Here is a 57,671-nt window from a genome sequence, read left to right as displayed (position 1 = left end):
GCCAATAAATAGCATCCCTTCGGACCGATGTATCGTGTACAAGCTTTTGATCATTTCCCGTTCCGGCCGCGACCAACAACTTTTCCCGAACCAATTGAAGCATATTGTCCTGTAAATGCACCGCTAAAGCATCGGAAATAAAATGATCTGCTATGCCTATTTTATCTTGGAGGTAAGAGGCGATTAAGGTTTCAAAAGCAATTTCCATAATTCAGGAATTGCCTGATTGGACCGACAACTTAGCAAGGTAGCCCAAATAAAAAAACTATTCCCGAATTACCGAAAATAGTTTTTTATGCTGGTTGCTGTGATTTAGTGAAGTTCTAAAACTTAAATGCCGCGCCCACTTGAATGACCTGATTTTTACCATCAACATCTTTGACGATATCGGAAAGTCCCATGGCGTAACGCGCGTTTATCGAAAGTCCGATAGGAAAATTAAGCCCAATGCCTCCGGCAATTGCCGTGTCAATGGTTTCGATTTTGGTATCATCGCCCGCACTATCTGGAAAATTATCGTTGATTTTAAAACCTACTTGCGGGCCAGCTTCTAAACTCAGGGTTTTCAAAATATAGACTTTAGCCAGAACCGGCACATTGATATAACCAATAGAGTAATTGGTATCATTGGTTTTGAAGCCCTGCATCGAATACTGCACTTCAGGCTCCAGAAAGAACAATTCCGGCACGATCGTAATTTCTTTGAAAACTCCGGCATAAACTCCAGTCAGAGGTTTCACATCACTTCCAAAACCATCTCCGCTAACATTAGCGATGGTCAACCCGGCGCGAACACCAAATTTCTGTGCTTGAGCTGAAGGTATTGCAGCGGCCACACACATTCCCAATAAAACGATTTTAAGTACTTTCATAATGTAGATTTTAAGTTATTGTTAGTGGTTTATTTTTCATTGAATATCAATTCGGCGAGGCGTTTGTCTCTTTTGTATACATCATCATAAAAATGAATTTGCCCATCATCATCCACCCAAGCCGTGAAATAACCGATATACACCGGAATCTTTTCCTTAAGCGTATACCAGGTTTCCTTGCCGCCGTGCATCGTAGAATCGATCTTTTCCGGTGTCCATTCTTTGTCGTCCTCCATAATCATATTGGCGAGTTCCTGCGGTTTCTGCACCCGGATGCAACCATGGCTGAAAGCACGATGCGTTCGATCGAACAAACTTTTGGCCGGAGAATCGTGCAAATATATGTTGTTTGAATTTGGGAACAGGAATTTGACCAATCCCAACGAATTTTGCGGACCGGGTTTTTGGCGGATTTGCCCTTTGACCTTTTCCATGTTGTGCTGCTCGAGATAGTTTTTATTTTTCTCGAGTGCCGGTTTGATTTCTTTTTCGACAATACTTTTAGGAACGTTCCAATACGGGCTGAACACAATGAATTTCATCAAACCGCTAAAAACAACGGTTTGGTTCATGACTTTGCCCACGACAACGTTCGAACGCAATACCGGCTCGCCTTTCTTGAAATAAGTCAGTTGGTACGACGGAATATTGATCACGATATATTCTTTCGCTTTGGTGATGTCGCTCGGAATCCAACGGCAACGCTCCATGTTTACCATGATGGTTTTAATCTTTTCGGAAATCGGAACACTGAGCGCCGCAATCATTTTGGCCGAAATTTTTCTCGAAGGCACCAAACCGATACTGGTCTTATATTTCAATACCAAACGCGCCAAACTTTTATCATAGACTTTGCTTTTCGAATCGGTTGTCATGTTTTCCAAAGCCAACAATCGCTGTCTGATTTTCGGGATGATCTCTGAAGAATCGCCTACAACAAGCGGATCCATTTTAGGGTCGAACGGAATGCTGTCCCAAGCCGATTTTTTTTCCATTTCGCGATAGCGCTGCAAACTGGCTTTCAAACGATAGTATTGGCCGAGAACTTCTGTTTCGTCTTTATCGATGCGTTTCGGATTGGCCATTAGGGAATCGAGATAATCAACATAAGATACTTTTTTTCTGGGCAAATACCAGCCCAATTCCTGTCTTGTCTTCACGTCAAAACCATGAAAAACCTTGTCGGCATAAAAGAAATACATCGCCGAAACAAGATATTCATTATTGGTGTTGGGTTTGGAATCGACATTGTCGTGAAAAACTTTTTCGAGCTCTTCATGATACGGAATGCTGGTTTTGATGCCTTCGTCTTCAATCGTATTGATTTTGCTGTATAACAAATCCGCCAATTCGTTGATGCCTTTTTTATCATACCAAACGTAATTCCATTGGTGCTTGCGGTATAAGGCCTGCATCTGCGGTTCATACTCCTTAAGTTTGGGATGTTTGGTAAAAAAAGCAGCCAACGAAATACTGTCAAACGATGATGTAACTTGTTTAGCCGATGCTTCTTTGGCATTGAGGACGTCGCTGTTCTTTTTACAAGAAATAAAAAAACTCGAAATCCCAAAAAGCATTATTATAATCCGCTTGCTGTTTGCCATAAGTGCCGTTTGTTAAACGATATAAAAATACACAAACAATTGACATGCTATCATTAGAACTTCAATAAAACTTTCCATAATTTACTTACATTTACAATAGACTAAAGCGGATATTCCAATCTTAATTTCACTCCTATGAAAAAAATAATGCTCCTATGGGTAAGCGTTTTACTGTGTACTTCATTCGCCACCAAGGTAAACGCGCAGAAAACCGATAAAGAACAAATTGATGCGGTGCTCAACAACTGGCACAAAGCCGCCACAGATGCCGACGCTAAAAAATACTTCGGTGCTATGACTGAAGATGCTATTTTTATTGGTACCGATGCCACTGAAAACTGGAATAAAAAAGCTTTTGAAGCCTTTGCCAAACCATACTTCGATAAAGGAAAAGCCTGGGATTTCAAACCGCTTGAACGCCACATTTATCTGAGCAAAGACCAAAAGACCGCATGGTTCGACGAATTGTTGGACACCTGGATGAAAGTCTGCCGCGGTTCTGGCGTCATGGTCAAAGTGGGCAAGGAATGGAAAATTCAACACTATGTGCTCTCGATGACTATTCCTAATGACAATACTGACGCCGTGATTAAGGTGAAAGCACCCATCGAAGATGCCTTGATCCAAAAAATTAAAAAAGACAAGTAAAACATACTGTCTTACTTCCTTTCAAACTCCATTTCAGTATACGAAATGGAGTTTTTTTATTTTATTTTTTTCCAAAACAAACCAAGGTTGATTTTCTGTCGTACATGCCATAACACAATAATGTTTCACCATAAATACAGACAAAATGAAAATCAACAGAAAATTAAGAATAGCAGCCGTAAGCATTTTAGGCTCAGTATTGCTACTTTTTGTTATCCTGGTTGCCCATATTGCTACCGCAAAACCACTAGAAAACGCTACGGTTCAGGTGAGTCGCATCGATTTTGACCAACCGTTCGATGCTATCGGTGCTGCCGATGTTAAAACAAAAATCTTATCGATTCCGGGCGTCAAAAGCGATGTGCTGGTCAAAAAAAATGTTGTCGTCTACTTTCATGACAACCGAATCGCTGATTCCAAAAAAGTATTCGACCAACTCATGGCCAAAGGAAACTACCATGCCAAACGATTTTTGGTTCCTGAAAACCTTGCTTCAAAATCGGTTTGCCTGGTGATGAACCACGATGGTTTCTATTACAAGTTTTCCAAAACCGTCCAAAAAGTTTTTAATTAATCCTTAAATATTACCACTATGACAAATTTTTCAAAACTTGCCTTTTGCGCCCTATTGTTGGGAGCAGGCGTATTCAGTTCTTGCAGCAAGGACGACAACGATGACACGGTCGTCGCAAAACCTTCCATTTATGCCCGGTTGGGAGGTACAACCTTGGTCGATGATCCAGACAGTACCGATCCGGCAGTAACCATTGAAGCAGGTCGTTTGGCTTACCGAAAAGTGGTGAATTCCACGATTCAAAACATAGTTGCCGATGTTCCAAGCGCTGCAAATCCAAGCGGTAATGCTGGCAATTTGAGTGCTCATTTTGCTCCATTACTAGCAGAAGTAGGTGCAGGTAATACCACTAACTTGGCTGAATTGGTAGACAATCTTACGGATTTCTTCTCCTTCAATACCGGCGGAACCAACGCAGTGAATACTTACAGAGGGCTTGATATGGTGGCAGCCCACAATCCGGCTGTGAACAACAGAATGGGCGTGAAAGCTACCAATGCTGACTATACTAAATTTGAAGGTTATGTAGGAGCAGCGGCTCAAGCCAATGGCGTAGCAGCCAACACTGAATTGTATACTGATGTTGTTGCCGTATTGGAATCGCTTAGATCGCCAATTGTTCAGGCACCTTAAAGAAAAAACTTCTCTGAAAGTTCAAATTATTTCAGAACCGTCTTGTCTTATGAAAAAGGACGAGGCGGTTTTTTATTGTTCTTGGAGATGCAACAGCATGTCCTTGGTCATTGAAGTTAAATCGAATTTGTGTTTCCAGCCCCAATCTTCCCGGGCACGACGGTCATCAATGCTTGCAGGCCAACTGTCAGCAATCTGTTGGCGGAAGTCAGGTTTGTAAGTGATCTCGAAATCCGGAATGCTCTTTTTGATTTCAGCGGCAATTTCGGTTGGCGTAAAACTCATCGCGGCAAGATTATACGAAGATCGGATTTTGATTTGATTGGCATCGGCTTGCATAATATCAATCGTCGCCTGGATTGCGTCATCCATATACATCATCGGCATTTTGGTTTCAGACGAAAGGAAACATTCGTATTTGCCGTGGCTCAATGCTTTGTGATAAATGTCAACCGCGTAATCAGTCGTACCGCCGCCCGGAGGCGAACTCCAGCTGATGAGTCCCGGATAACGAATACTGCGCACATCGACGCCGAAAATATGGTTGTAATATTCACACCAGCGTTCACCAGATTGTTTGCTGATGCCATAAACCGTCGAAGGTTCCATGATGGTGTATTGTGGTGTATTTTCTTTGGGAGTCGTCGGTCCGAAAACCGCAATGCTTGAAGGCCAGAAAATCTTTTTGATCTTTTTGGCTTTCGCTAAATTAAGCACATGAAACAACGAATTCATATTCAAATCCCAGGCAAACGCAGGATTCTTTTCAGCCGTGGCCGACAAAAGCGCCGCCATAAGATAGACATCGGTGATCTGATGGATTTCGACCAAATGCTCAATCTGGTTGAAATCTAAAGCGTTCACCACTTCAAACGGCCCCGAATTGACGACATCCGTATTCATTTTTCTAATGTCCGAGGCGATGACGTTTTCGGTTCCGTAAATAGCCCTTAACTTATGGGTGAGTTCGGTTCCGATTTGTCCGCAGGCACCGATGATCAGGATTTTTGTATTCATGGTTGTTGTTTGTGGGGTTAAAGATACCATTTCGGAAATTAAAATTTAGCCGATAAAACCTAAATTATTTCATAAAAGTACTACTTCGTTAGGCTTTGTCCTGTCTTGTTTCATTTTACCTTTGTAACTTTACGGCTCAAAATTCCTGTCATGAATTATAAACTTTTTTCTGCTGTTTTGGTTGTGTTCGTGTTGTTTTCATGTCAAAAAAATGACGAGAAGCAATTGGCCGAACAACGAAAAGATGCCCAGGCCAAAGAACTGATCTTTACCAAAATCAGCAACGGTTGGCATTTTAGAAACCCGGCGTTAAATCCGGTGACGCAGGGATTGGTACAAAACTGGAAGGAACTGCGCGAGTTCGATACCGAATTGCACCAAACGCCCAAAAGTTCTATCGGGGCATTCCAAAAAAAATCAAAAGACCTTTCCAAAAAAGCGCTTGCTTTGAACAACAACATTCCGCCGGCCTTCAACAAACCACAAGTCAAAAGCAGGATTTCGGCTTTGGTGACCAAAATCAATTCGATCAATTTATTCATTAACCTTGATGCCATTCCTGAACAAAAAGTAATAGCGCTCGTGGGCGAAGTCGATATTGAAATGATCTCGCTTTACCAGCAAATGGATGAAATTGTGCGAAAAAGCCAGATTCCGACTGAAGAAGGCGAATCTGATATGATCCGAATGCTCGATACGACACGCGCTATCCCAAATTAATTTCATCATAATTTTACCTAACCTTTGAGTAAAAACAACCTTATTCCGCTGTATGATGCGTCTGCTAGAGTCAAACAAATTGGCGATAGTCTGCAAACGCACGGACAAAAAATCCATCTCAACGGACTCATCGGTTCGTCGCTTTCGTTTATAGTTCAGGCGCTGTTCAAAAAAACGGAACATCCTTTTCTGGTGATTTTAAACGACAAGGAAGAGGCCGCTTATTACCTCAACGATCTCGAGCAAATGATCGGCGAGGAAGATGTGCTGTTTTATCCGGGTTCGTACCGCCGCCCTTATCAGATTGAAGATACCGACAACGCGAATGTTTTGTTGCGCGCCGAAGTGCTGAATCGCATCAACTCGCGGAAGAAACCTGCCGTTATTGTTACTTATCCCGAAGCACTTTTTGAAAAAGTAGTGACCAAAAAAGAACTCGACAAGAACACTTTAAAAGTAGCCGTGGGTGATCAGATTTCGATTGAATTCATTAATGAAGTGTTGTTTGAATATGAATTCAAACGCGTCGATTTTATCACAGAACCCGGAGAATTTTCGGTGCGTGGCGGCATCATCGATGTGTTTTCTTTTTCGAATGACAACCCCTATCGTATTGAGTTTTTTGGCAATGAAGTCGACAGCATCCGAAGCTTTGACGTCGAAACCCAACTCTCGATCGAAAAGCAGAAAAAGATTGCCATTATCCCAAATGTCGAGAACAAGTTCTTTCAGGAAAACCGCGAAAGTTTCCTCGAATACATTTCGCAAAACACGATTGTCTTCCTCCAGAATACCGAACTGCTGATTTCCAAACTCGAAAAACTGTTCGACAAAGCCGAAGATATTTTCAAGAACTTGAACGCAACAATCAAGCACATTCCGCCCGAAAGGATCTTCCTGCACCAAAAAGAATTCCTCAAAAAAACTTTGGATTTTACGGTTGTGGAATTGAGTTCAAAACCAACTTTTAACAGTGCCAAAGCTTACGATTTCCATATCAAGCCGCAGCCTTCGTTCAACAAACAATTCGATTTGTTGCTCAACAACCTTAGCGACAACCATTTCAACGGTTATAAGAATTACTTGTTTTGCTCAAGTACTGCACAGGAAAAACGGTTCCATGACATATTCGAATCACTTGATGAGGCCAACCACGAAAGCATCCGAAAGCAATACCACACGGTTGTTTTTCCGTTGTATCAGGGATTTATCGATGAAGAAAACCAAGTCGCCTGTTATACCGATCATCAGATTTTCGAGCGTTACCATAAATTCAACATCAAGAACGGTTATTCAAAAAAACAAACGATTACACTTAAAGAACTCAACACTTTGGCGGTCGGCGATTATGTGACGCACATCGATCACGGGATTGGGAAGTTCGGCGGATTGCAGAAAATTCAGGTCGAAGGCAAAACCCAGGAAGCGATCAAACTCGTTTATGCCGACAACGATATTGTGTATGTGAGCATCCATTCCTTACATAAAATTTCAAAGTACAACGGCAAAGACGGTGCGCCGCCGAAAATCTACAAATTAGGTTCCGGCGCGTGGAAAGCCTTAAAGCAAAAGACCAAAGCGCGCGTCAAACACATTGCGTTCAATTTGATTCAACTCTATGCGAAACGCCGCCTCGAAAAAGGATTTCGTTATGCGCCAGACAGTTATCTGCAAGCCGAATTGGAAAGTTCGTTCATTTACGAAGACACGCCCGACCAAACCAAATCGACACAGGAAGTCAAAGCCGACATGGAAAGCGACCGCCCGATGGACCGTCTGGTTTGTGGCGACGTTGGTTTCGGTAAGACGGAAGTTGCGATTCGCGCGGCCTTCAAAGCCGTGGACAACAGCAAACAAGTCGCGGTTTTGGTGCCGACAACGATTCTTGCGTACCAGCATTATAGAACTTTTACGGAACGTTTGAAAGATATGCCGGTTTCGATTGGATATCTCAACCGATTTAGAACAGCCAAACAAAAATCAGAAACGCTCAAAGATTTGGCCGACGGCAAACTCGATATTGTGATCGGGACGCACCAACTTGTCAATAAAAATGTAGTTTTTAAAGATTTGGGATTGCTGATTGTGGATGAGGAACAGAAGTTCGGTGTGAATGTCAAGGACAAACTCAAAACGATTGCTGCGAATGTTGATACACTTACTTTAACCGCAACGCCTATTCCGAGAACCTTGCAGTTTTCATTGATGGCGGCGCGTGATTTATCAGTGATTACAACGCCACCGCCGAACCGTTATCCTATTGAAAGTAACGTCGTGGCGTTTAGCGAAGAACTGATCCGCGATGCGATTTCTTATGAAATCCAAAGAAACGGACAAGTGTTTTTCATTAACAACCGCATTGAAAACATCAAGGAAGTTGCAGGAATGATTCAGCGTTTAGTTCCAGATGCACGCGTAGGAATTGGCCACGGTCAGATGGAGGGCAGTAAACTCGAAGAACTCATGCTCGCTTTTATGAACGGCGAATTCGATGTTTTGGTCGCGACAACGATTATCGAAAGCGGACTCGATGTGCCGAACGCGAACACGATTTTCATCAACAATGCGAACAATTTCGGACTGTCGGATTTGCACCAAATGCGCGGGCGTGTCGGGCGCAGCAACAAAAAAGCGTTCTGTTATTTCATTTGCCCGCCGTATTCGATGATGACCGATGATGCGCGAAAACGAATCCAGGCTTTGGAACAATACAGCGAACTCGGCAGCGGTTTCAACATTGCGATGAAGGATTTGGAAATCCGCGGCGCTGGAGATTTATTGGGTGGTGAGCAAAGCGGTTTCATCAATGAGATTGGTTTCGAGACTTACCAGAAAATCATGAACGAAGCCATCGAGGAACTGAAGGAAAACGAGTTCAAAGATTTATACGAATCCGAAGACCAGCCTGACAAAGAATATGTCAAGGATTTGCAGATCGATACGGATTTCGAATTGTTGTTTCCCGATGAATACATCAACAACATTTCGGAGCGTCTGAATTTGTATAATGAGTTGAGTTTGATCAAAACCGAAGAAGAATTGCAGGCCTATGAAGTGAAACTGATTGACCGTTTCGGACCGTTGCCAAAGCAGGCGATTTCATTGTTAAATAGCATTAAAATCAAATGGATTGCGTCGAAAGTCGGCATTGAAAAACTCGTGATGAAGCAAGGCAAAATGATCGGTTATTTTGTGTCGGATCAGCAGAGTGATTATTATGCTTCGCCGCAATTTCATAAGGTATTGCAGTTCGTGCAGAAGCAATCGCAGTTGTGCAAAATGAAAGAAAAACAGACACCGAATGGTTTGCGTTTGCTGCTGACTTTCGATCATGTGAAATCAATTCGAAAAGCTTTGGAGTTGATGGAGTTGATGGACAAATAGTTTTAGTGCTTCCATCGGTTATTTTTCTTTCTTTAAAGCAAATCGTTTTTGGTAGGACAAACACCGCCATAACCATTCGAAAAAACCATAATGGTATTGGCTCAGCCACCACTTGCTAAAGACTATTTGAACGACATACACGGCAATTCCTGTAAGGATGTAGGATTCCCAATTCCAATTAGGCCTGATACAGATGAATAAACCAAACGCAATCATATTTTGCAAGATGTAATTAGTAAGCGTCATTTTGCCTATAATGCGCATGGATTCAAAAATTGCTTTGAAATATCCCGAAAAATAAAGTCCGCAAACCGCCGAGGTTGTAAAAACCATAATGCTTAAAACCTGTGGATAATACAGATTGTAATAGTCGTTAAATTCCCATTCTTTTTTTTCTACCTCCATTTGCAACAAGAAAATCAGTACGGAAACAAGCAAGCTGATGAGCAGTATTTTTCTAAGTAATAATTTTGGCTCGTCGCGCAAACACTCAAAAAAACCGCTTCTTTGAAATACCACGCCAAGAAGAAAGCAGCCTAATTGGATCAAATGCAATATCACAGAATAGCTTAACCGCAGCATCCATTGGTAGCGCATGTATAGGTTGGCTTTGATGCTTTCGAGCATCGTATCGTGTTCATAAAGTTCGTAGAAAGCATCACGGTGTTGCGGCGTAAACAACAAATGGTGATTTCCCAATACCGATTGCAAGACCGGTGTGAGAAGTAAAATGGTTATCGCAAAAACCGTTATTGATTTTGTACTTAAATTATAAAACAGCAGCAAAATCAAACCCATTAAGGCGTAATCGTTTAAGATATCTCCTCCAAAAAAAAACGTGTTCATCAAGGCAAATGCAAAAAGCCAAAGCATGCGTTTTATAAAAAAATGATAAAGATTCTGTCCGTGATGGCTAATGTTCTTAAGCAAAACGGAAAAACCATAACCGAACAGAATGGCCAATAAAGTCCAGCCTTTTGACTCAAAAATGGTTTCAGATATAGTTTGAAAAAAATCGTGCAACGGGCTTTCTTCAAGGTTTTTTGAATGATTGTTCCAACCGTGAATTGTGGCATAATTCATCATGGCGACACTGAACAGTGCCCAACCTCTGAGGATGTCAACAATGGGTTCGCGTTGGCTTGGTGAGATGGGCTTGATCGCTGTCAAAACGTGATGATATTATTTCACGCCTGTGCTTCCGAAGCCGCCTGCGCCGCGAGAGGTTTCCGATAAGGTTTCCACTTCGATCCATTCGGCGCGTTCGTGTTGGGCGATGATGAGTTGGGCGATGCGTTCGCCGTTTTCTACCACAAAAGGTTCATTTGACAGGTTTGCTAAAATCACTCCGATTTCGCCGCGGTAATCAGCGTCTACGGTTCCGGGTGAATTGAGTACGGTGATGCCTTTTTTGGCAGCGAGTCCGCTTCTTGGGCGTACTTGTGCTTCGTAGCCTATGGGTAATTCTATGAACAATCCGGTTTTGACGATCGCTCGTTCGAGTGGATTGAGCGTGATGGATTCCGTAAGGTTGGCGCGCAAATCCATGCCGGCCGATGCGATGGTTTCGTAGTTCGGTAACGCGTGTTGCGATTGGTTGATGATTTTGATTTTCATGGATGGTTATTTTGGAACGCGGATGCCACTGATTTAGCGGATGGACGCGGGTTTTGTTTTTTGAGGTTGTTTTTGATTTGTACGGATTGTCTTAGCCCCGATTATTTGATATTAAGAGGAGGAAGTCCGGTGGTCTTCAGGTATATGCCTTTTTTTATTTGAAAACTAAACATCAAATATAACTAATTAGTCCTAGCCCCGATAGAAGGGAAAATCCTTTTACGCCGTTGTTCGGCGTGAAAGATTGGAATGATAGCGGGACCCGAGCTCCTGAAAGGGCGAACAGGCGTAAGCAAACAGCTCCTAAGTCGGTTTACGGTTCATAATACGTGCTAAAGTTTCTTTTTCGTTGTGGTAGATGAAATAAAGGAATAAGATCAGCAGGGTGGCCCCTACGAAGTAATTCTCGCGGAAGCAATAAAACGAAACAATTGAAAAGACAATCGAAAGGCCGAGATAACCGCCGATTTTTTTCTTGTCGTAAGGAATTGGGTAATGTTTTTGGCCCATGAAATAAGAAATGAGCATCATGCTTCCGTAGGCTGAAATCGTCGCAATCGCCGAACCCATATAACTGTATTGGGGAATCAACAGGAAGTTGAGCACTAGCGTCACTACCGCGCCGACAATAGAAATCCAGGCGCCGATGTAAGTTTTGTCGATGAGTTTGTACCAGACCGATAAGTTCGTGTAGATGCCAAGGAAAAAGTTCGCAAGAATGATCAGGGGGACGACTTTCATGGCTTCCCAATACGAGCTGTCGCGGATCATGACACTTTTGAATAAGTCGGCAAACACAATCACGCCGAGCATGATGAACGAGCCGAAAATCACAAAATATTTGGTGACCGTGGCGTAAGTTTGTGTGGCGTTGTCTTTGTCGGCGTGGCTGAAGAAAAACGGTTCGATGCCTAAAGTATAAGCGGTTCTGAACAAAACCATGAACAAACCTAATTTGTAGCATGCGGAATAGACTCCGACTTCTGAATCGGCGATGTTTTTGGGCAGCAATTTTCCGAGCAGGATTTTATCGAATTGTTCGTTGATGGCGAATGCGATTCCGGCCACGAGTATTGGAAGTCCGTAGCGCATCATGCGTTTCCAGAGATCAAAATCGAAATGCCAGCTGACTTTCAGATAATCGGAAGAAAGCGCGATGAATGTAGCGAGACTCGAAACGACAAGCGAAACGAAAATGTAACCGATCTGGAAATTCTCAAAATAAATGGTGCTGAAAAAACTATCAGGATTTACGGCGAGTTTGGGCAGAAACACCAAAAAGAAAATATTCAGAATCAGGTTAATCGTGACATTTCCCATTTTGATGATGGCGTAAAACATTGGTCTTTGGTTCGCACGCAATTTGGAAAATGGAATGACTACGAGCGCATCGAGCGCCAAAATCCAGATACTGTACGTGACATACTGCACATCAATTTCTGAATAATAAGCGAGTGTTTTGCGAAAAATCAGTGCGGGAATCAGGAACAGGATTGTAGACCAAAATACCGAAATCATGGCGGTTTCCACGACGTTCTTCTTATCGGTTTCCTTGTTGTAGAAACGGAAAAAAGCGGTTTCCATGCCATAAGCCAGCATCACATTGAAGAAAATCATGTAGGCGAAAATGACGGTGACTTTTCCGTATTCCTCTTTCGGCAGCAGTTCGGTATAGAGCGGCACTAGGAAAAAACTCATCATGCGCGGAAACACCGTGGCGAGTCCGTAGATGGCGGTTTGCTTGAAAAGGTTTTTGTAAAGTCCCAAAGGTAACTGTTATGGTTGCAAACAAAAATAAGGATTTGTTTGGTTTGTCGGTGCGCTATGGATTAAATAAAAAAGCCGACAATAAATGCCGGCTTTCTTGTATAGTGTTTTGTTTGTATTATCCTTTCAAAGCTTCGGCTCCACCAACAATCTCGAGGATTTCGTTGGTAATGGCAGCCTGACGTGCTTTGTTGTAAGTCAATTTTAGTTGGTCTCTTAACTCTGTGGCGTTGTCAGTTGCTTTGTGCATCGCCGTCATACGCGCTCCGTGTTCTGAGGCGAATGAATCTCTGATGGCTTTGTAAAGTTGTGTTTTCAACGATTTTGGAATCAAGGTCAACACGATTTCTTCTTTCGACGGTTCGAAGATATAATCGCCAGAAGAAGCTGGTTTATCTGAAACAACAGGAGCCAATGGTAAGAATTGTTCTGCCTGAACGATTTGCGTCGCGGCATTTTTGAACTGGTTGTACACCAAAACAATCTTGTCGAATTTTCCGGTCACGAATAAATGGATCAGTTCTTCAGCGATTTCGGCTACATTATCAAAAGTCAGGTTATCGAAAATCGCATTGTGGTTTGAAACTACGGTGTTGCTTTTGCGGATCGCGTCGTTTCCTTTTTTACCAATCGTGATAAAATCGACTTGTTTTCCGGCATAGACATTTTCACTGAGGTTTCTGGCTTCTTTGATGATATTCGAATTGAAAGCACCGGCCAATCCTCGGTTGGAGGTGATCGCTACAATCAAAACCCTTTTCACTTCACGTTGTGTTGTGAAGGCTCCACCAATATCGCCATCAAGCGTTGAGGAGAGATTCTGCAACAATTCCGTCAGTTTTTCGGCATAAGGTCGCATCGCTGTAATCGCATCCTGTGCTTTTTTGAGCTTCGCGGCAGAAACCATTTTCATCGCCGATGTGATTTGCATCGTGGATGAAACGGAAGTAATTCTATTACGGATTTCCTTTAAGTTTGCCATTTTTTATTATTTTGAATGATGAATTTTGAATTGTAAATTTTGAATGCAATTTACAATTCAAAATTCAAAATAATATTTAGTTGTATTTTGCTGAAATTTCTTTAGCGGCATTCTCGATGACGTCAGTGATGTTGTCATCTAATTTTCCTGCTTTCAAAGCGTTCAGCGTATCTTTATGTTTGCTGTTCATGTAGTCTAGGAAATCTCTTTCGAATTCTTTGACTTTGTTCACAGGAACATTTCTAAGCAAGTTTTTAGAACCCGCGTAGATGATCGCTACTTGATTTTCTACAGGATACGGGTCGTTAAGACTTTGTTTTAGAATCTCAACGTTTCTTCTTCCTTTTTCGATAACGTTCAAAGTAACGGCGTCAAGGTCAGAACCGAATTTGGCAAACGCTTCCAATTCGCGGAATTGTGCCTGGTCAAGTTTTAACGTACCGGAAACTTTTTTCATCGATTTGATCTGAGCGTTACCTCCGACACGGGATACCGAAATACCTACGTTGATTGCAGGACGAACTCCTGAGTTGAACAAATCTCCATCCAAGAAAATCTGTCCGTCCGTAATCGAGATTACGTTGGTTGGAATATACGCAGAAACGTCACCCGCTTGTGTTTCGATGATTGGCAATGCTGTTAACGAACCACCACCTTTCACGATAGATTTTAAAGTGTCTGGCAAATCGTTCATATTTTTAGCAATCTCATCGTTGTTGATGACTTTACAAGCTCTTTCCAATAAACGAGAGTGCAAGTAGAAAACGTCTCCAGGATAAGCCTCACGACCCGGTGGCCTTCTTAGCAAAAGAGACACCTCACGGTATGCTACCGCCTGTTTAGACAAATCATCATATACAATCAAAGCCGGACGGCCTGAATCTCTGAAATATTCACCGATCGCAGCACCCGCCATTGGAGCGTATACCTGCATCGGAGCTGGGTCAGAAGCATTAGCGGCAACGATTATCGTGTAAGCCATAGCGCCTCTTTCTTCCAACATTTTGGCAATTCCTGCAACTGTCGAAGCTTTTTGTCCGATCGCTACGTAGATACAAAATACTGGCTGACCAGCATCGTAAAATTCTTTTTGGTTAAGGATCGTATCAAGACAAACTGTTGATTTACCAGTCTGACGGTCACCAATCACAAGCTCTCTTTGTCCGCGTCCTACCGGGATCATCGCATCAACGGCTTTTACTCCGGTTTGCAATGGCTCAGTTACTGGCTGACGGAAGATAACTCCCGGTGCTTTTCTTTCCAAAGGCATTTCGTATAAGTCGCCACCTATTGGTCCTTTCCCGTCGATTGGGAAACCAAGCGTGTTGACTACACGTCCTACCATTTGTTCCCCTACTTTAAGGGACGCGATACGTTGTGTTCTTTTGGCTGTTGAACCTTCTTTGATTCCAGTAGAAGCTCCTAAAAGTACTACACCCACATTGTCTTCCTCTAAGTTCAAAACGATGCCTTCAAGACCGTTTTCGAATTGAACCAACTCACCATACTGTGCGTTCGTAAGCCCGTAAATACGAGCAATACCATCACCCACTTGAAGTACGGTTCCTACTTCTTCTAAGGTAGCACCGGATTCGAATCCTTCTACTTGTTTCTTTAATATTGCTGAAATTTCAGCAGGTTTAATTTCCGCCATAATTAGTGATATAATAACTAGTTACTTAATTCTCTTTGTAATACTTGCAATCTGTTGGCCACCGAAGCGTTGTATTGCTGGTCGCCTATTCTTAGGATAAATCCGCCAATAATGGCAGGATCTACGATATTTTCGATAATGACTTTCTTGTTGGAAAAGGTCAGGATTTTGGCCAGTACTTTAGCTTCAAGTGCCGCATCCATTGGAATGGCTGTGGTTACTGTGGCTTTTTCCATGCCGTTCATTTCGTCGAACTGTCGGTTGTATTCCGAAGCGATGGCGCTCAGGATTTCGAACCTTTTGTTCTCGTGCAACAATCGGAAAAGGCTTTTGGTCACGGCGTTCGAAGCTGAAAAAACTTCTGAAATCGCGCTGTTCTTTACCTCAACTCCGGTCGTCGGATTCATGATGAAAGTGCTCAATTCGGCATTGCCATCAATGGTTGAAGCAATCAAAGCCATGTCATTGTTGACTTCCGTCGCAACTCCTTTGGAATGTGCGATGTCAAGAATGGCCTTGGCGTAACGGATTGCTGCTCTTGTACCTGCCATATTAGTTTAATTTAGTATCACCCAACATTTTCTCGACCAATTTCACTTGGGCTTCTTTGTTAGACAATTCGTCTTTCAATAATTTCTCAGCAATTTCTAAAGATAGCGATGAAACCTGTGCTTTCAATTCCGCCATGGCTGCATTTTTTTCGCTCACGATAGCCGCTTTGGCCTGCTCAATCATTTTCTGACCTTGTGCTTGTGCTTCGTGTTTTGAATCTGCAATCATTTTTTCTTTAAGTTCACGGGCTTCTTTTAGCATAGCGTCGCGCTCCATTCTTGCTTCCTGCAAAATACGTTGGTTGTCGGCCTGAAGGTTCTGCATTTCATTTCTTGCATTTTCAGCAGACAGTAATGCGTTTCTGATGCCTTCTTCTCTTTCGTTAACGGCGTCTAAGATGGGTTTCCATGCGAATTTTTTCAACAAGAAAATCAATCCGACAAAAATCAACAACTGCCAGAAGAACAAACCGAACGAAAAATCATTTACTAACTTTTCCATATGATATAGGTAAAATATTTATTGTCTTTAATTTAATGTTTAAATAAAAGCCGCAACCAACCGTTACGGCTTTTAAGTTTTTTCAATTACGATGCGAAAATCGCAGCGAAACCAATACCTTCAATAAGGGCAGCAGCGATAAGCATAGCGGTCTGGATTTTTCCAGTAGCTTCTGGCTGACGAGCAATCGCATCCATGGCAGAACCACCGATTCTTCCGATACCGATACCTGCTCCGATTACTACTAAACCTGCTCCAATAATTCTAGGGATTTCCATAATAATATATATTAAAAATTAAACATTCAATTGATTAGTGCGCTTCCTCGTGATGGTGCTCTTCGTTAGCCGAACCGAAATACAATGCCGATAACATCGTAAAGATATAAGCCTGTAAAAGCGCCACAAGAATCTCAATTGTCGACAGCGCGAACGACAATAAGAATGACAAGCTTCCGCCTATCCAGCTCTTGAATAAAAAGATCAACGCGATCAAACTCATCAATACGACGTGTCCTGCGAAAATGTTCGCGTAGAGACGAATCATTAATGAGAATGGTTTTATGATCACACCCAAAAGTTCGATTGGGGCCAAAATGATTTTCATCGGAGTCGGTACGCCCGGCATCCAGAAAATGTGTCCCCAATAGTTTTTATTCGCCGTGAAATTCGTAATCAACGCAGTGATGATCGCCAAACCAGCAGTAATGGCAATGTTTCCTGTAACGTTGATGCCCAGCGGCGTGAGTCCGAACATATTCAAAAACCAAATGAAGAAAAAGATGGTCAACAAATAGCTCATGTATTTTTTATAGTGTTTTTCGCCAATGTTTGGGATGGCGATTTCATCTCTGATGTACAACACGATGGGTTCGAAAAGTCTTCCGACTCCGGCTGAAATTCCACCGTTTTTCGCGAATGATTTGGCAAGGCTCGTGAACAACCAGAACATCAATAACGCTACGACCATCAAGGTCAATACGCTTTTGGTAATGGAAAAGTCAAGCGGTCTTACATTCGTTGGATGATGTTCGTCTCCTGTTAAAGTTCCGGAAGCGTCGGTTTTGTATATTTTTTCGTCGTGGCCTAAAACGTAGTAGTTTCCATTTGATTCGGCTGGTTTTCCGTGTTCGAATTTTGAAGAAGAGAAAACGTGCACGCCGTTATCCCATAAAATGATTGGCAACGGGAAGCCATATTCTTTTTGGGCTTCTTCGTCTTCAAAAAGGATGAAACTGTGCGAATCTAAAACGTGGTGGTTTTTGAAAGCGTCGATTTTCGATTTCAAATCAGTCGGTTCCGCATGCGCTTCGTGCTGTTCTGCCACTGCAGTTTCAGCCGATACTTTTAAGGTATCCTGAGTAGTATTTGCAAAACTAAATAAAGGAAGAAACGCAACCAAAACGGCTGCTATAAATTGAAGTGATTTTTTTGAAAACACCATATCTGCTAATTAACTTAATTTTTACTTTCAGAAATTTGGTGCAAAGGTACATTTTTAATTAATATTTTCAAGAACTAAAAAATATTTTTTTGAGGAAATTATGGTTTTAAAAACGATTTATTGCTTATTGTTTAAAATCCTTATCGTAACTGTAGTTTCTATTGTCAAAAACAACGCAAAAACGATAAAAAAATTAATTTTCTCCGAAGCGCCGTTGGCATTAGCCAAATGCAATACCGGCCAAAGGAAAATATAAGACAAAACCATTTTAGCGACTGTAACCAATAAAAAAGTATAACCGACATAATCGATGCTTTTGGATTTAACGGTTAACAATATAAAAAGAATGCTCAACGAACAACAAGTGAAAAACGCATACAACGTTTCAAGCGAATAATAAAATCCTGAAAATTTCGGATGGTCGGCATTGAAAAGAAATACCAATTTATGGATTCCGTAAGCGATAAACGCGGCAAACAAAACTTCAAAAACCGGACGGTACTTTTTGGTATCCATAATTATTCGTCAGAAGATTTGTTGATTTCTTTAAGTTGTCGGTTGATGTTGTAAAATGCTAACGCTACGCCAACCATGGTGAAGATTTTGACATAAACCGAATGCGGATTGGGATACTTACCGTCGAGCCATTTGCCCAAATAAGCGAACGCAAAAACAATCGCGCCCATCTGTATCGGAATATTGATCAGCGCCAACCATTTATTGTTGTTCCGCTTCTTCTGGTTTGGGTTGGTCGTCATGAGCGGCAGGTTTGGGATTGGTTTTCATAATGCAGGTGGCACTGAATGCGGCGCCTGGTTCTACAGACAGTTTGGCGCAAACCACTTCACCGTGAATGATCGCTTTGGCCTTGACGTTTAAAACTTCCGCTACCTGAATCTTGCCGTCAAACTTTCCTTCGATGTCGGCATTTTTGCAAATGATGTCGCCTTTGATGCTTCCGGCAGGGCCAATGACAAGTTTGCCATTCGATTGGAAATTCCCAACCAAATCCCCGTCGAGCCTGAAATCTGTCTGGGAAAGAATATTTCCTTTGATGATCGTGCCCTCAACAAGCCTGTTCGTTTTTCCGAGTAAATCCGTGTATGATTTTGGCTTTTTATCAAACATGCTTATCGTTTTTCGCCTTTGTCTTGTCTTTGTTCTTTCCCTTTCGGATTTTCCGGATCAGGACTTGATGGCATTCCCGGTGGCAGTTGATTGAACTGATTTTGGGTTTCTGCCGCCTTTTCTTCCCTAACAGCTCTTTCTCTTTCCTGCACATTTTTAGGCGCCATACTTCTGGCTTTAGGAACATACGGTTTTGGCGGCAACGGATCGGAATAAGGCGTGGTCAGGTATTCCTCGAAGTTTTTCTTCATCTGAACAATCTTATAATTCTCGTTCGAAATGATGTAGGCCGTTTCGGCAATTTTATATTCTTTGAATTCCTTCAATATCGATGCAATTCCTTTGGCATATTCGAGATCTTTCAAACCATGGATGACGATAAAATTCTTATCCATCGTATAAATATCGTAGGAAGTACTCAACTTGTCCAAACTTCTGCCTTCGATGAATTTCTTGATTTTGTCCTGAATAGCCTTGGTTGTTTTGTCTTCAGGGTTGTCAGATTTGTATAGGATTTTCCAGCTTAATGGTTTCACTTGGTAAAACTGTAGGCCTTCCATTGCAGGAACGGTCGTCTTCAATAATTCTTCGGCGAATTTACCTTCCTGACTGTTGGGATAATTCAGCGCTACGAAGTTCAAGGTTTTTTTGTATTCACCCAAACCGGCCAATCGGCCTAAAACGTTAGCTTTGAGCAATTCGAATTTGGGCACAATCTCTTCTCCGTTGAATTGGTCAATGGCCAGGTTAAGGTTGGTCAGCGCCGCTTTGATGTCTCCGGATTCATATAGTTTGAATATCCTGTCGTAATTGGCTTCAGGGGTATCAGTCAAAGCATTTCCGGCTCCATTAGTATTACCTAGAATCTGTGCATATCGCGATTGCGGGAATTCGTTGATGATTCGGTTTTTCATCGCCAAAGCCTTGTCCTTATCGATGATATCGTAGATTTTATAAAGGTTATACATCGAAGGCAGAATCAGTCTTTCTTCTGGTTTGTTTTCAAGAAGGGTTTCTAACTTCGTGGCGGCTAATTTATATTCCTTGAATTTCTCTTTATAAATCACACCCAACTGATAATACGCAAAATTACGCTCTTTGGCAATACTGTCAATCGCGGTCTGCTTTCTTGGCAATTGTTTGAGGTAAAAGTCAGCCGTGTATTTCGCTTCGGTCTTATCTTTTCCTTTGGTTTCTTCAGCGATTTTTTGATCTTCTTTATCTGTATTTTCCTGCTCTTCAGCTATCGCATTGGTTTTATCCTGCGTGATTCTCCAGTTGTTCCTATAAGCCCTGTCGCCCCATTTTTTCTTAAACTCAGATTTTCCGAAAGCAACCGTGCTAGGATTGTAGAAGTAAAATTTGCTGTTGCCCGAAGAAGCCGTTGGCGCATTAGATTCTGAAGGTCTTGGCGGTCTCTTCTCACCGAGTACGCCAGACTTATCAATATCCCTTCCGTCCTTGTCTACTTTTCTTTCAACACCATCATCCCCTTTTTCTTTCGCTTCTTTATCTTTGGCCTCTTTTTCTTTGAGTCTCTTTTCGTCGGCTTTCTTCAATTTAGAAATATAGTCTTCATAATAAGCTATTCTATCCGATTCAGGCATAGCCGAAAGCCTAAGAATACTGTCATTGCGGGTGGCGATGCCTTCATATTTGATGACGTCCACCAAATTGTCTCTTTTTTTGGTGATGAATCTATGCTCGCGCGTTCTTGGCTCGAGTTGCACCAAAGTACTGTCGTAATATTTTCCGGCGGTGACGTATTTTGCTTTTTTGAAATAAAGGTCGCCCAGATTCCTATAATTGGAAGCCACCAGATATTTGTCGATGACTCTTGTGTTTAAAGAAACGTTGTAATACTTGATAGCCAGCGAGTCATTGTTATTCTTCTCATAAAACAATCCCATCTGGTAATTAAGGAAATTGAGATAAGGGCGGTTTTCACGGTCTTTAAGCAATTTTCTGTATTTTGTAAGGAACGCCAAAGTATCGCCATTTTCAAAATTACCAAGATTGGCCTGTCGCAAATGCGCATGAATGACATATTGTTTCGCCGCTTTTCTTTTCATGTCAATCACTGATTGATATGACGCAAACGCACTGTCTTTTTGACCCATTTGTTCGTAAAGCTGCCCTAAAATAAAATGGTAACGCGCTCTTTCCTCTTTCGATTTGGTAAACTGTTTGGCAAGTTTGAGTTTGGCTACTGCGCTGTCTTTTTCTCCTAAATTGAGGAAAGCCTGTGTCAAGGCCGCATTGGCATCAGCAAAAATCTGATCTTTATATTTGATTTCCTTAAACAGATTTCTGAGATTCTCAACTGCAATCGCATCGTTGTCGAGTCGCATATTGGTTTTTTCACGCCAAATTTTCGCCTCATTGATTCGGTTGCTGTTCGAATGTTTGTATAGAATATAATTGAAAGCCTCTAAAGCAGGGATAAACCTTTGGTCGTAATATCTTGATTTACCGAGCAACAAGTGCGCTTCATCCATCTGGTAGTTTTTCTCAGAGCCGCCGATATTCATCGAATGCTTCTGGATGGCTTTGGTCGCTTTAGTTTCCGCTCTGGTGAAATTTGGGTTTTCAGTGGCTTCACCCGGCATCGCCTGTTCTTTCTTAACCTGCATTCTTTCAATCGGCAAAATTTCCCAGAAATTGTCTTTGTATTGCAATTTGAGTTCGTCGATGCCTTTGTCTAAGGCCAATCCGCCATTATAAAGAATGTTGTCTTTGGTGCTTAAGGCGTGGGAATTTCGGGAGATGAACGTGTTCTTTTTAACCGAACAAGCTATCAGAACAAGCAATAAGGAAACTATAGAAAGATACTTGAGTATGTTAGTTTTCAATGTAAAACGGTTTTTCTTAAAACTTCTAAAAGTCGATTTTAGTATATTGACTGGTAAAAATACGTTTCTTTTTGATATGGCGAAAATTATCCGCTAAAAGTTTAGTTTTGCCGCTTTAAAAATATTCATTCACACATAAGCAGGTTTTCTTAGAGGTTTCCTACTTTTGTAAAAAATTTAATTCATGTCATCATTCTATAAATTAAACATCAAAGAAGTGCGTCGTGAAACCAAAGATGCGGTTTCTGTCTTGTTTAATATCCCATTGGAATTTCAGGATTTTTACCGTTTTACAGCCGGTCAATACCTTAACATCAAATTGACTTTAGACGGCAATGAAATCCGGCGCGCCTATTCTATTTGTTCGGCGCCGCAAAGTTCAGAACTCAGAATTGCCGTGAAAGCAGTTACTAATGGCGCTTTTTCCGCTTTTGCCAACGCGCAACTCAAAGCCGGCGATACTTTAGAAGTCGGAACGCCCGAAGGAAAATTCACCATAGAACCCGATGCGGATCGTTTGAAAAATTATCTGGCTTTTGCTGCCGGAAGCGGTATCACGCCTGTGATGTCGATTATTCAAAGCATCCTGATCGGCGAACCAAAAAGCACTTTCGTGTTGGTTTATGGAAATAAAACCCCGGAAGACACGATTTTCCACAAAGAATTACATGAGCTGCAACTGAAATATGTAGGCCGCTTTTTTGTGCATTATGTATACAGCCAAGCCAAAGTGGAAGGCGAATTGTTCGGAAGGATTGAAAAATCAACAGTCAATTTTGTGCTCAACAACAAACACAAAGAAATCGATTTTGATAAATTTTTCCTTTGCGGACCGGAAGCTATGATCAATACGGTTGCGAACGTTTTAAAAGAACGCAACATCAAGGAATCTGCGATTAAATTCGAACTATTCTCGACCTCAACACCTGATGCTAAAGTCAGCACGCCAGACGGTCACACGAAAATCACGATTCTGGTCGATGACGAAGAAACCACTTTCGAGATGTCGAAAAAACAAACGGTTCTCGAAGCGGCTTTGAAACAAGGCATCGACGCTCCTTATTCGTGTCAGGGCGGAATCTGCAGCAGTTGCCTCGGAAGAATCACTTCTGGTACCGCGATGATGTCCAAAAATTCTATTCTGACCGATGGTGAAATTGCCGAAGGCTTGATTCTGACTTGCCAGGCGCATCCGACTTCCGATACGATTTATGTAGATTACGATGATGTTTAAAATCATCTCAACATCAAAAAACTTCTCAGCAATGGGAAGTTTTTTATTTTATAGTTGTTTTGATTTTGGCCACGACTTCTTCGGGTGAAATCGTTCGCATGGCTTCTTCGTAACCTGCCTCTTTTTTATTGCCATAAACCGAAGTCGGTAATTTTGGAAATTGTTTTCTGTCGGGAATCAATGCGTTTTCTATAGGTTGGTTGAACGGCAAAAATCCTGCATACGGATGCGTCGCTCCGAAAAGCGTAATCACTTCCACGCCATACATTGCGGCGATATGCCCGTTTCCGGAATCCATTGAGAGCATTACATCTAGGTGGCTGATGAGTTGCAATTCCTGTTCAAACAATAATGTTCCGGTAACCACTTTGACGTTTTCCGAATCTTTTGAAAGCGATTCGAGTTGTTGCATTTCCGAATGGCCGCCAAAAAGAAAAATCTGTATCCTCCGATCTTGCGCCAACTGCTGAATGACTTGCCGCATCAAATCTAACGGATAGACTTTTGAATCGTACTGCGCAAACGGTGCGATGCCGATCCAGTGGTTTGTTTTTGCTCCGGCGAAATCAAAAACGGCTTTGTCTAATTTTGGTTTGGATGGAAATGTCGGTTGTGACAAATCAATAGGAAAACCAAGTGTTTCAAATGTTTTGGCGTGGCGCTCGAACATCGTAGGCAACGGTTTGAAGATTTTGTTTTCTGCGCGCGTCAAGGCTTTTTTTTCTGCACGGCCTTTATCGGTGAAAGCCACTTTCTTTCCGCTCCAGGCGAAAAATGTGCGGACAACTTTGGAACGCAAAACGTTGTGTAAATCGGCAAACGCATCGATCGACAACGGTTTCAAATCGCGGTACAAGCGGAACAATCCTGAGAAACCTTTGTGTCTTTTTTTATCGAACGCGAAAAAAGTCAAGTTCGGAATATCATTAAAAAAAGGTCTGTAGAATGGTCTTGAAATTACGGTTACTCGAACATTCGGATATTGTTGCACGAGTGCACGCAAAACAGGAACCATCATGGCGACATCTCCCATCGCGGAAAGTCTCATGACGGCTATATGTGGTTGTTTTTCTGGCAAGTTTTTGTGAAGTGAAAAGCCCTAGCCCGGATAATTTGATATTAAGAGGAGAATGTCCAGTGGACATTCGGCTTTACCAGTAGCTATAGGCTTCCTTAATTTTAAATTTTAACCTAATGTTGAATCTTCTAAAAAACCCTAGCCCTGATAGCAGTGGAAATCCTTTTGCTTCGGTGTTCGAAGCGAAAGATTGCAACGGATAGCAGGTTCCCGGCTCCTAAAAAAATTACTTTTTATTCTGGTACAACACCGGATTGAGTTCGTCGTCGTTGTACATTTTCATCTGTTTGTAGACTTTCATGAATTTGTCGCCGCTTTCGATATCGTGAATCAAGTCATCTATGGCTGTGGACAAATCGGTGCGTTGCTCCAAAAGCACATTGAGTTTCGCCTGGCACTTGTCTTTGTGCTCCTGCGAAGCTTCTGGGCGGTTGACTTCTTCCTGCATGTGGTAGATTTTCAAAGCCAAAATTGACAAACGATCGAACGCCCAAGCCGGACTTTCCGAGTTGATTTTAGCCGCAGGTTTTACGTTAACGTGGCTGTATTTCTGAAGGAAATAGCTGTCGATGTATTCTACCATATCGGTGCGCTCTTGGTTCGAGGCGTCGATTCTTCTTTTTAAAGTTAAAGCGGCCACCGGATCGATTTGCGGATCGCGGATGATGTCTTCGAAATGCCATTGCACGGTATCGATCCAGTTTTTGTGGTACAACAAATGCTCGAATTGGTCTTTCGGAAACGGGTTGCTGATCGGTTGGTCAACATTATCGAACTGGTGATAATCCTGAATACTTTTCTCGAAAACGGAATACGCTAATTTGGAAAACATATCTTTACATTTAAACTTTGAGGCAAAGATACTTTTTATACTTTTACGGGAGAAAAAAAGTTGCTTTTCTGAGTGGCTGAGTTTCTGAGTGCCTAAGATACTGAGTTTTTAGGAGCCGGGAACCTGCTATCCGCCATATCTTTTGCGCCGAACTCCGGCACAAAAGGATAAACGCTCCTATCAGGGCTAGGCACTCTTCAAACCAAGTCGCACTCAGAAACTCAGGCACTCAGCTACTCAGTCACTAAAAAACAAAATATGCAAATCCACTATTTATCCGAAGACAACAGCATCCTCAACCACTTTTTAGGTCAAATCCGAAACATCAACGTGCAGCACGACAGCATGCGTTTCCGAAGGAATATCGAGCGCATTGGCGAAGTGATGGCGTATGAATTGAGCAAAGGTTTAAACTACAGAAACATCGAAATCCAGACGCCGCTCGGCATCAAGAAAACGACCGAAATTGCGAATCCTTTGGTGTTGTGTTCGATACTTCGCGCCGGTTTGCCTTTGCATTTGGGCTTTCTGAATTACTTTGACAGTGCTGAAAATGGGTTTGTTTCAGCTTACCGTCACCATCCAAATAATGATGATTTCTTTGATATTTTAGTCGAATACCAAGCGGTTCCGAACCTGCACGATAAAACTTTATTACTCATCGATCCGATGTTAGCCACTGGCCAATCTATGGTTGCGGTCTATAACAAACTCATGGAGAAAGGCGTTTCAAAAGAAGTGCATATCGCCGTAGTAATTGCTGCGCCGCAAGGCATTGCATACCTCAAAAAACACTTGCCGGACAACTGCCATTTGTGGGTGGCGACTTTAGACGAAACTTTGAACGCTAAAAATTATATCGTCCCAGGATTGGGCGATGCGGGTGATTTGGCTTACGGGAATAAATTATAATTGCGCAAAAAACGCAAACAGCCCAGCGAGAATAAGGAACGCCAAAACCACTTCTTTCTTCCATTGCGCTTGTGGCGTTTCGATGTGTGTTGTGATGACCATTGATAAAGGCGCAAAAGTATAAATCAGCAAATCATTCGATTTGTTTGGGGAAATCGCAAAAACCGCGATACCGATAATGATCATCGAAAGTATCTTCTTGTAAGTAGGATGCAAAATCAACGGGCGGTTGGACATCGAAAGCAATAATAAAATTACAAAGAACACTGCAATAGTAGCATACACAGATAAAGCGAGATTCTGGAAATGGCTCGTGAAATAATCGATTCTCAAATCGATGACAGATTGTGCTAACAAACGACTGATCCAATCGGTTTTGAAGTATAAAGCGCTCGCCATAAAAATCACCGCCACCGCGAAAAATGCAATGATCGGCAGAAACCAATTCCTATAATCCCGGGCGACGTGAAAAAGCACCGCGATGAAAATCAAAACGAGGTAAAGAATGCTCCAGAAGTGAAACAAGGCTGCAATGCAAACCCAAATCGACGCATCGAAAATTTTCTCTTTTGAAGATTTGAGCGAATGCAACGAAACGATTCTTCGCATCGCCAATATGATAAAAAAGTTCGAGATCAATAAAGCCGTATTGTTGAAAACCGAAGGAAAAAATAACATAAACAGCAAATAGAACAAAACCGTGTAGGCGCTGTCTTTGCTCATGCCGTTTTTCTTCACCACAAAATTAACGATAAAAAGTGAGGCTAAAATGACCGCCAACAAACTCATCTTGACCGTGATGGCCCAAAGCGAATTCTGTCCTGTGGCATGCTTAATCTGATACACAAAAAAGAAAAAAAGTACCCCTAAAATGACGACCGAATAATTTAATGGTGTAGATTTTCTAAAAAGACTTGTTATCATGAGGATATTTTATACTTTTGTGACTGTAAATATAATACTTGTTTAAAAAAACATACGACATATTATGAGAGCATTTTTTGAAGGAATACAATGGTTGTTTGAAAACATCTTTTTTTGGCCACTCAATCAGTTGAGAACTCTTGAGCTTTCTAGCTGGTTCGGAGCTAATACCATCAACTGGATTTTCATGGCGATTTGCAGTTATGCCACTTGGTACTGGTGCAAACAACTGACCATGCACAAAGCAAGCGGTGAAGAAAACCAAGATACTACGGCACATTCTTTCTTAACCAAGTAAGTCAAAACCGATATCTTTTCTGTAATACATCGTATCGAAATGTAATTGATTTATATTTTGATACGATTTTTTTATGGCTTCCTGAAAATCCTTTCCATACGAAGTCACGGCCAAAACCCTTCCGCCGTTGCTAACGACTTTTCCATTTTCAGTTTTGGTTCCTGCGTGAAAAACGATGGAATCTTCAATATTTTCTATTCCTGAAATTTCTTTTCCTTTTTCATAATCTTCGGGATAACCGCCTGAAACGACCATAACTGTGGTCGCGCTTCTGGAATCAATTTCTAATTCAACTTCATCGAGTTTTTGGTTAGCCACTGCGATAAACAATTCGACCAGATCATTCTTCAGTCTTGGAATCACGACTTCGGTTTCGGGATCGCCCATCCTGACGTTGTATTCAATGACAATCGGTTCGCCTTTCACATTGATGAGTCCAATAAAAATAAAACCTTGATATGGAATCGCGTCTTTCTGCAAACCTTCCACCGTCGGGATTACAATGCGTTTTTCTATTTTCTCCATCAAAACAGCATCTGCAAATGGCACTGGTGAAATGGCGCCCATGCCTCCGGTGTTCAAACCCGTATCGCCTTCCCCGATGCGTTTGTAATCTTTGGCCGTGGGAAGTATTTTATAATTTTTCCCATCCGTCAGCACGAAACAACTGAGTTCGATGCCGTCAAGAAATTCTTCAATGACCACTTTTGAACTCGCCTGTCCGAACTTGGCGCCGACAAGCATATTGCGCAATTCCTGTTGGGCTTCCTTTAGATTTTGTAGAATCAAGACGCCTTTTCCCGCGGCCAAACCATCCGCTTTTAAAACATATGGCGGTTGAAGCGTTTCTAAAAAGCGGCATCCTTTTTCAACGGTTTCTTTGGTGAAACTGTCATAAGCGGCGGTTGGAACGCGGTGTTTTACCATAAATTCCTTGGCGAATTCTTTACTGCCTTCGAGTTGCGCTCCAACTTTAGATGGACCAATAACCGGAATGGATTGAAGTTGATTGTCGTTTTTGAAAAAGTCGAAAATGCCCTGTACTAACGGATCTTCAGGACCGACCACGACCATTTCAATGTTTTCTTCCAAAACCAATTTTTTAATCGCTTGGAAATCGGTCGGACTGATATTGACATTGGTCGCAATAGCGTCAGTTCCTGCATTTCCCGGTGCTACGAAAAGTTGCGTGCAAAGTGGCGACTGGATCATTTTCCAGGCAAAAGCATGTTCGCGGCCGCCCGAGCCTAAAAGTAAAATGGTCATGTGGGTATTTTTAGTTGTGTCTGGCAAAAATACTGGCTTTTGGACGTTTATCGTAATTAATTTTTAAAAAAATCGCGGTTCTGGGAAGATACTAATCCGTAAATATTATTTTTGATGAAAATAAACGATCCGGTGTTCAAACTTTTCAACCTTTCGCTGCAACTCAATGGTTTTCCACTTCGGAAAGCCAAGACTGAATTGGCTAAAATTGTAAAGTTCTCGGAACCGGATTATAATGCTTTTCTCGACTCGAAGAAAAAAGAGATTTTCGAATTCCACTGCAACAACAATCCTTATTATAAAAGTTTACTTGGCGATAAAACTATTGAAAAATGGGAAGACATTCCTGTGATGCGCAAAATCCATTTTCAGAAACCATTGGAGCAGCGCTTATCGAAAGGTTACTCCAAAAAAAATGTCTACATCAATAAAACTTCAGGTTCGAGCGGCGATCCGTTTGTGTTTGCCAAAGACAAATTCTGCCACGCGCTGATTTGGGCGAACATCATGCGGAGGTTTCATTGGTACGGCATTGATTTCAACCATTCCTTACAAGCCAGATTTTACGGAATGCCGTTGGATTTTATCGCCAATAAGACTTTGCGGCTCAAAGATTTTCTGAGCCATCGCTACCGTTTCAATATTTTTGATTTTTCGGATGCGGCTATGGGAAGAATGCTCGCGAAATTCCAGAACACCAAATTCGATTACATCAACGGTTATACGAATTCGATTGTTCTGCTCGCGAAATTTTTACAGAAAAAACAATTGTTCCTGTGCGACATTTGCCCGACTTTGAAGGTTTGTATCGTCACTTCGGAAATGCTTTTTGACGACGATAAGAAATTGCTTCAGGAACGTTTCAATATTCCGATCATCAATGAATATGGCAGCGCCGAGCTCGACATCATCGCTTTGGAAGACCCGAAAGGCATCTGGAAAGTAAACTCCGAAACGCTGTTCGTTGAAATTCTGGATGAAAATGACAAGGTTTTGCCTTACGGGCAAGAAGGCCGCATTGTCGTGACTTCGCTTTATAACAAGGCGCATCCGATGATCCGTTATGAAGTCGGCGACATTGGCGTTTTGGATGAAAAAAGTACTTTACAATATCCGATTCTAAAAAAACTTACCGGAAGAACCAACGATATCGCAATACTACCAAGCGGAAAAAAATCACCGGGAATGACGTTCTATTCGATTACCAAAAAACTGTTCGATGACGACGGCAATGTGAAGGAATTCGTAATCACGCAAACCAAAACCGATACTTTTGAAATTGATTATGTCAGTGAAAATGAGCTGAACGAAAGTGAAATTTCGCACATCAAAAATGTACTTGATCAGTTTTTGGAATCAGGTCTGGTTTACAAATTCAATCGAAAAGACCGCATCGAAAGAGGAAAAAGCGGGAAGTTGAAACAATTTAAATCGTTGGTCTGATTTTCTTTACATAGAAAGGTTTGACAAGCAATTGCATGACCAAAAAACCCATCATGCAACACAAAGAAATTACGGTATTGAATCCGTAGAAGATGCGATACACGTTGTAATTGTGCTGCAGTAATTTTATTTTTGAGGATGAGATAGAATCCTGTCGCACGCGATAATAAGCCAAACTTTCGGGAATCGTTTGCGCTGTTTTCACTTTCCGCAAAATCGTCAGCCAAACCATCCAGTCTTGCCGTTTCCTGAGACTTGAGATTGGAATTTTCCCAAACTCGCGCGTGTCATAGATTCCGGTCAGGTTGCCGACGAAATTGCAAAAGAACAGTTGCCAGTATTTTAATTTTAAAGGCGCTTCCACTCTTTTATTAAGCGGTTGGCCGACTTCATCAATACAATCGTAAAATGAAAAGGTAAAAGACTGGTTTTGGGTTTGCAGAAAATCGATTTGTTTCTGAAGTTTTTCGGGTTTCCACAAGTCATCTGAATCTAAAAAAGCGATATAAGTTCCGGCTGCCATTGAAACGGCTTGGTTTCGCGCAACTCCGGCACCGGCATTTTTGTGGAGTTTGTAAAATTTAATCCGGTTATCCGAGGCTGCAAATTGGAGAACAATGGGTTCGGTTTGGTCGGTAGAACAATCATCGACAATGATCATTTCCCAATTAGAATAGGTCTGGTTTTGGGCAGAAGTGATGGTTTCGGCAATAAATTTCTCTGAATTGTAAGTAGGCGTAATAATGGATACCAACGTTTCCATGGTTAGTAAGCTTTCTCCTCGCCTTTGATGGCGTTGTATAAGGTCATGAATATGATCTTGATATCCAGCAGGATCGACCAGTTTTCCACATAAAAAATATCATATTTTACCCTGTAGATGATGTCTTTGTCGTTCTCCACTTCGCCGCGGTATCCGTTGGTCTGTGCCAATCCGGTGATTCCGGGTTTGATGAAATGGCGCACCATAAATTTGTCGATTCTTCTCGCGTACATTTCAGTGTGGCTTACCATGTGTGGTCTTGGCCCTACTACGGACATGTCGCCGAGCAAAACATTGAAAAACTGTGGCAATTCGTCGATGCTGGTTTTGCGGATGAATTTCCCGACCGTTGTGATTCTTGGGTCATTTTTAGAGACTTGTTCCAAATCAGCAATCTCATTCAAATTCATGGAACGGAACTTAAAACAATTGAATTCTTTATAATTGAGTCCGTTTCTTTTTTGCCTGAAAAAAACAGGACCGCTGGATTCGAGCTTGATGAATATGGCCATCAGCGGTGTCAGCCATGAAAGCAATCCGATGATGATCCCGACAGAAAACAAGATGTCGAACGCTCTTTTGACCATCTGGTTGATGACATCGTCCAAAGGAATGTTTCTGAGCGAAAGTATCGGAATGTAGCCGTAATAATCGAGTTTGAGGTTTCTGGCAAAGAGTTCGTTGTTGTCTGGCAGGAACTTTAGAATTTTCAGATTGTTGTCCGAAAAATCTATGAAGTGGTCAATTTGGGTATTCGACAAACTCGTTAAAGAGCAGTAAATTTCATCGATATAATTCTTGAGAACAAAATCCTGACATTCTTCAATCTTCGCTTTTTTATCGCCTTCAAAGTTAAAGACCTTCACGAGTTTATAACCGTAATCGGGATTGTCATTGAAAAATTCCTCGAGTTGTCCGACACTTTTCCCGTTGCCAACAATGATGACCCTTCTGAAATTACCACCGTAAAAAACACGGTATTTTCTCAAGAAGAAATAGATTGACAATTTACATATTAAGACCGCGGTTATCGAAAGAATCGTATAGCTTAATATGATTTTCGAGTTGGTATCTTTGACATAAAATCCGGAAAAGGCATAACAAGAAATCGTAAACAAGATGAATTGCCGGATGACTTTACTGATGATCGAGACTACTTTGGTAAACCTGTAGACTTCGTAAAACTGCACGTTGAAGGCAATGATGACCCAAGTGAATGAGGTGAAAACCAGAAAATAGGGCGAGAATAGATCTCTAGAAATTATCAGATAAGAAAATAAGTTGATTATAATCAAATCTAATAAATAAGAAAAAGGCCTAATGTAACTCGAGTATCTACCTGTTTTGTTTCTCATTAACTAATATACTTGGAAAAATCTTTATGCTCTTCTTTTAGCAATTCTTCGGAAGATAATGATTTGAAATAATCGTAAGTGATTTTCATGCCTTCGCTTCTCGATACTTTAGCTTCCCAGCCCAAAATGGTTCTGGCCTTTGTTGTATCGGGTTTTCGCTGAAGCGGATCGTTGGTCGGCAAAGGAAAATAGACTACTTTTTGTGTGGTTCCGGTAAGTTTGATGATTTCGTCCGCAAAATCTTTGATCGTAATCTCATCCGGATTGCCGATGTTGACAGGATAAATATAATCTGAATGTAAGAGTCGGAAAATGCCTTCGACTTGATCATCAACATAGCAAAAAGAACGCGTTTGCGAACCGTCACCAAAAATGGTCAAATCTTCACCGCGCAAGGCCTGCCCAATAAATGCAGGGATGACCCGTCCGTCATTGAGGCGCATTCTTGGACCGTAAGTATTGAAGATTCTGACGATGCGTGTCTCAACACCGTGAAAAGTATGATAGGCCATCGTGATGGATTCCTGAAAACGTTTGGCTTCGTCGTAAACGCCGCGCGGCCCGATGGTATTGACATTCCCATAATATTCTTCCGTTTGTGGGTGCACCAATGGATCACCATAAATTTCAGAAGTGGAAGCGATTAATATTCTTGCTTTTTTCACGCGAGCCAATCCCAGAAGATTGTGCGTTCCAAGCGAGCCCACTTTTAAGGTTTGGATCGGTATCTTTAAATAATCAATCGGGCTGGCTGGAGAAGCGAAGTGTAAAATGTAATCTAAATCGCCCGGAACATGGACGAACTTCGTGACATCGTGGTGGTAGAATTCGAAATTTTCAAGTTTGAAAAGATGTTCGATGTTTTTAAGATCACCGGTGATCAGATTGTCCATTCCTATAACAAAATAGCCTTCTGCGATGAAGCGGTCACACAGGTGTGAACCCAGAAATCCAGCGGCACCTGTAATTAAAATTCTTTTCATATGATTTATTTCTTTTCTGTTTCTTGAATCGAAGTGGAATTAAACAAACAATAAAGAACAATAAAAAAAACAATTCCTCTTTGTCTGCAAAAAAACGATTCCGACAAAAATAGCATTATCATTGTGATTGCAAAAGTAATATGAAGAAAATCTTTATACTTAAATGCGTTTTTAAGATTTATGAAAAGCATGAAAACCAAAATCAAAAAACCAATCACGCCCAACTCGGCAAAAGTTTGAACATATTGGTTGTGGAAGTTATAGGTTCCGTATAGCGGATTCAGATTGTGTTGTTTCGCTTTAGCCTGAATGTAATCCTGCGAACCTTCCAACCCAAAGCCTTTCAGGAAAATGGGTTGCTCGGCCAATAGTTCCGAAAAAATCCTAAGTTGATAAATTCTAAGCGCTGTGCCGGGGAAAAAACTATTTTGATGAAAATCCTTTTTGCTCCAGGCTTCATTGATGCTGACATTGTAGATATTCTGATTGTCTTTGGTCAGGTTATCGTTGAGCGTATTGTCAATAAACGCCGTTTCATATTCGATCAGAAAACGCTCTCTAACCTCTTTGACAAACAACACGGAGAGAAATAAAAATACCGAAACAGAAAGAATGGTCAGTGTTTTTGTTCCTGAAGGAATCGTGACAAAAAAAGCATAATAGCAAATCACAATAATAAAATCTATCGTAATAATGCTCTTCGAAGACAACAAAAAGATCAATAGCGCGAGAATAAAAACACAGGCTTTTTCAATATTACTCTTGACCGGAATCTGAATGAAATGAAAAACAGCCAAAGACGCAAAGACGGATATATAGATGGCTCCGGGATCGTAAGGCACCAATTCGTTGTGAAAAAAAACAGCCGTATTATAGGTCTCGAAATATCTCAGAGACGCTTTTGCCAGAAAAAACAATCCGAACAAAACCATCCCAAAGCTATAAAACCGAATGATTCTTTGGAGTGCTTGTTTGGTTAATTTAGGCAAGAAAACAAACGCTAACGGAATAAATAACATGGACAATTGTTTCTGAGCGCCCAAAAGAGATCGGTCAAAGTCATTCGACCATAAAAGCGACACCACCATCAACACAAAATAGGCTATAGGCCAATAATAAACGGGCTGAAAATTGGTGCTCTTCTTATTGAAAAACAAGGCCCAAACTACAAAGAGTATCGTAGCTAGGCTCGTATATATATTTTTTAAGGAAAGGGTGATTAATATTATTGCTAAAAGAGAATGCGTAATATTCGACTCCTGAAGAAACTTAACTTTATAAAATTTATAAATGTTTGTCATTATGATATCCAAAAGATAATTGATTTATAATCAACCTATAGGCTTCGATTACTTTTTTTACAATTTACTTCATTAAATTATTGAACACTTTAATCCCAATGACACCATTCACTTGCTTTCGAATATTTTGTAACCCAATTCTAATTCGTGTGGGTTTCGATATTTTCTGAAACCTTTTATTAGTCGCCAAAATGCCCGATGTAAGGAAGTCTTGATATCTCATTGTTGAGATATATAACTGATAATTGTTAATAATATTGTGCGTTGCGGTTCCGATTTTCAGTTTATTAACCCAACGCTTGTGTAAGGCTCTGACTACTAATTGATTTTAACAAATATCCCCCAGTACTTAAATGCTCTTTACTTACAAATCGGCCTTTTCTTTACAAAATTTCTGATGCATTAATAGCAAGCTGTATATTGTGGCAAACAAAAAAACGCCTTTTTGCCGACTTAAAAAAGATTCCGTGAAAAAAGAAGCCAAAAATAATATAACAAGTAAGATCTTATATTGATTTCCGGATTTTACAGCATTATAAATCGCCACTATAAAAATGCTTAACAACAATACCAGCCCAATAAAGCCAATTTCTCCGAAGGTCTGCAGGAATTGGTTGTGAAAATTAATCTGGAAATACCCTTTATAGAGATTGTAATAACTGAAATACTGATCCAGAAGATAATCTACATTGTGCAGCCCTAACCCCAATATTCCAAGTTGGTGGTTGGCCATCATTTCGCCCAACAACCTCCATTGGAAAATCCTTACTTCCAGGCCGCTGAATTTATAATCATAAAAGTCCTGACCTGAGAGTACATAATCGAAATTCAGATTCAGTTCTCTTAAAAAACGTGCTTTTATGGGATTCTCTGAAAACATGATTAATAAAACAACGCCAATCAATACCGAAGCGATGATGGCTCCTGTTTTTAGCGTGGTTTTATTTTTAAAAAGCGAAACGACCATTAATAAAAAAGTAGTGGCTATTAAGTTCTTAGACGCTAACATTAAAAGGAAAATCCCTAACAGCATCATGATAAGATAATCCTCTTTCTTTTTGGTCGGCTCATTGAAGGAAAATAAAATACACGTGGCTACCGCTAAAGAAATATAGATCGCATTATTGTCAAAAACCGACACCAGATCATGATAAAAAAAGTGGCTAAAATGCCTGTCTTTCAAAAACAGTAAACCGGCATTCAGGGAACAGAGGAATAAATAAGCCAGCAAACAAAGGCTGAAAATTTTGATTGTCTTTTTCAATTCGTCCGCTCGAAAATCCGGATATTGTGAAATCAGAAAGGGGATTATAATTAACGGCGAGGTGATGCTAATGCCTTTAAGGGTGTTTGAAAAATCCGTGGTCCAGCAAAGCGAAAGTGCTCCCCACAAAAAATAAATGACCATCGGGGAAAAAAAATTATTGAAATGGATTCTTTTGTTGTGAATGTACCGCACAAAGAAAAGCCCACATAAAACCGCTAAAAAAATACCCCCAAGGGCATGTTTAAAGATAATGGTCGATAAAAACAGCCCAAAAATTATGGGTTTGTGCTTATCGGTAAAAGCAATTATTTCTTCTCCTTTATACATTTTTCAATAAAATCTAAATAGGCAGTATTAATGACTTCCCAATCGTATTGATTCCGGATTTTGTTTCTGTTGTTTTCAATCTTTAACGCAATCGCTTCTTGTTTCTTATCGAGTGATAAGTATTCGGCCAATTGGTGCTCATCCGAAAAATAAAAAGCATCCTGTCCTAGTATAGATTTGTTGAAGATGTTATCATGAGCCACCATACAGCAATCACAAGCCATAGCTTCTAACAACGAAGGATTTGTGCCGCCAACGGAATGACCATGAAAATACAAATTAGAATAATACCTCAAATTATTCAATGCCTCCATGTCATAGATGGAACCCAGGAAAACAATCGAGTCATGGGCATTATATTGCTGGTATAAATACTGTCCGAACTTGGTTCCGTTGTGGTTTCCGACCAACAATAGTTTTCGCGAACCCTTTTTTAGCAGGTATCCTTTTATGATGGTTTCCACATTGTTCTCCGGTTCCATTCGGGCAATCAATAAATCGTATGAATAAGGCGTCGTGACAATGGATTGAATTTTAGTAACATCGGGGGAATTGAACAAATCAGCTCCGTAGGCTATAAATTTAGAGGCTTTATTATATTTTTTCGAAATGTATTCCTGTATTCCTATCGAATCAGAAATCAAATAATCACTATGGTTTACCGCCCATTTTTCAGCGTGCATCAAAAACCGCTGCACCATGGCGTTATACTTGGTGCGTTTCCACTCCAGACCATCCATGTTGGTTACTATGATGGCGTTTTTGGGGAATAAAAAAGACCAAATGCTGCTGCTGGTATAACCCAATTGCAAAATCACATCGAAATGTCGCTTTCGGGCATCTAGAATACAGTTCAGGTCGTATAAAAATTGACCGGCGGTTCCTATCTTATCTTCATAATCCTTGCAAACAATTCGTTTTACATTTTTATAAGTATTTTCTTTGTACGGATGAATCGAAGAACAATAGACATAAGCATCAATTCCTTTTTGCTGAAGAAAAATGGAAAAAAATTCTGCGAACTGCTCAAAACCTCCATGATAATTTGGAATTCCCCGTGTACCAAGGATTGCTATTTTCATAATGCGAAGACTGTTTGGGGCAAAAATATATAAATTGAATTTAAAAAAGCAGGAATCTTTATTTTGCTTTTAAAAAATGATACCTTTAAATCCGAAATGGCAACTATGCATCCACTACAATTTAAAATACCGGCAGCAATAAAATCGTTTTTGTTATTTTCATTCCTTTTTTTTTGTGCCAATCTGTTGCTTTCGTGTAACGGGAATAAAGCCCAAAAACAGCAAAATCATTTTAAAGCTTCGATAGATTTGATGGTCTATCGGGACAACTCCATTCAACTTTTTTATGTGCTCAATGCTGATGATTCTTATAATGAGGCCTTCAGCCTGAGAAGAAACATAAAAGCGAGCGATAAGATGCAAAGGCTGGTTTTTGAGTTGCCTTTGGGCGTAAAAGCAAAAAACATCCGCATCGATCTGGGCGAACATGGAAACGAAAATGATTCTTTACAAATTCAAAACATCCGTTTCGAATATAAAAACCGCGTCATCAATGGCAATAATGGCTTGTATAAGACTTGGTTTAAATTCAATCCGAATGTCATTCAAGGAAAAAGCAAGCTGCGCTTTCATTTAAAGAAAGTGAATGGTATTTTTGACCCGCAACTGAATGGCAACAGAACATTAAATGCCAAATTAGTAAAGCTGTTTCCGCCTGACATCTATGAGAAATAGAGGCTCGTGAGAACTGAGGAGAATCATTAAATTAATTTGCGCCGGATAAGCTGCGCTACAGCATGAAAAATATCAAAATTTTTGTCGATTGCCATGTTTTTGACGAGCCGTTTCAGGGTTCCACTTCGTATTTGAGAGGCTTATATCTAGAGCTCATCAATCAAAAAAACATCACTTTTTTTCTGACCTCTAATGATCCCGATCATTTGGAAACGATATTTGGCCGACATGAGAATGTAGTGTATCTGAAGTTTCGATATAAAAATAAATTTGCGCGCTTGTTGCTCGATATTCCTTTGCTGATCAGGAAATATAAAATCGACTGGGGCCATTTTCAATATATTGTTCCTCCTATTAAACTGTGCCGATACATTGTTACTACACACGACGTCATGTTTTTGGATTACCCGGAATATTTCCCTGAAGGCTATAAGCTCAAAAACAAATTGCTGTTTCAATGGAGCGCCCAAAGATCAGAGGTTGTTTTAACGGTTTCAGAGTATTCGAAAGCAAGGATTCAAAAGCATTTCGGCATCAATGAAATCTTCGTGACCCACAATGCTGTTGACTCGGTTTTTCTGGAGCCTTTTGAAAAAACTGAAGCACAAGAATACATTCAATCGCATTTCGGGATTGCCAACTTCTTTTTGTTTGTAAGCCGTTTCGAGCCCCGAAAAAATCATATCACGCTGCTGAAGGTTTTCATTGAAAACAAACATTATTTAACCCACGAACTGGTTTTTATCGGCAACGAAGCGCTGGAATGTAAAGAACTTGATGATTATTACAACAACCTTCCAGAATCCTTAAAGGCTAAGGTGAAAATATTAAGAAAGGTCAATTTTAAAGATTTGGTTTCGTTTACAAGAGCGGCACAAATCGCCCTATATCCTTCTATTGCGGAAGGTTTTGGGATTCCGCCGTTAGAGTCTGTGGCTTGCGAAACGCCAACGGTCTGCTCGAATTCGACGGCCATGGCTGACTTTGATTTTATGGCTGATTTTCTTTTTGACCCGCTAGATCAAACCGCGATGCATCAAAAAATAAACGAGGCGTTGGTTTATAAGGATTGGAAAGTGAATAAACAGCAAATGTGCGCACAGTATAATTGGAAGGATGCTGCAGCCGTATTTTTAAAAGCCATAAACAGCCTCGGCAATTCCTAATTACAACTTCATTTCTCCATTCTTGTAATAATAATACAGCATGACCCAAAAGATATTGGTTCCGATCACCATGCTGAAGAGCAACAAAGTTTCCATGAGGCCGTAAGCCATAAAACTCATGATGATGCAAATCGGAATCCACGCTTTTTTGTTGATCATATTGACCGTGGAAAGCACATAAAAAATGCAAAACCCAATAAAAAAGAAGATGCCGCCTTCAAAAAGCAAATGCAGGTAACTGCTGTCAATCACTAAAGTTTTATAGGCATTGGAGCCGAATAAAAAATCGAGGACGTCAATCCTTTCAAGAAATATATTGTAATACGTGAGCCGCTTGCTCAAAATCCTGTCTAAAAATTTGTTGTCCAGTACGGTGAAACTAAAATACAATGTAAGGGCCGTAAGTATAAATACCATCAACATGCATACGTAACCCGCCAATTTATAGAGCGCTTTATAATCATATTTTTGAACCAGATAATAATAAATATAAGAGCTGTACAAAACAAATATGGACAAGATAAAACTTCGGGAGGCTGTTTTTTCATAGATATAAAACCACAACGGTATGATCAGAAACATATAATGCGGTATGTACTTTTTATACTTAGAAAAGTAGAGCAACAACAAGCCATTGATCATAAGACAATAATAATATAATCCGGCAGAATTGGGGTGGCCAAATCCGAAGGTCATTCTGGTTTTACGATCAATGATAAAAGAAAATCCGGACAGGTTAGTGCCTTCTCCAAAAACAATATACATCCATAAAAGTGTAATGGCTGTAATGATGAAAGTGATCTTTAAATACCTGGTAAGGCGGATGCCTGAGACGCACTGGATAATAATCAATGGCATCAGTACATTGAGTTTATAGGATGAAAAATTAATTAAAGTATAAACCCCAATCACAAAGGTTGTCTTAATTAATGATTTGTAAGTCCAATGGGAATAGTTGAAGGTGACAATAAACAGCAGATATACCATCACATCAATCATCACCGACCTATCCTGAACAATAGTAATGGCGGCAAATTTTAAATTCAGAAATAGCAGCAACAAAAACACTCCTAATTCTTTCGGGGTCAATCCGAGTGGGATTATCGGTTTTCTAGTAGTGACTGTATTTGTCTGTTCCACATTGGTATAATTTTGTTTTCTTTATATTGGTAGGAAGCCTTTAGCGCCTCTGCTCCCATCTGCATTCTTTGCTGCTGATCTTGAATGAGCAGTAACAATTTTTCTGAAAATTCCTTGGTATCAAATTGAGGGATCAAAAACCCGCTTTTGCCATTTTCTATGATGTTTTTAGGCCCGTCGCAATCAAACGAAATCACCGGCAATCCGTGATTCATAGCTTCGATAATCACGATGCCAAAACTTTCTGAACGTGAACTTAACACAAAAACACTGCTTTGCAGGTAACTTTCCGAAATATTTTTTACCGACCCGCAAAGTTTGATGTAAGGCTCCAAACCTTTCTGCTTAATTTTTGATTGGAGCGCTTCAAAATCTTCACCGTCACCATAAATATTTAACTCCCAATCTGGGGCTTGACGGTAGATGTTTTCGTACATATCAATTAATAAATCTACTCCTTTTTCGTGGGTTAACCTTCCGGCATTAATGATTTTTTTAGCGTTTAAAGTAGCGCTCTGATCATTTTCAAACGGCAGACTATTGGGAATAACAGCGGTATTTTTGAGGAAACGGAAATGCTCTTGCTCCGTTTTATTCAAGACGATGACCGCATCGAGCTGCGGATAAACAAACTTCCTGATGGTTTGAAACACTTTGGGAGGATAATGATAAACCACGTGTTCGCATCCGACACTCTTGGTGTTGCTGTTGCTAACCATTAGCGGAAGCAATATATTGTGAACATAAGTGGTGCCTAAAAGAACATCAAAAGCGTTTTCTGTATTGATTTGCCGAAGGTCAGCTACTAACTTTTTATACCAAGAAATCTTATTCCACCATCTGAAATCATTGGTTTTCTCTAAGTGTTGAATCTGTATTGCCGGATGTAATTCAAAAAATGGCTGATCGTTTTTTTTTGAAAACAGGCTGATGATGGTGAGGTCGTAATCCTGAGGATGAAATCGCATCAATCCGTTACACAAGCTCGATATGGCTCGCTCAGTGCCTCCAGCTTTGGCAATGTTGTCTATTATAATTCCGATTTTGATCAGCATGGCAATTTACTTTCTTCGAGCGGTTTGTTTTCAATTTTATTCGCATAATATCCCATTAAGCTCGCGATTATGATTTGCGTGACGATACTTGAAATGGCTGTTCCGATATAACTATAATAATAAGAAAGTGTGGCGCAAACGATCAAATTGAGTATCGAACAGATTGAAAATACCTTGAAAAAAATATCGGTTCTTCCTAAAACAATCAGGATAAGCTTTCCATAAACCTGGTCTAAAAAGGAAACCAACGGAAATATAATCATGATCCGAAAAACCAAAATGCTTTGATCAATGCTCGCCAATTCTTTTGATTTATGCTGATAAATAATATCGAACAGCACGTCCGCGAATATAAAAACAAGAATGGTTCCCGCTATAATAACCACGACGCCATAATTTTTAACCTTGTGGATAAAAGCCATACCCTGTCTGTAATTTTCGAAAACCAATTTTGCCACATACGGAAAGAGCGTGTTAATCACCGGAGACAATAAACTTGCCGCTGCTCTAATCACTTTTTCAGCCGCAGAATATATCCCGACACTGACATTTCCGACTAAAAACCCGAGTAATAACACGTTGGAAAAGGTTAATACGGCCATGTAAAATTCCGACATAAAAAGATGGTATCCCGATTTTAATTGCACTTTCACCGCATCAAAATGTGGAAAGGTATAATGAAGGTCTAAGACGAATCTGGCAATAAGCAGCGAAGATATTCCGGCGGAAATGGCTCCGGCGGAAAGGAATAAAGGCACCATCCAAATGTCGTTGACGCCTTTGACGAAAATAAAAATGCAGATCGTAAAAATGCTTTTAAAAAAAACATTGACATACGTGACATACTTCATCTTCTGAAGCCCCTGAAACAGCCACAACGAGAACAGAGTTTGCCCGACTACGATTCCAAAATATAAGAAATAAATCAGAAAATCGTGTCGGAATTTCTCAACGCTAAAAACCGCAATGGAAAATAAAACAAAACAAACCAGCAGCAAAAAAAGCTTCGTGGTTAAGACTTCCGAATAAATACGTTCTACTTCGCTCTTGGAATTGGATTGTATGGAGATTTCTCTCGTGGTGGTAATATTGAAGCCATATTCTACGAAGATTACAAGAAAAAGCACAAACGAATGCACAAAAGTAAGCAGTCCGAATCTTTCAACGCCGACCGTGCTCATCAGATAAGGTATCGTAAGGAAAGGCAGGAAGACGTTAAGTATCTGTAAAATTACCAACGAAAAGAAATTGGTAATCAGTGTTCTGAATCCTGCGACTTGAAAAGTGGTTTTATATTTATCAAACATCATTACTTTGTTATCTCACATGCATTATCTCATCTGGCAGCTGTTTGGTTTTACCAAAACACAAAAATATTTATTTCTTAGTATAATCGCCTCTTAAAAAACTACTTCTCTACGAAACAATACACCAGGATAAAAAAAATAACGGCTTCCCATCTCTTTAATTTTGAGTTTGGAAACGCCATATTTGCGGTTGATCCACGAATTGGGAACAACGGTGTAAGAGTATCCGCGAATAATGGCTTTTAAAGGCTGTTCGATGATTAAGTTAAAATGCGGGGGTAAAATGGACTTCACGCCGTCAATGACTTTGTGTTTGTATAATTTAAAGGCGTTCGTGGTATCGTTATATTTAATGCGCATCACCATTCGTATAATCGCGTTGGCAATGCGATTGATGATTTTTTTCACAACCGGATAATCGACCACCGTGCCCCCTTTTATAAAACGGCTTCCAAAAACACAGTCATAATTCCCTTGAATCATTTTGGTGTAATACCGAATCAAATCATAAGGCGAGTCCCACAAATCTGCCATCATAATAGCCACGCAATCTCCGGAAAACCTTTCTAAACCATATCGAACGGCATAGCCAAAACCATTAGACCCGAGGTTGGTTTCATATCTAACTTTTGCATATTTATCGGCGAACGCCATCAAAACTGCCAAAGTGCCGTCTTTTGAATTGTCATTAACAATCAGGGTCTCATGGTCAATATTGACCTTTGCAAATGCCTCTTCATTTTGATCAATGGTTTCAGTGATTGATTCCTCCTCATTGTATTCAGGCATTACGATGCTAAGCTTCATATTCGTTGTTTATTAATCTATTGTTGTCTTTGAGACGTGTTCTCATAGATTTGTGTCAAAATATCATTGATGTTGTACTTCCAGGTCCAGTCCGGATAATGGACTTTAAATTTAGAAAGATCACTAATCCACCAGATATAATCCCCGATTCGGTTGTCTTCTGAATATTCGTAATTCATCGGTTTTCCGGTTATGGTTTCGCACATTTCAATCGCTTCAGCCATAGAACAGTTGGAATGCCTTCCTCCACCTGCATTATACACTTCGCCTTGACGAGGATTTTGATAAAAATGCCAAAACATATTAACCAAATCCCAGCTGTGAATATTATCGCGAACTTGTTTTCCTTGATAGCCAAAGACTGTATATTTATCTCCAGTGATAGCGCACTTCATAAGGTAGGATAAGAATCCGTGCAGCTTGGTGCCAGAATGATTTGGCCCTGTTAAGCACCCGCCTCTGAACACGCCTGTATTCATGCCAAAATATTTTCCGTATTCCTGAACCAAAACATCGGCAGCCACTTTTGAAGCACCAAATAAGGAGTGTTTGGTTTGATCGATGCTCATGTTTTCATCGATACCATCCTTAAAGTAAGGGTGACTTTCGTCAATCTCCCATCTTTTATCAAGTTCTACTAATGGTAAAAAATTTGGGGTATCTCCATAAACTTTATTAGTAGATGTAAAAATAAATGTGGCTTTGGGACAATGCAATCTTGTAGCCTCAAGCATGTTCAGCGTACCGTTTGCGTTTACAGTAAAATCTGTTATGGGTTCTTTAGCCGCCCAATCATGACTTGGTTGTGCGGCTGTGTGAATGACTAATTTGATGTCCGCGCCATAGGTTGAAAATATTTTTTCTAATTCTTCAATGTTTCGAATATCGACATGATGGTGTTCAAAATTCGGAATGGTTTCGGTTAATTTTTTGGTATTCCATTCTGTCGAGGCGTCTGTTCCAAAAAAAACCTGACGCATATTGTTATCGATTCCGATGATTTTATCAAATTTTGACGCAAAGAAAGCAACCGACTCGCTACCTATTAATCCTGAAGAACCTGTGATGATACAAATATTCATTGTTATGGTTGTATTATTATTTTATCGGTTTCTATAATTTTTCTGATCTTTTTGTTTTCAAGATAAACACTGATCTTATTTTCTCCAGTGACCATATCTTTTGTTTTGATCCTGGTATAAAAACCACCTTTTTCCAAATGACTTTTATGAAAATAACTGTTCAGGTCATATCGATCTACGGTTTGCGTATCATAAAAAATCTTGCCCGATACATTGGTTATTCCTATAAAGACTTTTGGGGTATCGGTTTTTTCATCTTCTATAAAAGCCCAGCCTTCTATATAGTAACCATCGTAAGTTGGGGTCATTTCTTCTATCCATTGACTTGCCCCATTCCCGTCTAATCCATTTGTATCTATGTTTTTCCCGGAAGAATGGAGTATGCTTTTCTCGAGTTCTTTTTGCTTAGTAAATAATACGTTCTGTTTTTACTCGAATTTTCTAATACTGTTTTTACAATAATTTTGTTCGAGACCATACAATAATTTAGGGTTACCGGAATGATAACTGATATTGCCCTGAATCAATGCCTCTACAATATCGCCTCCGATGTAATCAATTCCAGATAAACCAACTTTTTGCATCCATTTAAAATCACCGCAAGGAAGATCTAAAACGGATCTGATATTCTTGTCTTTAAACAGCTTGTTAAGCGCATTGACAAGCAATTGAGTTTGCTTGATTTCAGAGCCTGTTCCGGAATTGCTCTCCGCACTTTGCCAGTGATTGCTTCTAAATATTTATGTGAATACGTCATGTATACTCATATCGCGAAATTTAGATTTACTTTTTATTCTGTTTTTGTGCCATCTCTACAACCAATCAGGAATAAATTTTTTTATTGTTTTTTCATTTGCTATTTTATGCAGATTGCTCTTCTTTATATCTTTGGCGGATGCAATTTTATCACTTTGTAAAAAACTTATCACTCAATACCAAGCCCTCTTTATGTGTTGTACTGTTTTTTATCTGAATCCCTAATTGGTATTTTCCCTGAGGGAGTTTGTCTAATAAAATTCTAGACGAAAATCCGGAATTACTCAGATCGACAGGGCTTTTAAAATAAGTGGTTACATCATCTCTTTTTACGCTTTGACAAAATACCTTAATGTTCTTGGGGCCTATTAATACCAAACTAAGTTCCGCTCCCTGACTGTCCTCGTCACTAATATAAGCCCAGCCGCTGGCTGTAACCGCATTGGAACCTACTTCGAAATTTTCAATGTTATATTTAATATTGTCGCCGTTTTCGTCCTGCAAAGGATTGTATTTCGAAAGATCAATATAAGTTATGGCATTTTCAATAGTAACATAATGTTTGGTCCAGGCGTCATTTAAATCGGTACCGTCTTGAACCACAAAATTCTCATCCAAATATTTTTGAATTGGTGGCTCTGGGTCATAAGGACGCGAATGTGCGTCTACATACCAAAATTGTTTTCTTTTGGAAGGATCCTGAATCATCATATTGACATGGTCGGCCAATGATTCATTCACAATAGTCATCTTAATTTTATCATTGTTTAAAAAATACTGGAAATACCATCCCAAACTACTCACAACAGGTTCGTTGTTTTTGTTTTTGTCGATAATGTACTGGCTAACTTCCCTAAATTGAGATTTGGTTCTGAGGGTATAATAATGCTTCACAATTACCACATCGGTGATAGAAAATATGACAATACTGGCCAATACAGAATATAAAACCAGTTTACTCCTAATGTATGAAAGTCCGATAGCAATCAATATCAGGATGGCAGGTAAGATGTTTATAAAATAGCGGTTGATGAGCATCGGCAAACTCATGTAAGACCTAATCAGAGGCAAAATTAAAGTAACCGAAATCCAAATAATAAGAACAAGAAAACTGAAAACCAATTGGTCTTCTTTAGGATCAGTTTTAAAATCTTGTTTCTCAGTAACTTTAAACAACTGGATGAAAAATAAAAGGATCAATAGGGTGACAAAAAATAGCACGATTTCCGATTGTCCGAAAAAATCTTTAAACACCACGGTATATACATCCAACGTAGGTTTAGGAATCCACATGGAGGTCATTTCGGAAGTTCTTTTAAACAAACTGTAGGTTGGAATATACAGCAACAACGTCATGAATCCTGAAATGGCTGTGTATTTAAAAAACTGTATCCGAGTGCTTTGATAAGGTTTGAAAACAAAATATAAGAGAATCACATATTGGGAAACAAAAGCGAATAAAGCGAAGAAGTGGCAATAAATCATTAGTGTGGAAAAAAGGCCGTACAACAAAGCGCTTTTGATATTGGCTTCTTTGATGAATTTTACTAAAAAATAAAACGATAAGGTCGTCGTCAGAAACAACAACGCATACATTCTGCCTTCCTGAGAATAATAGATATGGAAATAATTAACGGATAACAATACCGCTGCATACAAACCTGCTTTTTTATTAAAAATCTCACGTCCTAGTATGTATATCGAATAAATACCCAGCAGACCGACAATGACTGAAAAAACTCTTAATACAACACTTGTATATCCAAAAAGGATAAAAAAGTAATGAACTAGAAAAAAATACAGTGGCGGGTGTGGCTCGGAAATCAGTAAGCCATTATAAATCTGTGTTAAGGAAAACGTAGGATTTGCTTCGTTAAGGGTGTGAATTTCATCCAACCAGACACTTTGAAAATCAAGATGATAAAACCTTAAAATCGCAGATACTAATAAAATTATGGCTAGAAAATAATTTTGCTTTAACCAGATGAGAATCTTCATAATAATTTAATTTTTTTTCAGATATGTTATAGGTATCTCCCGAAAGACAATGAAATGTTTCTGTTTACTAATTGGCTTTCAAATTGCATTATTTCATATAGTAACGTGTTGCATAGAAGCCGTTTTTATCGATCCTCTTGTTTTCCGTCTTGAATAATTTTATCGATTACAAAAAGAGGACGGTTTCTAACTTGATTGTATATTCTTAAAACATATTCACCGATAAGGCCTAATGAAATTAATTGCACACCGCTAAAAAGAATGATGGCCAAAATAGTCGCTGTGAATCCTTGAGGAACATCGTCATAGCATATTTTCCTGTAAATATTATAACCAAAATATATTAGTGAAAAAACGACTGTAAAGAAACCTAGTCTGGTAATGACTTTAACCGGGAAGTCACTAAAATTAAAAATCCCGTTAAAAGCCAACTCGAATAATTTACCCCATGAATATTTGGTTTCGCCGGCCTGTCTCTCATCCCGATCGTATTCGTATCCTATTTGCTTGAATCCTACCCAAGCTCTCATGCCTCTTAAATAACGACTTTGTTCGGGCATGGAATTGATGTTATCAACCACTCTGCGGCTTAGCATCGAGAAATCTCCGCTGTCTATAGGAATGTTGAAATTGGATATTTTCTTTTGCAACCTGTAGTAAGCAGCATAAGCTATTTTTTTTATGAAACTTTCCTTTCTGTTTTTTCGGATGGCATAAATGACATCAAATCCTTTGCTGAGCAACGCGTAAAATTCGTTGACCAATTCCGGTGGGTCTTGTAAATCACCATCAATAATCATGGCTCCTTTTTTTCCTCTTACGTAAGTAAGCCCAGCTGAAACGGCTAATTGATGTCCGTGATTTCTGGATAATAGAACACCTGTAAACCGATTGTCTTTTAAGCAGGCTTCAACTATTAACCGATCCGTATTGTCACTACTTCCATCATTAATCAAAATCACTTCACACGAAAAAGGGGTTTTATTTATAACATCTGTTAAACGTTGAAATAAAATATGAAATACGGCTTCCTCATTGTAAAGCGGAACCACTATAGAAATATCGATTTGATTCAAGTTCTTACTTTTAATTTCGTTTCTATTATACCTGACTTTCTTCGCCGGAATTACACTGTGAATTTCAAAGAAAGTACTTTGAGGCGGGTAAATATATATTTATTTTCTTTAATTATTGTGCTTTTAGTGATTTTATTCGTTCTATAAAAGCAAATTTTTCACGCGGTTGACGGTGTTCAAAAACAAAAAAAAATTCCTATTTTGACAAATAAGAATTTTTTCTATAATGCTTTATATCAGCTACTTATTTATTCGGCTGGGTCGGGGTTTGTGTAACCAATGGTGTCATTGAAGATCGGAATTCATCAGTTACATTTAGGAAAGGATCGTAATTTCCATCCACTTGTTTGAAAGAGTAGCTCCTGTCCTTGGCATCAAAAACAACAGAAGGATTCGGAATCAAAAATCTTTCTAAGTCTTGGTTCATAAAATCAAAGCTTTTACCTTGGTTCTCCACGTGAATTTTTTCGATTTTACAAACCTGTGTTTGGGTCCTTGTGCTTAAATCGAAACGAACGTCATTCGGCAACACACCTTCGGGTAAGTTGATAACGATGTCTTGATTGCCTTTTTTTACCTCTTTGTAAACACTCATTTCCTCAATAAAATTAGGCACTGACTCATCTTTGTAATATAATGACATAATATCATCCTCTTTTGCCGTCATCGTGATAACAATGGTAAAAGGTGGAGGTGCCGCTTGCTTTTCAGTAGCGTCATTTTTTTCTTCTTTCTTACAAGAAACCGTAACCAAAGCGATAAAAAGAAATGTAAAAAGTGATTTAAATTTCATATAATGTTTTTTTTTGCAAATGTACTTTTTTTTTATAATCTACAAAAAATTTCATAAAACTAAATTATTGTTCACTAATATAAGATAATGTTCTAGTTATGGTTTGCCTTGGCATGTAATTTAATTGGGGGGGTTCTACTCTATGCAATCAAGCTGTTCCAAATCTTTATCCTGCTTTAGGATGATTCTTTTCGGCATGTCCGTCCTAATTTTAGATTAATTTCTGCACTTCAAAGAGATTTTAAGCTTTGTATCGATAAAATATGGCTTTTTATTAACATTATGTATAATTTCACCGCCTTATTAATCAATACTTTAAAAAAGTTATGAAAAAAATTACCCCATTTTTTATCACTTTGCTTTTACTTTTAATGTCTCAAACGATTACGAGTCAGAGCATTGATATTAACGAAGTGCTTACTTCTAACGGCTCAATCAATCAGGATGAGGATGGTTCTTACCAAGATTGGGTGGAAATCAGAAACAACGGCACCACAGCTGTAAACCTACTTGATTTCGGATTAAGCGACGATCCTGCGTTGCCATACAAATGGACATTTCCAGATATCGCTATTGCTGCGGGAGAATACCTGTTAATATGGTGTTCTGATAAAGACCGTGCGGTGGCTGGTCAACCACTACACACCAACTTTAAGCTGAGTTCGGCCAGTGAGAATATTATTTTAACCAATAGTTCCGGGGTTACACTTGATTATGTCACAACACCTACGATGTTGCAAGATATTTCCTACGGACGCATTCCAAACGGAACTGGGCCTTTCAAGTTTTTTAATGTGGTTACGCCCGAAGCGGCCAACGGAGCTGTTGCCTACACAGAAGCTTTGTCTCCACCAACATTTTCACAAGAATCCGGGGTTTTAGCCGCAGGATTCAATTTGACGCTTTCTACTACGGTTCCTGGCGCGACCATCCTTTATACCTTAGACGGTTCTGAACCGGAATTATCGAACTTGGGCGGAACAACTTACAGCTATAAAAACCAATATCAGGACACCAATATTGACCAACCGATAGGTACGCTTTTGAATCAAAGTTTCAGAACGTACCAATATAGTGCTCCGGTGGCCATTGCAGATCGTTCCGCGCAACCTAATAAATTAGCAGCGATTTCGTCAACTTATGACTTTAACCCAACTTATATCCCGACAGATCCTATTTTTAAAGGTACTGTTGTGAGAGCAAAATTGGTTAAAGCCGGTGCGCTTGATAGTAAAACTGCCTCCAAAACGTATGTCATTTCTCCTTTAGGAACCAGCCGTTTTCCATTGCCTATAGTTTCTCTTAGCATCGATGAAAATAAATTATTCGATTACAACAACGGAATATATGTGGCCGGAGTCGATTTTGACAACTGGAGAGCCGCAAACCCATACGAATCGCCTGCTTATGTAGAAAACACTTCCAACTACTGGCGTCAGGGCATTGACAGCGAAAGAACCGCCAATATGACTTATCTGGTCAATGGTGCGGAAGTGATGAATACCGATATCGGCATCCGCATCCACGGTGGAGGAACACGAGCTTATCAAAGCAAATCATTGACGCTTCGTGCCAAACCTGAGTACGGCGCCAATTCGATGGATTATAAATTTTTCAACAACAGAACCAATGATAAATTTGAAAGTTTAGTGCTAAGAAATTCAGGAAATGATTTTAAAAACACCATGTTTAAAGATGCTTTTTGTCATAGACTGATTCAATCTTTAAACTGCAACACAGAAGCCTATCAGCCAACGGTCACCTTTGTAAACGGAGAATATTGGGGCCTCTTAAATATCAGAGAACGTTACGATGCTGGTTTTTTTAAAGAAAAATTCAACATCAGCAAAAGTGAATTGGATTATTTAGCGGATCAGGGAAATGACTATGATGTGTCTTATGGAGACAACCTTGATTACCAAGACATGATCACCTACCTGAACAACAACAGCTTAGCCAATACCGCCAATTACAATTACATCAAAACAAGGTTAGATCCTGAAAGCTTCAGTGATTATTATATCACCAATATCTACCTTCAAAACGGAGATTGGCCCGGAACCAACATTGAATATTGGAGAAAAAGAACCACCGGATATGTTCCCAATGCGCCTTATGGTCAGGACGGAAGATGGCGTTGGGGTTTCCATGACCTTGACGGAACTTTAGGTTTTTACTACGACGACGTTACTTATAATACGCTAGAATTAGCCACTGACGCTAACGGTCCTGATTATCCGAATCCGGCTTGGGCTACCTTGATTTTGCGTAAATTACTCGAAAATTCATCGTATAAAAATGATTTCATCAACCGTTTTGCTGATTTGATGAATACTACTTTCTTGCCTTCAAGAGCGGTTGCCTTGATTGATGAGATGAAAGCCGTCGTTGAGCCTAACTTGCCAGAACATATCGCCAGATGGAAATCTCCCGCCAGCATGGACGACGAGGAATATTCTGTTAATTTCGAAAAAACATTTGTAACCGAAAGACCAGCTGCTCAAAGAGATCATATTCGCGCCAAATTCGGAATTGCTTCTAATATCAATGCTACCTTGGATGTTTCAAACAACAATCACGGTTACATCAAAATCAATACTATCAATATCAAAGAAGGAACCGACGGAATTGCCCCGAATCCTTATCCTTGGACGGGCGTTTATTTCTCGAACATTCCTATAACCTTAAAAGCGATTGCCAATCCTGGTTTTGTTTTCAGCCACTGGACAGGCGCTTCCTCAAGTACCAATGCTGAAATCACCGTGAATTCAGGTTCTAGCTTTAGTGTGACTGCCGTTTTTGTTGCCGAAACCGTGGCTTCTCCGCAACCGATTTATTTCTGGATGATGAATTCTGCCATTGCCAACAACCTTCCTCTTGAAACGTTGACCTCCACTTACAAAGGCGGAAACACTGACGGAGTGATTCAATACCAATCTTGTTTGGTGGGATATCCGTTCGTATCGACCGATGTGGCGCACTGGAGAAAAGCTTCTATGGAAAGAAGAAACAGCCCAATAGAACTCAATTATATTCCTTTAGCGAACAACAACCTTCCTTTTGCTACAAGCGATATGAAAGGTTTGCAGATCAAAGAACCATTGGCTAGCGGAAGTTTAGGCAACGAGATGGTCTTCAATTTTTCAACGGTTAATGAGAAAAACATCAAATTCTCTTTTGCAGCCATCAATGAATTGACCAATGCTACGGGAATCTTAGTAGATTATTCTGTCAATGTTGGCGCGCCGGTTTGGTTGACCACAGGTTTGACATCAAGCACATTGCCTTTGACCAATGCTTATCAGTTGTTCAATGTTGATTTCTCTGCGGTTACTGCAGCCAATGACAATGCCAACTTTAAAGTACGCTTAAGGTTTACCGGAACCAATATGACCGTCGACAATGGCAACCGAATCACTTTCAACAATATTGCGGTTTACGGAACAGAAATCGTATTGGCCGTAGACCAGAACTTCTCGCTTCAATACAATGTATATCCTAACCCGACTGCAGATGTTGTGAATGTTGTGGGCATCAATGCCGCCAGTGCCGTAACGTATAAATTATTTACTATTGACGGCAAACTGATCAAAAACGGAACCGTAGAAAATGCACAGGTCAACCTGTCTGATTTATCGAATGGATTGTACCTGCTTCAACTCGAAGCTGACGGGAAAACAGCCACCAAAAAAATCAGCAAGAAATAGACTTCTTCTAAAAATTTAAACTTTTTTAAAAAGGTAGTTGTAGTAATACAGCTACCTTTTTTTTGTTGATTTTAAAGCCGTTGAAATTAAATTTCCTTTCGTCGATTTTTTCCGTTTTGTAACGATGAAAAAGTTTGGGAGGCTTAACATTGGCTTAACTTTAAAGCACAAACTAAACAAACAAGCATGAAAAAAGTTACGTTCCTATTATTCACCCTTATTTTTTACAATCTAAATTACAATTCTTTACAAGCTCAAAACATTGTCATCAACGAAGTACTGGCCTCCAATACCGTTTCAATTCAGGATGAAGACAGCTCGCATCAGGATTGGATAGAATTGTATAACGCCGGAGCTAGTTCAGTAAATCTGTTAGGATTTGGACTCTCGGATGATCCGTTGCTCCTATACAAATGGACCTTTCCAAATGTATCCTTAGGCGCAGGGCAATACCTTATTGTCTGGGCTTCCGATAAGAACAGATCGGTTCCTGGGAATCCGTTGCATACGAACTTTAAAATCAGTGCCTCGGGCGAAAGCCTCTACCTGACCAATACCTCCGCAGTAACGATCAGTACTGTTCCCTCTGTCAGTTTACAGGCCGATATTTCGTACGGAAAATCCCCTAACGGAACCGGTCCTTATGTTTTTTTCGGGACACCGACCCCGAATGCGGCCAATACAGCTACGGGTTATTCGCAAGCTTTAAATCCGCCTGTGTTTTCCCAAGCATCCGGATTTCAGACCTCGGGTTTCAATTTGACGATATCGTCCCCGGATCCTGGAGTTACGATTTTGTATACTTTAGACGGATCGGAACCTGATGAAAATAATTTAAGCGGCACCACTTACAATTACAAAAACCAATATCCGAAATTACCCGGACAAGCTTTCGGTTCATTTCTATTTAATAGTTTTCAAACGCTACAATACACAGCGCCAATAGCAGTGGCAGACAGAACTTCGCAACCCAATAAAATTTCTGCGATGTCGACTACCTACGATTTTACGCCGCCATACTTTCCAAATGGACCTATTTATAAAGGGAATGTGATTCGCGCTAAAGCTGTAAAACCTGGTGCTTTGTCGAGTAGAGTAATCACTAAAAATTATTTCATCACGCCTTCAGGGCCGGGCAAGTTTTCGCTTCCGGTGCTTTCTTTGAGTGTTGATGAAAACAAATTATATGATTACGAAGACGGCATTGCCGTAGCCGGAATCGATTTTGACAACTGGAGAACCGCAAATCCTACAGAAATCCCCGATCGCGAAACCGGAAATTTCGAACGCTCTGGAATTGCCAATGAGCGCAAAGCCAACATGCAGTATTTTGTCAATGGCACGGAAATGATCAATCAGGATGTCGGCATACGGATCCGCGGTGCCTACTCCAGAGTTTATCCAAGTAAATCATGGAACATTGCCGCGCGGGCGGATTTTGGCGATGACAATATGTCTTACAAATTTTTCGCAGACGAGCCTTACACTAGCTACGAAAGGCTGAGCGCCAAAAGTGGCGGGAGCGATTTTTACAACACCATGTTCCGAGATGCGATGAACCATCAATTGGTGAAGGACTTGCGAATGGAAACCGAATCTTTTCAACCGATGGTCGTCTTCATGAATGGCGAATATTGGGGTTTGCTCAACATGCGCGAGAAATACGACAACAATTATTTTAAACAGGTTTATAATATCGATGCAGTTGATTTGCTTGAAAATCAGGGCGCTATTCAGGAAGGGGACGATGTGGATTATGAAGATATGTATAATTACATCTCCACGCATACTTTTACTTCAGATGCCAACTACGCCTACATCCAAACCCGAATGGACACGGATAATTTTATCGATTATTTTACCACCAACATCTTTTACCAAAATGATGACTGGCCCGGAAACAACATTATTTACTGGAGAAAAAGAACCGCAGGTTTTGTGGCCAATGCACCTTATGGACATGATGGCAGATGGCGTTGGGCGATTCACGACACCGATAGTACCTTAGATGATCCGAATTATAACTCTTTAAGAGACGCAACCTCAACAACGGATGTTGGGCCTAATCCTGCGTGGTCTACTTTAATTCTTAGAAAACTTTTAGCCAACACCACGTTCAAAAATGATTTTATCAATCGTTTTGCTGATTTGATGAACACCAATTTTCTCTCGACCAGAATTAAGGCTAAAATCGATGAGATTGCAGCCATCATTGCACCCGAAATGAACGACCAGTATTTCCGATGGAAAGCACCCGCAGACAATGGCGACTGGCAATATCATTTGGGTCAGGAAAAGCTTTTTGCGGACCAAAGACCCAGCCAGCAAAGAAGCCACATCCGATCGAAATTTGGCATTTCATCAAACATCAATGCGACTTTAAATGTTTCGAATTACAACCACGGTTACATCAAAATCAGCACAATCAATATCGCTGACGGAACGCCGGGAATTTCCGGAAATCCTTACCCATGGACCGGAATTTATTTCAATGGCATTCCGCTAAAACTAAAAGCCATCGCCAAACCGGGCTATCTGTTTAGTCACTGGACGGGGGCTTCTTCAAGTACTGATGCCGATATTACGATTACACCGTCCGGCAATTTTTCCATCACGGCGGTGTTTGTTCCGGATGGCAATGTCGATGTGACCGTACCTATTTATTTCTGGATGATGAATGGTTCGATTACCAATGGCGCGCAATTGACTTCGTTGAATTCCACTTACGAATTGGCCGCGGATGGCGTGATTCAATACCAATCGTGCAACACCGGTTATCCGACCACGAATGGCGGAAAATCTTCCATGGAACGAAGAAATCTCCCGACACCAATCAATTACAGACAAAGTGTAAATGGAAATCTTGCTTACGCCTCAAGTGATATGAAAGGGCTTCAGATCAAGCAACCTTTCCGAAGCGGCAGTTTAGAGAACACCATGGTCTTTAATTTTTCGACAACAGGTTATAAAAAAATACAATTTTCTTTTGCGGCTGTCGATGAAGGCGCTGCCAGTGCCATCTCAATGGATTATGCCGTAAATTCAGGAGCGCCGGTTTGGATTACGACCGGACTCGCTGCAACCTCATTGCCTTTGACCGCATCGTATCAGTTGTTTCAGATTGATTTTTCTTCGATTGCAACTGTAGACAACAATCCGAACTTTAAAATCCGTTTGCGATTTACCGGCCCGAACATGACGGACGATTTAGGGAAAAGAGTCACCTTCAACAACATTGCTGTCGACGGTGTAAAAATACCCTTGTCCTATAGTTCTCCGAATGTTTATAATGTTGGAACAGCCATTACAAACCTGGTTCCTTCCACCACCCAAACCATAACAAGCTACAGCGTATCACCTGCTTTGCCTGCGGGTTTGACATTAAACACCACTACAGGAGTGATTTCGGGAACGCCAACAGTGGCTTCGGCATTGAGTACTTATGTTGTGACCGGAGTTTACGCCACAGGAAGTGCAACTTTCGACCTAAAGATTACGGTCATTGATGGCGCTCCAACATCCTTGAGCTATGTTTCACCAAATGTATTTACCAGAAACACCGGGGTTTCAGATTTAACCCCAACTTCATCTGGAGGAATACCGACAAGTTATAGTATTACTCCTGCCTTACCTGCAGGATTAAATTTCAATACCACTACGGGAGTTATTTCGGGAATTCCAACAACAGTAACTCCTATAGCAACCTATACCGTTACGGCTTCAAACTCGGGCGGTTCGACTAACTTTGGAATCGTAATTACCGTTAAGGATATGGCGCCGAGTAATCTCAACTATCCATCTCCGAATGTGTTTACTAAAAATACTTTGATCACCAATCTGGTTCCAATGAATTCGGGCGGAACGGTGGTTAGTTACAGCATTTCACCTTCTTTACCGGCCGGGTTCAATTTTGATACTACATCAGGAATCATCTCAGGAACACCTTCAGCCATCAGTACGTCGGCTACATATACTGTGACTGCAACCAATACTGGCGGCTCGACTACTTTTGGTGTGATCATCAGAGTGAACGATGTAGCGCCAAACAATTTAAGCTACAATTCTCCGAACGTATTCACCAAAGGAACTGCAATATCGAGTTTGAATCCAACGGTTTCAGGTGGAACAGTTACCAGCTATAGCATTACGCCTACTTTGCCTTCAGGGCTAATTTTCAACACTTCAATCGGTAGAATTTCAGGAACGCCGACATCTGTTCGGGCGCTAAACACATATACTGTGACTGCAACCAATTCCGGCGGTTCAACAACTTTTGATGTTGTGATTACAGTCAATGATGTAGCGCCAAACAATTTAAGCTACAATTCTCCGAACGTATTCACCAAAGGAACTACAATATCGAGTTTGAATCCAGCGGTTTCCGGTGGAATAGTTACTAGCTATAGCATTACACCTGCTTTGCCTTCAGGGCTAATTTTCAACACTTCAACCGGAAGAATTTCAGGAACGCCGGCTTCTGTTCGAGCGCTAACCACTTATACCGTAACGGCAAGCAATTCCGGTGGTTCGACAACTTTTGATGTTGTGATTACAGTCAATGATGTAGCGCCAAACAATTTAAGCTACAATTCTCCAAATGTATTCACCAAAGGAACTACAATATCGAGTTTAAATCCAGCGGTTTCCGGTGGAATAGTTACTAGCTATAGCATTACACCTGCTTTGCCTTCTGGACTTAATTTCAATTCATCAACTGGTAGAATTTCAGGAACGCCGAACGTGGTTTCAGCAACTTCAACTTACACGGTTACTGCTTCCAATTCCGGAGGTTCGACAACTTTTGATGTTGTGATTACCGTTAATGATATTGCACCTGAGAATTTGAGTTACAGTTCTCCTAATGTATTTACTATTGGAAGTTCTGTAAGTTTAATTCCAACGGTTTCTGGTGGAACGGTTACTGGTTATTCCATTGTACCAGCTTTGTCTTCAGGACTCAATTTCGACACAACAACTGGGGAAATCTTCGGAACGCCAACGGCAATTTCAAATGGAATTTATACTGTGACTGCAATGAATTCGGGTGGTTCGACTACTTTTGATGTGGAAATTACCGTCAATGATATCGCGCCAGA

50 protein-coding genes (1 of these 50 running past the window's edge) are annotated in these 57,671 nt (G+C 40.3%); 13 read left to right on the top strand and 37 right to left on the bottom strand.

The features are described 5' to 3' along the window. The 3 genes from Q0058_RS06970 to Q0058_RS06960 all read right to left on the bottom strand — a co-directional run. A protein-coding gene (locus tag Q0058_RS06970) for a 2OG-Fe(II) oxygenase (protein WP_298222260.1) crosses the window boundary here: on the bottom strand, positions 1-208 show its beginning. It extends 386 nt beyond the left edge of the window; only the first 208 of its 594 coding nucleotides appear in the window; the start codon lies at positions 206-208; the stop codon falls past the left edge of the window. A gap of 115 nt (positions 209-323) precedes the next feature. Then, the gene (locus Q0058_RS06965) at positions 324-872 is read right to left on the bottom strand and encodes a porin family protein (protein WP_298222258.1); all 549 of its coding nucleotides are present in this window, start codon (positions 870-872) and stop codon (positions 324-326) included. Positions 873-901: 29 nt separating this feature from the next. Continuing rightward, the gene (locus Q0058_RS06960) at positions 902-2,476 is read right to left on the bottom strand and encodes a L,D-transpeptidase family protein (RefSeq protein WP_298222256.1); all 1,575 of its coding nucleotides are present in this window, start codon (positions 2,474-2,476) and stop codon (positions 902-904) included. Between the two features lie 135 nt (positions 2,477-2,611). Here Q0058_RS06960 and Q0058_RS06955 point away from each other — a divergent pair, with 135 nt between their 5' ends. The 3 genes from Q0058_RS06955 (at position 2,612) to Q0058_RS06945 (ending at position 4,331) form a co-directional block, all read left to right on the top strand. Further along, positions 2,612-3,124: a nuclear transport factor 2 family protein gene (locus Q0058_RS06955; protein ID WP_298222254.1), complete on the top strand. Its 513-nt coding sequence runs from the start codon at positions 2,612-2,614 to the stop codon at positions 3,122-3,124. Between the two features lie 145 nt (positions 3,125-3,269). After that, the gene (locus Q0058_RS06950) at positions 3,270-3,698 is read left to right on the top strand and encodes a hypothetical protein (protein WP_298222252.1); all 429 of its coding nucleotides are present in this window, start codon (positions 3,270-3,272) and stop codon (positions 3,696-3,698) included. A gap of 18 nt (positions 3,699-3,716) precedes the next feature. Then, positions 3,717-4,331: a hypothetical protein gene (locus Q0058_RS06945; RefSeq protein WP_298222249.1), complete on the top strand. Its 615-nt coding sequence runs from the start codon at positions 3,717-3,719 to the stop codon at positions 4,329-4,331. Positions 4,332-4,403: 72 nt separating this feature from the next. Here the strand turns inward: Q0058_RS06945 and Q0058_RS06940 are convergent, their stop codons facing one another. Beyond that, positions 4,404-5,348 carry an L-threonine 3-dehydrogenase gene (locus Q0058_RS06940; protein ID WP_298222247.1) on the bottom strand — a complete coding sequence of 315 codons (945 nt, stop codon included), beginning with the start codon at positions 5,346-5,348 and terminating at the stop codon, positions 4,404-4,406. Between the two features lie 150 nt (positions 5,349-5,498). Between Q0058_RS06940 and Q0058_RS06935 the strand changes: the two genes are divergently transcribed. Both Q0058_RS06935 and mfd read left to right on the top strand, forming a co-directional pair. Then, complete coding sequence (locus tag Q0058_RS06935) at positions 5,499-6,068, top strand: hypothetical protein (RefSeq protein WP_298222245.1); 570 nt, start codon at positions 5,499-5,501, stop codon at positions 6,066-6,068. A 24-nt stretch (positions 6,069-6,092) separates the two neighbouring features. Then, positions 6,093-9,452, top strand: coding sequence for a transcription-repair coupling factor (gene mfd / locus Q0058_RS06930; protein ID WP_298222243.1), 3,360 nt, complete (start codon positions 6,093-6,095; stop codon positions 9,450-9,452). A gap of 18 nt (positions 9,453-9,470) precedes the next feature. Here mfd and Q0058_RS06925 read toward each other — a convergent pair whose 3' ends face one another. The 13 genes from Q0058_RS06925 to Q0058_RS06865 form a co-directional block, all read right to left on the bottom strand. After that, positions 9,471-10,622 (bottom strand): DUF418 domain-containing protein, encoded by a 1,152-nt coding sequence (locus tag Q0058_RS06925; RefSeq protein ID WP_298222241.1) that lies wholly within the window; start codon positions 10,620-10,622, stop codon positions 9,471-9,473. Positions 10,623-10,634: 12 nt separating this feature from the next. Beyond that, positions 10,635-11,069, bottom strand: coding sequence for a dUTP diphosphatase (dut, locus tag Q0058_RS06920; protein ID WP_298222239.1), 435 nt, complete (start codon positions 11,067-11,069; stop codon positions 10,635-10,637). 303 nt (positions 11,070-11,372) lie between these two features. Further along, the gene (locus Q0058_RS06915) at positions 11,373-12,836 is read right to left on the bottom strand and encodes an oligosaccharide flippase family protein (RefSeq protein WP_298222237.1); all 1,464 of its coding nucleotides are present in this window, start codon (positions 12,834-12,836) and stop codon (positions 11,373-11,375) included. Between the two features lie 118 nt (positions 12,837-12,954). After that, positions 12,955-13,818: an ATP synthase F1 subunit gamma gene (gene atpG / locus Q0058_RS06910; RefSeq protein WP_298222235.1), complete on the bottom strand. Its 864-nt coding sequence runs from the start codon at positions 13,816-13,818 to the stop codon at positions 12,955-12,957. Between the two features lie 76 nt (positions 13,819-13,894). Further along, positions 13,895-15,472 (bottom strand): F0F1 ATP synthase subunit alpha, encoded by a 1,578-nt coding sequence (atpA, locus tag Q0058_RS06905; protein ID WP_298222234.1) that lies wholly within the window; start codon positions 15,470-15,472, stop codon positions 13,895-13,897. Between the two features lie 17 nt (positions 15,473-15,489). Beyond that, positions 15,490-16,023, bottom strand: coding sequence for an ATP synthase F1 subunit delta (gene atpH, locus Q0058_RS06900; RefSeq protein WP_298222232.1), 534 nt, complete (start codon positions 16,021-16,023; stop codon positions 15,490-15,492). Between the two features lies 1 nt (position 16,024). Further along, complete coding sequence (locus Q0058_RS06895) at positions 16,025-16,525, bottom strand: F0F1 ATP synthase subunit B (protein ID WP_298222230.1); 501 nt, start codon at positions 16,523-16,525, stop codon at positions 16,025-16,027. Positions 16,526-16,611: 86 nt separating this feature from the next. Beyond that, the gene (gene atpE, locus Q0058_RS06890) at positions 16,612-16,803 is read right to left on the bottom strand and encodes an ATP synthase F0 subunit C (protein WP_108369812.1); all 192 of its coding nucleotides are present in this window, start codon (positions 16,801-16,803) and stop codon (positions 16,612-16,614) included. 34 nt (positions 16,804-16,837) lie between these two features. Then, positions 16,838-17,968, bottom strand: coding sequence for a F0F1 ATP synthase subunit A (atpB, locus tag Q0058_RS06885; RefSeq protein WP_298222227.1), 1,131 nt, complete (start codon positions 17,966-17,968; stop codon positions 16,838-16,840). Positions 17,969-18,085: 117 nt separating this feature from the next. Further along, a complete protein-coding gene (locus tag Q0058_RS06880; RefSeq protein WP_298222225.1) occupies positions 18,086-18,484 on the bottom strand; it encodes a hypothetical protein in 399 nt (132 codons plus the stop codon). A 2-nt stretch (positions 18,485-18,486) separates the two neighbouring features. Beyond that, a complete protein-coding gene (locus tag Q0058_RS06875; RefSeq protein ID WP_298222223.1) occupies positions 18,487-18,726 on the bottom strand; it encodes an AtpZ/AtpI family protein in 240 nt (79 codons plus the stop codon). Further along, positions 18,686-19,096, bottom strand: coding sequence for a polymer-forming cytoskeletal protein (locus Q0058_RS06870; protein WP_298222221.1), 411 nt, complete (start codon positions 19,094-19,096; stop codon positions 18,686-18,688). Before Q0058_RS06870 ends, Q0058_RS06875 begins: the two co-directional genes overlap by 41 nt. Positions 19,097-19,098: 2 nt before the next feature. Continuing rightward, on the bottom strand, positions 19,099-21,948 hold the full coding sequence (locus Q0058_RS06865) for a tetratricopeptide repeat protein (RefSeq protein WP_298222219.1): 2,850 nt from the start codon (positions 21,946-21,948) through the stop codon (positions 19,099-19,101). 184 nt (positions 21,949-22,132) lie between these two features. Between Q0058_RS06865 and Q0058_RS06860 the strand changes: the two genes are divergently transcribed. Continuing rightward, positions 22,133-23,182, top strand: a complete 1,050-nt coding sequence (locus tag Q0058_RS06860; RefSeq protein ID WP_298222217.1) for a ferredoxin--NADP reductase — start codon at positions 22,133-22,135, stop codon at positions 23,180-23,182. A gap of 43 nt (positions 23,183-23,225) precedes the next feature. On the opposite strand, the gene Q0058_RS06855 is transcribed toward Q0058_RS06860, so the two are convergent. Beyond that, positions 23,226-24,230, bottom strand: coding sequence for a glycosyltransferase family 9 protein (locus Q0058_RS06855; RefSeq protein ID WP_298222215.1), 1,005 nt, complete (start codon positions 24,228-24,230; stop codon positions 23,226-23,228). Positions 24,231-24,486: 256 nt separating this feature from the next. Beyond that, positions 24,487-25,092, bottom strand: coding sequence for a DUF4254 domain-containing protein (locus Q0058_RS06850; RefSeq protein ID WP_298222213.1), 606 nt, complete (start codon positions 25,090-25,092; stop codon positions 24,487-24,489). Positions 25,093-25,350: 258 nt separating this feature from the next. On the opposite strand from Q0058_RS06850, the gene upp reads away from it, so the two are divergent. After that, the gene (gene upp / locus Q0058_RS06845) at positions 25,351-26,004 is read left to right on the top strand and encodes a uracil phosphoribosyltransferase (RefSeq protein WP_298222211.1); all 654 of its coding nucleotides are present in this window, start codon (positions 25,351-25,353) and stop codon (positions 26,002-26,004) included. On the opposite strand, the gene Q0058_RS06840 is transcribed toward upp, so the two are convergent. Then, positions 25,999-26,928: a DUF6427 family protein gene (locus Q0058_RS06840; protein ID WP_298222209.1), complete on the bottom strand. Its 930-nt coding sequence runs from the start codon at positions 26,926-26,928 to the stop codon at positions 25,999-26,001. The two genes, upp and Q0058_RS06840, sit on opposite strands and share 6 nt — an antisense overlap. Positions 26,929-26,992: 64 nt before the next feature. Between Q0058_RS06840 and Q0058_RS06835 the strand changes: the two genes are divergently transcribed. Then, positions 26,993-27,226, top strand: a complete 234-nt coding sequence (locus Q0058_RS06835; RefSeq protein ID WP_298222207.1) for a uracil phosphoribosyltransferase — start codon at positions 26,993-26,995, stop codon at positions 27,224-27,226. Here the strand turns inward: Q0058_RS06835 and purD are convergent. Continuing rightward, positions 27,215-28,492, bottom strand: coding sequence for a phosphoribosylamine--glycine ligase (purD, locus tag Q0058_RS06830; protein ID WP_298222205.1), 1,278 nt, complete (start codon positions 28,490-28,492; stop codon positions 27,215-27,217). The two genes, Q0058_RS06835 and purD, sit on opposite strands and share 12 nt — an antisense overlap. A gap of 132 nt (positions 28,493-28,624) precedes the next feature. Here purD and Q0058_RS06825 point away from each other — a divergent pair, with 132 nt between their 5' ends. Then, positions 28,625-29,935, top strand: coding sequence for a phenylacetate--CoA ligase family protein (locus Q0058_RS06825; RefSeq protein WP_298222521.1), 1,311 nt, complete (start codon positions 28,625-28,627; stop codon positions 29,933-29,935). Here Q0058_RS06825 and Q0058_RS06820 read toward each other — a convergent pair. The 6 genes from Q0058_RS06820 to Q0058_RS06795 all read right to left on the bottom strand — a co-directional run bounded on the left by Q0058_RS06820 (position 29,919) and on the right by Q0058_RS06795 (position 37,013). Then, on the bottom strand, positions 29,919-30,698 hold the full coding sequence (locus Q0058_RS06820; protein ID WP_298222203.1) for a glycosyltransferase family 2 protein: 780 nt from the start codon (positions 30,696-30,698) through the stop codon (positions 29,919-29,921). The two genes, Q0058_RS06825 and Q0058_RS06820, sit on opposite strands and share 17 nt — an antisense overlap. A gap of 2 nt (positions 30,699-30,700) precedes the next feature. Then, the gene (locus Q0058_RS06815; protein WP_298222201.1) at positions 30,701-32,053 is read right to left on the bottom strand and encodes an undecaprenyl-phosphate glucose phosphotransferase; all 1,353 of its coding nucleotides are present in this window, start codon (positions 32,051-32,053) and stop codon (positions 30,701-30,703) included. Further along, complete coding sequence (locus Q0058_RS06810; RefSeq protein WP_298222199.1) at positions 32,053-33,036, bottom strand: UDP-glucuronic acid decarboxylase family protein; 984 nt, start codon at positions 33,034-33,036, stop codon at positions 32,053-32,055. The genes Q0058_RS06815 and Q0058_RS06810 overlap by 1 nt, the downstream gene beginning before the upstream one ends. Positions 33,037-33,041: 5 nt before the next feature. Next, on the bottom strand, positions 33,042-34,055 hold the full coding sequence (locus tag Q0058_RS06805) for an O-antigen ligase family protein (protein WP_298222197.1): 1,014 nt from the start codon (positions 34,053-34,055) through the stop codon (positions 33,042-33,044). A 646-nt stretch (positions 34,056-34,701) separates the two neighbouring features. Then, positions 34,702-35,745: an O-antigen ligase family protein gene (locus Q0058_RS06800; RefSeq protein WP_298222195.1), complete on the bottom strand. Its 1,044-nt coding sequence runs from the start codon at positions 35,743-35,745 to the stop codon at positions 34,702-34,704. A gap of 164 nt (positions 35,746-35,909) precedes the next feature. Further along, entirely contained in the window at positions 35,910-37,013 is a 1,104-nt protein-coding gene (locus tag Q0058_RS06795) for a DUF1972 domain-containing protein (protein ID WP_298222193.1), read from the bottom strand. A gap of 105 nt (positions 37,014-37,118) precedes the next feature. Between Q0058_RS06795 and Q0058_RS06790 the strand changes: the two genes are divergently transcribed. Both Q0058_RS06790 and Q0058_RS06785 read left to right on the top strand, forming a co-directional pair. After that, on the top strand, positions 37,119-37,688 hold the full coding sequence (locus tag Q0058_RS06790; RefSeq protein ID WP_298222192.1) for a hypothetical protein: 570 nt from the start codon (positions 37,119-37,121) through the stop codon (positions 37,686-37,688). A gap of 62 nt (positions 37,689-37,750) precedes the next feature. After that, the gene (locus Q0058_RS06785; RefSeq protein WP_298222189.1) at positions 37,751-38,854 is read left to right on the top strand and encodes a glycosyltransferase family 1 protein; all 1,104 of its coding nucleotides are present in this window, start codon (positions 37,751-37,753) and stop codon (positions 38,852-38,854) included. Here Q0058_RS06785 and Q0058_RS06780 read toward each other — a convergent pair whose 3' ends face one another. From Q0058_RS06780 to Q0058_RS06735, 10 genes are all read right to left on the bottom strand, one after another. After that, positions 38,855-39,994, bottom strand: a complete 1,140-nt coding sequence (locus Q0058_RS06780; RefSeq protein WP_298222187.1) for a hypothetical protein — start codon at positions 39,992-39,994, stop codon at positions 38,855-38,857. After that, positions 39,955-41,049 carry a glycosyltransferase family 4 protein gene (locus Q0058_RS06775; protein ID WP_298222185.1) on the bottom strand — a complete coding sequence of 365 codons (1,095 nt, stop codon included), beginning with the start codon at positions 41,047-41,049 and terminating at the stop codon, positions 39,955-39,957. Before Q0058_RS06775 ends, Q0058_RS06780 begins: the two co-directional genes overlap by 40 nt. After that, positions 41,043-42,359, bottom strand: a complete 1,317-nt coding sequence (locus Q0058_RS06770) for an oligosaccharide flippase family protein (protein WP_298222183.1) — start codon at positions 42,357-42,359, stop codon at positions 41,043-41,045. The genes Q0058_RS06775 and Q0058_RS06770 overlap by 7 nt, the downstream gene beginning before the upstream one ends. 90 nt (positions 42,360-42,449) lie before the next feature. After that, positions 42,450-43,163: a glycosyltransferase family 2 protein gene (locus tag Q0058_RS06765; RefSeq protein ID WP_298222181.1), complete on the bottom strand. Its 714-nt coding sequence runs from the start codon at positions 43,161-43,163 to the stop codon at positions 42,450-42,452. A gap of 17 nt (positions 43,164-43,180) precedes the next feature. Continuing rightward, positions 43,181-44,245: an NAD-dependent epimerase/dehydratase family protein gene (locus Q0058_RS06760; RefSeq protein WP_298222180.1), complete on the bottom strand. Its 1,065-nt coding sequence runs from the start codon at positions 44,243-44,245 to the stop codon at positions 43,181-43,183. Positions 44,246-44,247: 2 nt separating this feature from the next. Next, entirely contained in the window at positions 44,248-44,553 is a 306-nt protein-coding gene (locus Q0058_RS06755; RefSeq protein WP_298222178.1) for a hypothetical protein, read from the bottom strand. A 120-nt stretch (positions 44,554-44,673) separates the two neighbouring features. Further along, positions 44,674-44,829: a hypothetical protein gene (locus Q0058_RS06750; RefSeq protein WP_298222177.1), complete on the bottom strand. Its 156-nt coding sequence runs from the start codon at positions 44,827-44,829 to the stop codon at positions 44,674-44,676. Between the two features lie 322 nt (positions 44,830-45,151). Next, entirely contained in the window at positions 45,152-46,999 is a 1,848-nt protein-coding gene (locus Q0058_RS06745) for a glycosyltransferase family 39 protein (RefSeq protein ID WP_298222175.1), read from the bottom strand. Positions 47,000-47,124: 125 nt separating this feature from the next. Next, positions 47,125-48,075: a glycosyltransferase family 2 protein gene (locus Q0058_RS06740; protein ID WP_298222173.1), complete on the bottom strand. Its 951-nt coding sequence runs from the start codon at positions 48,073-48,075 to the stop codon at positions 47,125-47,127. A 244-nt stretch (positions 48,076-48,319) separates the two neighbouring features. Further along, a complete protein-coding gene (locus tag Q0058_RS06735; protein WP_298222171.1) occupies positions 48,320-48,868 on the bottom strand; it encodes a hypothetical protein in 549 nt (182 codons plus the stop codon). Positions 48,869-49,194: 326 nt separating this feature from the next. Between Q0058_RS06735 and Q0058_RS06730 the strand changes: the two genes are divergently transcribed. After that, on the top strand, positions 49,195-52,575 hold the full coding sequence (locus Q0058_RS06730; protein WP_298222169.1) for a CotH kinase family protein: 3,381 nt from the start codon (positions 49,195-49,197) through the stop codon (positions 52,573-52,575). A 186-nt stretch (positions 52,576-52,761) separates the two neighbouring features. Next, a partial coding sequence (locus tag Q0058_RS06725; RefSeq protein WP_298222167.1) for a putative Ig domain-containing protein occupies positions 52,762-57,671 on the top strand: 4,910 nt, incomplete at its 3' end.

The sequence above is a fragment of the Flavobacterium sp. genome, from assembly GCF_027484705.1.
Classification (GTDB): Bacteria; Bacteroidota; Bacteroidia; order Flavobacteriales; family Flavobacteriaceae; genus Flavobacterium.
This window is presented reverse-complemented; position numbering and strand designations above follow the sequence as displayed.

What these genes read in the sequence shown, in the direction of transcription:
- Q0058_RS06855 (WP_298222215.1), bottom strand. Translation starts at nt 24,230, where the DNA reads ATGAGACTTTCCGCGATGGGAGATGTCGCCATGATGGTTCCTGTTTTG.
- Q0058_RS06760 (WP_298222180.1), bottom strand. Translation starts at nt 44,245, where the DNA reads ATGAATATTTGTATCATCACAGGTTCTTCAGGATTAATAGGTAGCGAG.
- Q0058_RS06955 (WP_298222254.1), top strand. Translation starts at nt 2,612, where the DNA reads ATGAAAAAAATAATGCTCCTATGGGTAAGCGTTTTACTGTGTACTTCA.
- Q0058_RS06880 (WP_298222225.1), bottom strand. Translation starts at nt 18,484, where the DNA reads ATGGATACCAAAAAGTACCGTCCGGTTTTTGAAGTTTTGTTTGCCGCG.
- Q0058_RS06950 (WP_298222252.1), top strand. Translation starts at nt 3,270, where the DNA reads ATGAAAATCAACAGAAAATTAAGAATAGCAGCCGTAAGCATTTTAGGC.
- Q0058_RS06960 (WP_298222256.1), bottom strand. Translation starts at nt 2,476, where the DNA reads ATGGCAAACAGCAAGCGGATTATAATAATGCTTTTTGGGATTTCGAGT.
- dut (WP_298222239.1), bottom strand. Translation starts at nt 11,069, where the DNA reads ATGAAAATCAAAATCATCAACCAATCGCAACACGCGTTACCGAACTAC.
- atpB (WP_298222227.1), bottom strand. Translation starts at nt 17,968, where the DNA reads ATGGTGTTTTCAAAAAAATCACTTCAATTTATAGCAGCCGTTTTGGTT.
- Q0058_RS06805 (WP_298222197.1), bottom strand. Translation starts at nt 34,055, where the DNA reads ATGTTATTTATTCCGTTAGCGTTTGTTTTCTTGCCTAAATTAACCAAA.
- Q0058_RS06895 (WP_298222230.1), bottom strand. Translation starts at nt 16,525, where the DNA reads ATGGAAAAGTTAGTAAATGATTTTTCGTTCGGTTTGTTCTTCTGGCAG.
- purD (WP_298222205.1), bottom strand. Translation starts at nt 28,492, where the DNA reads ATGACCATTTTACTTTTAGGCTCGGGCGGCCGCGAACATGCTTTTGCC.
- Q0058_RS06745 (WP_298222175.1), bottom strand. Translation starts at nt 46,999, where the DNA reads ATGAAGATTCTCATCTGGTTAAAGCAAAATTATTTTCTAGCCATAATT.
- Q0058_RS06945 (WP_298222249.1), top strand. Translation starts at nt 3,717, where the DNA reads ATGACAAATTTTTCAAAACTTGCCTTTTGCGCCCTATTGTTGGGAGCA.
- Q0058_RS06770 (WP_298222183.1), bottom strand. Translation starts at nt 42,359, where the DNA reads ATGATGTTTGATAAATATAAAACCACTTTTCAAGTCGCAGGATTCAGA.
- Q0058_RS06790 (WP_298222192.1), top strand. Translation starts at nt 37,119, where the DNA reads ATGCATCCACTACAATTTAAAATACCGGCAGCAATAAAATCGTTTTTG.
- Q0058_RS06735 (WP_298222171.1), bottom strand. Translation starts at nt 48,868, where the DNA reads ATGAAATTTAAATCACTTTTTACATTTCTTTTTATCGCTTTGGTTACG.
- Q0058_RS06795 (WP_298222193.1), bottom strand. Translation starts at nt 37,013, where the DNA reads ATGAAAATAGCAATCCTTGGTACACGGGGAATTCCAAATTATCATGGA.
- Q0058_RS06765 (WP_298222181.1), bottom strand. Translation starts at nt 43,163, where the DNA reads ATGAAGCTTAGCATCGTAATGCCTGAATACAATGAGGAGGAATCAATC.
- Q0058_RS06755 (WP_298222178.1), bottom strand. Translation starts at nt 44,553, where the DNA reads ATGACCCCAACTTACGATGGTTACTATATAGAAGGCTGGGCTTTTATA.
- Q0058_RS06835 (WP_298222207.1), top strand. Translation starts at nt 26,993, where the DNA reads ATGAGAGCATTTTTTGAAGGAATACAATGGTTGTTTGAAAACATCTTT.
- Q0058_RS06965 (WP_298222258.1), bottom strand. Translation starts at nt 872, where the DNA reads ATGAAAGTACTTAAAATCGTTTTATTGGGAATGTGTGTGGCCGCTGCA.
- Q0058_RS06840 (WP_298222209.1), bottom strand. Translation starts at nt 26,928, where the DNA reads ATGATAACAAGTCTTTTTAGAAAATCTACACCATTAAATTATTCGGTC.
- upp (WP_298222211.1), top strand. Translation starts at nt 25,351, where the DNA reads ATGCAAATCCACTATTTATCCGAAGACAACAGCATCCTCAACCACTTT.
- atpH (WP_298222232.1), bottom strand. Translation starts at nt 16,023, where the DNA reads ATGGCAGGTACAAGAGCAGCAATCCGTTACGCCAAGGCCATTCTTGAC.
- Q0058_RS06875 (WP_298222223.1), bottom strand. Translation starts at nt 18,726, where the DNA reads ATGACGACCAACCCAAACCAGAAGAAGCGGAACAACAATAAATGGTTG.
- Q0058_RS06815 (WP_298222201.1), bottom strand. Translation starts at nt 32,053, where the DNA reads ATGAGAAACAAAACAGGTAGATACTCGAGTTACATTAGGCCTTTTTCT.
- atpA (WP_298222234.1), bottom strand. Translation starts at nt 15,472, where the DNA reads ATGGCGGAAATTAAACCTGCTGAAATTTCAGCAATATTAAAGAAACAA.
- Q0058_RS06935 (WP_298222245.1), top strand. Translation starts at nt 5,499, where the DNA reads ATGAATTATAAACTTTTTTCTGCTGTTTTGGTTGTGTTCGTGTTGTTT.
- Q0058_RS06800 (WP_298222195.1), bottom strand. Translation starts at nt 35,745, where the DNA reads ATGGTCATTTATTTTTTGTGGGGAGCACTTTCGCTTTGCTGGACCACG.
- Q0058_RS06940 (WP_298222247.1), bottom strand. Translation starts at nt 5,348, where the DNA reads ATGAATACAAAAATCCTGATCATCGGTGCCTGCGGACAAATCGGAACC.
- Q0058_RS06860 (WP_298222217.1), top strand. Translation starts at nt 22,133, where the DNA reads ATGTCATCATTCTATAAATTAAACATCAAAGAAGTGCGTCGTGAAACC.
- atpE (WP_108369812.1), bottom strand. Translation starts at nt 16,803, where the DNA reads ATGGAAATCCCTAGAATTATTGGAGCAGGTTTAGTAGTAATCGGAGCA.
- Q0058_RS06750 (WP_298222177.1), bottom strand. Translation starts at nt 44,829, where the DNA reads ATGCAAAAAGTTGGTTTATCTGGAATTGATTACATCGGAGGCGATATT.
- Q0058_RS06820 (WP_298222203.1), bottom strand. Translation starts at nt 30,698, where the DNA reads ATGGAAACGTTGGTATCCATTATTACGCCTACTTACAATTCAGAGAAA.
- Q0058_RS06730 (WP_298222169.1), top strand. Translation starts at nt 49,195, where the DNA reads ATGAAAAAAATTACCCCATTTTTTATCACTTTGCTTTTACTTTTAATG.
- Q0058_RS06850 (WP_298222213.1), bottom strand. Translation starts at nt 25,092, where the DNA reads ATGTTTTCCAAATTAGCGTATTCCGTTTTCGAGAAAAGTATTCAGGAT.
- Q0058_RS06810 (WP_298222199.1), bottom strand. Translation starts at nt 33,036, where the DNA reads ATGAAAAGAATTTTAATTACAGGTGCCGCTGGATTTCTGGGTTCACAC.
- Q0058_RS06775 (WP_298222185.1), bottom strand. Translation starts at nt 41,049, where the DNA reads ATGCTGATCAAAATCGGAATTATAATAGACAACATTGCCAAAGCTGGA.
- atpG (WP_298222235.1), bottom strand. Translation starts at nt 13,818, where the DNA reads ATGGCAAACTTAAAGGAAATCCGTAATAGAATTACTTCCGTTTCATCC.
- Q0058_RS06785 (WP_298222189.1), top strand. Translation starts at nt 37,751, where the DNA reads ATGAAAAATATCAAAATTTTTGTCGATTGCCATGTTTTTGACGAGCCG.
- Q0058_RS06870 (WP_298222221.1), bottom strand. Translation starts at nt 19,096, where the DNA reads ATGTTTGATAAAAAGCCAAAATCATACACGGATTTACTCGGAAAAACG.